We start from the raw sequence: 56832 nt of genomic DNA, 5'->3' as shown, positions 1-56832 counted from the left end.
CAGTCCGTATTCGACGCTCGCGTGATTGCGCTCACTGTTATAGCGGGCAGACTCGACGGCCTGCGGATCGATGTCGATACCGACGACCGGATCGGCGCCGCACTTGCGCGCCAGAATGGCCAGAATGCCCGAGCCGCAGCCGTAGTCGAGCAACGACTGACCCGCCTCAACGTGCTGTTCGAGCCACTCCATGCACAGCCGCGTGGTCGGGTGGCTGCCGGTCCCGAACGCGAGGCCCGGATCGAGTTCGAGGATAAGCGCATCGGCGTCCGGGGCGTCGTGCCACGACGGCACGACCCAGATACGCTGGCCGATCTGTATGGGCTCAAACTGCGATTGCGTCAGGCGCACCCAGTCCTGTTCTTCTACGTCGCGCAACGTGAACGCGGGCGACTCGGTGAGCCCCAATTCGTTGACGGCCGCCGCGAGCAGCACGGCGGCGTCCTGGTCTTCCCCCACCAGCGCGACCACGCGCGAGTGTTGCCACGCGGTGTCGGGCGGGGTCAGGCCCGGCTCGCCGAACATCGGTTGCTCGTCGGGCGTGTCGGCATCCGCATCTTCCACGGAGACCGACAGCACGCCCAGATCGAGCAGGGCGTCCGACAGGGCCTCGGCTTGGGCGCGGGCAACTTCTACGACGAGTTCGCGATACATGGCGAGTGATTTCCTGCTGATAAACGGCTGATGAACAGCTCAGTTGCCGCCGACGGCAGATTTCTGCGCCAGCTTGTGTTCCAGATAATGGATGCTCGTGCCGCCTTCGACAAACTTGGCGTCGAGCATCAGTTCCCGGTGCAGCGGAATGTTCGTCTGGATACCTTCGATCACGATTTCCGACAGCGCGACACGCATGCGACGGATGGCCTGATCGCGCGTTGCTCCGTAGGCGATCAGCTTGCCGATCATCGAATCGTAGTTCGGCGGCACGAAGTAGCCGTTATAGGCGTGCGAGTCGACGCGGATGCCGGGGCCCCCCGGCATGTGCCAGGCGGTAATGCGACCGGGCGACGGCGTGAACTTGAACGGATCTTCGGCGTTGATACGGCACTCGATCGCGTGACCCTGGAACTGGATGTCGCGCTGACGGAAGGCGAGCTTCTCGCCGGCCGCAATGCGAATCTGTTCCTGCACGATATCGACACCGGTGATCATTTCCGTGACCGGGTGTTCGACCTGCACACGCGTGTTCATTTCGATGAAGTAGAACTCACCGTTCTCGAACAGGAATTCGAACGTGCCGGCGCCGACGTAGCCCATCTTCTTGCAGGCATCGGCGCAGCGATCGCCGATGCGCTCGATCAGGCGGCGCGGAATCAGCGGGGCGGTCGCCTCTTCGATCACCTTCTGGTGACGGCGCTGCATCGAGCAGTCGCGCTCACCCAGCCAGACGGCGTTCTTGTGCTTGTCGGCGAGGATCTGGATTTCGATATGGCGCGGGTTCTCGAGGAACTTCTCCATATAGACTTCCGGATTGCCGAAGGCGCGGCCGGCTTCTTCACGGGTCATGTTGACCGCGTTCACCAGTGCCGCTTCCGTGTGCACCACGCGCATGCCGCGACCGCCGCCGCCGCCGGCGGCCTTGATGATCACCGGATAGCCGACCTGGCGTGCAACACGCACGATTTCCTTCGGATCATCGGGCAACGCGCCTTCCGAACCCGGCACGCACGGCACGCCGGTCTTGATCATCGTCTGCTTGGCCGAGACCTTGTCGCCCATCAGACGAATGGTGTCGGGGCGTGGGCCGATAAACGTGAAGCCCGATTGCTCGACACGTTCGGCGAAGTCGGCGTTCTCGGAGAGGAAGCCGTAACCCGGGTGGATGGCCTGGGCGTCGGTGACTTCCGCCGCGCTGATGAGCGCCGGCATGTTCAGATAGCTCAGCGGCGAGGGCGCCGGTCCGATACAGACGGCTTCGTCCGCGAGCTTGACGTACTTCGCTTCCTTGTCGGCTTCGGAGTAGACGACCACGGTCTTGATGCCCATCTCGCGGCACGCGCGCTGAACGCGCAGAGCGATTTCGCCGCGGTTGGCGATGAGGATTTTTTCAAACATTATGTGCAGTCCTGCCCGTAGGGGGAGAGGAGCGGGGCCGGACGCCTCGTGTCGCCGGGCGGCATTTGGCCGCGCGGGCGGGGCGTCCGACAACCGGCATTAGCCGATCACGAACAGCGGTTGACCGTATTCCACGGCCTGACCGTTCTCGACGAGGATTTCCTTGATCACGCCGGTCTTGTCCGACTCGATCTCGTTGAGCAGCTTCATCGCTTCGATGATGCACAGCGTCTGGCCTTCCTTGACCGAGTCGCCGACCTGCGCAAACGGATCGGCGCCCGGCGACGGGGCGCGGTAGAAGGTACCGACCATCGGCGACGTGACGATGTGACCTTGCGGCAGGACCGGGGCAACCGGTGCCGGTGCGGCGGGCGCTGCCGCCGGCGCTTGCGCGGCAACCTGCGGGTAGGCTGCCGGCATGGCCATCTGCATCGGGGCGGCGATCAGTTGGGGCGGCGCCTTGACGATGCGGACCTTGCCTTCGCCTTCGGTGACTTCGAGTTCGGAAATACCCGATTCGGCCACGAGGTCGATCAACGTCTTGAGTTTGCGCAAATCCATGAAGGAAGCTCCTTAATTCGGTATCGACGCGGGGGCACCCCCCGCGAGGGGAAATAGGGGATGAGACGGCTACCCGCCGGCGAGTCGCCGCAGGGCAAATTCGAGTGCGAAGGTGTAGCCGCGCCAGCCCAGGCCGCAGATCACGCCTTGCGCAATATCGGAAAAGTACGAGTGATGCCGAAAGGCCTCACGGGCATGGACGTTCGAGAGATGCACCTCGACGAACGGAATGCCCACGCCGGCCAGCGCGTCGCGCATCGCCACGCTGGTATGCGTGTAGGCGGCAGGGTTGATGACGATGAAGTCGATCGACGCGTCGCGTGCCGCCTGAATCCGGTCAACCAGTGCGCCTTCGTGATTGCTCTGGAATGTCGTCACCTCAGCACCTGCCGCCTTGGCTTGCGCCTCGAGCGCCGCGTCGATGTCGGCCAGCGTCGTACGACCGTACACCGCCGGCTCGCGAGTACCGAGCAGGTTGAGATTGGGACCGTGGAGCACAAGAATGCGGTGAGGCATCGGCGAATCAAATTTCACGAAATTGGGCGCAATTAAACGCCAGTTGGTGGATTTTGTCCAGTGGGGTGAAAATGAAGCCCCGTCGGTCACGTCTGGCGGGACTTCCCGCGCGCCCGGCTGGACGGCGCGATGTCAGCGCGTCGGCCTGAGGGCCGAGCGCACTTCATCCGACGTAATACGGCCGAGCTTCTGGTAGTGCAAGCGGCCTTGAGGATCAACCACGACGGTATACGGTAGCGCGCCCGCCTTGTTGCCCAGTGCGCGGGCGAGGTCGGTGCCTGCGTAGCCCGCCACGAGGAGCGGGTAATCAACCTTCACCTTTTGCTCGAACGCGATCATGTTCGGGGCAGTATCAATGCCGATTCCTACGAATTGGACGTTTTTTCCCTTGAATTCACTCGAAAGTGCTTGGAGATCGGGCATTTCCTCCACGCAGGGCCCGCACCATGGAGCCCAGAAGTTGATGACCAGCGTTTTGCCACGCCATTGCGAGATGGCCTGCTCGTTGCCCGCCAAGTCAGGAAGCCGCGTGGCGAGCAGTTGGGCGACAGCGGCATCGGGCGCGTTTGCAGGCGCCTGGTTTCGATGGCCGAACCAAAAGCCGGCCGCCAGCCCCACGAGCGCCAGAATCAGCAGAGGAACGATGCGTTTTACCATGATGGATGGGGCGGAAGTGGCGGGAAATAGACGTTAGACGGATGGCAATTACGGAGAATGGCGACAGGTTGATGGGCATGTTGCCGACATTCGGGCGAAGGTCAGTGGTTGGATGCCTGCTCCATGGCCTCGGCGCCGTCGATCAGTGTGCTCAGGCCGTGCGCATCGACGCGCACGGGGCGGCCATTCCCGTCGGTGGCCTTGAGTGCGCCGCGCATGTCGTCGAGGGAATACAAGGACAGGTGCACGCCGGCGGGTTCGCCGCGCTGCCCCCGCTCGCGCCACAGGAAACTCAGCGTCTCGACCATGCCGCGACCATTGAAGTGGCGACTTTCCGAGACCTCGTAATCGATACCCCGGTTCAACAGATCGATGGCGACTTCCTTTGGATTGTCGCAAAATGCCTGCAAATAGATATCAGATAGTGACGTTGCCGTGCCGTTGTACACGGCACCAGTAATATAAGGCCGGTAGCGCGCCAGTGCCGTCATGACCGTCAGCGCGACCTGACGCAAATGCGCCAGCTCAGCCGGCTGCGTGTCCGAGAGGAACGTCTGCACGTACTCGCGGACTTCCGTTTCGATTTGGTCGTTATCCGGCAGCAATTCACCCGCAATCCGCGCCTCGCCGGTCACTTGCTTCGCCGCCTTGCGTTTCGCGGTGGCATAGTCAGCGCCCTCCTCGGCGATGAGGCGGGCGGCCACCAGAGCGATTTCTTCGCGCAGGCGTTGGGCGTCGGACCAGGATTTGCGTGTCATGCGCACGATGATACCCGAAAGGCATTGCGCTTCCCGCCGCAGGTACAATGGTGATTCTGGCTGTTCGGCCTCCCCCATTTCCCGCACGGGTTCGGCCCGTCCTCACCTCGCTCCCCATCCATGCATATTCATATTCTTGGCATCTGCGGCACGTTCATGGGCGGTCTCGCGGTGCTCGCCCGGCAGGCCGGTCACACCGTCACCGGTTGCGATGCGAACGTCTATCCGCCGATGAGCACCCAGCTCGAAGCGCAGGGCATTCGGCTGATCGAAGGGTTTGACGCCGATCAGGTCTCGCTCAAACCCGACCTGTTCGTCATCGGTAACGTGGTGTCGCGCGGCAACCCGCTGATGGAAGAGATCCTCAATCGGAATCTGCCGTACACGTCGGGCCCGCAATGGCTCGGCGAGCACGTGCTGTCGAAGAAGTGGGTGTTGGCCGTGGCGGGAACGCATGGGAAGACGACGACGACATCGATGCTCGCCTGGATTCTCGAAGACGCGGGCTACCAACCGGGCTTCCTGGTCGGCGGTGTGCCGATGAACTTCGGCATCTCGGCGCGACTGACCGACAGCGACTTCTTCGTGATCGAGGCCGACGAATACGATACGGCGTTCTTCGACAAGCGCTCCAAGTTCGTTCATTACCATCCGCGCACCGCGATCCTGAATAATCTTGAGTTCGATCACGCCGATATCTTCCCCGATCTGACAGCGATCGAGACGCAATTCCACCATCTGGTGCGCACCGTGCCGGGCCAGGGCCGCCTTATCGTCAATGGTCGTGAGGCTGCGCTTGAGCGCGTGCTGGCGCGCGGCTGCTGGAGCGAGGTGGAGCGCTTCGGTGTGGCCGACGGCTGGCATGTCGCCCAGGCGAACGACACACTCGCGGCGGGGCAAGAGGCGTTCTGGGCCCACCATGGGGCGATGGCCGCCGGGGAAGTGAAGTGGTCGCTGCAGGGCGAGCACAACCGGATGAACGCGCTGGCGGCGTTGGCGGCCGCACGGCACGTGGGTGTGCCGCCGGAGCAGGGGGCGGCGTCGCTGGGCAAGTTCCAGAATGTGAAGCGTCGTATGGAGGTGCGCGGCGAAGCGGCCGGCGCCACTGTTTACGACGATTTTGCGCACCATCCGACCGCCATTCAGACGACGCTGGCCGGACTGCGACGCCGCGCCGGCACCGCCCGCATTCTGGCGGTGCTCGAGCCGCGCTCGAATACGATGAAGCTGGGCGTGATGAAGGCGCAATTGCCGGCCAGCCTTGCCGATGCCGACCTGGTGTTCGGCTACGGCGCGCCGTCCGGGAAGGACGCCCTCGGCTGGAATCTGACCGAGGCGCTCGCTCCGCTCGGCGCGCGTGCGCAGGCGTTCAGCGACATCGACGGACTGGTGCGCGCGGTGAGCGCGGCAGCGCGTCCGGGGGACCAGATCGTGGTGATGAGCAACGGCGGCTTCGGCGGCATTCACCAGAAATTGCTCGATGCACTGGCGGCGCGCGCCTGATTTGCACGCCTTGGTGTCCGGGTACTGACCAGCTTTTATCGGGGCTCACATGATTCTCTATTTGCACGGCTTCCGTTCGTCGCCGCGCTCCTTCAAGGCGCAATTGATGGCCGCGCGCATGCACCGCCTCGGCCTGGGGCGCGAGTGGGCTTGCCCGCAATTGCCGCCGTCGCCGCTGGCCGCGGTCGTCGACGCGCAGCGTCTGCTCACCGGCGTGAAGGCCGACGAGTTGACCATCGTGGGCAGCTCGCTGGGCGGCTATTACGCCACGTATCTGGCCGAGAAGCTCGGTTGCCGCGCGGTGCTGCTCAACCCGGCCACGCGCCCGTACGACGATCTGGGCAAGTGGCTCGGCGAGCAGCCGATGTGGCATGGCGGCGGCACTATCGTCGTTGAGCCGCGTCACCTGGACGAGCTGCGCATGATCGACGTGGCCCACATCACGCGTCCCGAGCGCTACTACCTTGTGGCCGCGACCGGCGACCAGACCCTCGACTACCGAGACATGGTGGCGAAGTTTCCGGGGGCGAAGCTCACGGTGATCGACGGCAGCGACCACGGCATTTCCGATTTCGCCAACTATATGGACGACGTGCTGCGCTTCGCCGGCATCGACGTTCCCCCCTCGCCCGGTGCCGCCGGTCCGTTCGCGGGCGAATAACGCGTTTGCCCCTTCCGCCCTAAACCGCCGCAGGTTGGCGGGCTACAATGTCGCCTATTGCGATCGATGGCTGTTTCATGAATATTTTTTTTGAGGAATCCGGCGGCTTCAAGGCTGGCACGGTGTTGTCGCAGCAAGGTGAGTCGTACCAGGTGGAGCTGCCCGGTGGACGCCGCAGCAAGATCAAGGGGCGCGACGTGCTGCTGCGTTTCGAGTCGCCGTCGCCCGCGGAGCTGATGACGCAGGCGCAGGCCGCCGCACAGGACATCGACATGAGTTTCCTGTGGGAATGCGCGCCTGCCGAGGAGTTCGCGTTCCCGGTGCTCGCTGCCGAGTATTTCGGCGAAGGCGCCGGCGTTGCGCAACAGGCCGGGCTCGCGCTGGCGCTGCAGGCTTCGCCAGTGTACTTCCGCCGAAAAGGCCGCGGTCAGTACCAACGCGCGCCGGAGGAACAACTGCAGGCCGCGCTCGCGGGACTCGCCCGCAAGCAACAGCAGGCGGAATTGCAGGCCGTGTATGCCGATCAACTGATCGCCGGCACGCTGCCCGACGCGCTCAAGGGCAAGGAACTGCTGTTGCTGTTCCGTCCCGACAAGAACACCATCGAGTGGAAGGCGCTCGACGCCGCCGCCATGGCGCTGGGCAAGACGCACGCCGAGGTGATGCTCGCCTGCGGCGGCATTTCGTCGCCGCGCGCGTATCACGAGGCGGCGTTCCTCTACGAACACTTCCCGCGCGGCACCGGCTTCCCGGAACTCGGGCCGATCCCGGTACCCGGCGACGACTTGCCGCTGGCCGACGTGCAGGCGTTCTCCATCGACGATTCGACGACGACCGAGATCGACGACGCCCTCTCGGTGCAGGTACTGCCCGATGGGCTGTTGCGTGTCGGCATCCACATTGCGGCGCCGGCACTCGGCATTACGCGGGGTGACGCCATTGATGAGATCGCGCGCGCGCGTCTGTCGACGGTCTATGCGCCGGGCGAAAAGATCACGATGCTCCCCGATGCGATAGTCGAGGCGTACACGCTTGCCGAGGGCGGCGCGCGTCCGGCACTGTCGCTGTATGTCGTGGTCAAGGCTGACACGTACGAAATCGTGGCGACGGAAACGCATGCCGAGCGGGTGCCGATCTCGGCAAACCTGCGTCACAACGAACTCGACGCGATCATCACGGCCGAGACGCTGGCCGATGGCAGCGGCGAGTATCCGCACAAGGAAGCGCTGCGGCTGTTGTGGCCGTTCGCGCAGTCGCTCTACGAGAAACGTCAGGCCGCGCGCGTGGGTTATGGCCTGCGTCCGGAAGTGCAGAACAAGACCGACTTCAATTTCTACGTCGAAGGCGAGCAGGTCACGATCAAGCAGCGTATGCGCGGCGCGCCGCTGGACCTGATCGTCGCCGAGATGGCGATTCTCGCGAACAGCCGGTGGGGACGCCTGCTGGCCGAGTGCGGCGTGCCCGGCATCTACCGCGCGCAGCGTGCTTACGGCGTGAATCGCACGCGCATGCAGACATCGCCGGCGCCGCACGAAGGTCTGGGTGTCGAGCAATACGCATGGAGCACCTCGCCGCTGCGTCGCTATGTGGATCTGGTCAACCAGTGGCAGTTGCTTGCGTGCGTGCGTCACGGCGTGACGGCCAAGCTGGCGGCACCCTTCAAGCCCAAGGATGCCGACCTGTACGTGACCGTGTCGAGCTTCGAAGCCGCCTATGCGGCTTATGCCGAGCACCAGAGCCGGATGGAGCGCTACTGGTGCCTGCGCTGGTTGATTCAGGAGAACAAGTCGCAGGTCCAGGCGAGCGTGCTCAAGGGTGACACCGTGCGCCTGAACGATATTCCGCTGACGCTGATCGTTCTGGGGCTTGGCCCGCACGCGCGCGGTACGCAGATCATGCTCGACGTGCTCTCGCTCGATGTCGTCACGCTCAGCATCTCGGTACGTGTCGCGCAGGTGTTGGGCGCCAGCCAGAACGGACTGGGCGAAGACGATGACGAAGGCGCCGGCGGTGCAGGAGACGGCGGTGGGGGGCACGATGGAGGCGATGGGGCCGAAGGTGGCGACGACGCGGGAGGGGCCGACGATGCCGATGGCGCCAACGATGCGGAGGGGGCGAACGATACCGAAAGCGACGGCCGCGACGAAAGCCAGGGTGACGACGACGTCGCCTCGGCCTTGGCCGACGTCACCGCCGCGGCGTCGCACACCGTTGATGTTGCGTCCGGCACTTCGTCGCTTGCTGCCGCGCTGATGGTGGCGGGGGGGCGCGACGCGTCTCCCGGTTCGGCGTGCTGAAACCCGCTCTCGCGGCAGGCAACCTGCGCGCGGCGCGCCGCCGCGGCGGGTCGCTGATGCGCGAGCATCCGCTTGCCACGGGCCTGGCATTTTCCGCGCTGGTCCACCTGCTCGCGCTGGCGGTGCATTTCGTCGCGCCCGACAGTTTCCGACTGCATAGTGCGGACACGCCGCTCGATGTCGTCCTCGTCAACGCGAAGTCGGCCAACGCCCCCGACAAGGCCACGGCGCTCGCGCAGGCCAACCTCGTGGGCGGCGGCGAGCACGACGGCGAGCGTGCGACATCACCGCTGCCGTCACGCGCGCTCGATCGCGACGGCGCGCCCATCGCGCAAATCCAGCGCAACGTGAGCGAACTGGAAGCGACGCAGGAAAAGCTGCTGACGCAACTGCGCAATCAATACGCCGCCACGCCGGCGTCGCAGCGGCATCGCGCCGACGCGCCGCAGCGCGGGCAAGGACTCGACGATCAGAACGTCGACCAGAAGATCGCCCGTCTGCAGGCGGAAATCGACAAGCAGTTGCGCGCTTATCAGACCCGTCCGAAACGCGGCCAGGTCACAGCCAATACCCGTGAAGTGGCGTATGCGCGCTATTTCGACACGCTGCGTCATCGCGTAGAGCGCTACGGCACGGAGCATTTTCCCCAGATCGGCAACGAGCGTCTCTATGGCGAGCTGATCGTCACGCTTAACGTCAATCAGCGGGGCGGGCTCGGCTATCACAAGGACGGCTGGAATGTCGCGGGCGTGGAAGTCACGCGAAGCTCTGGCAATCGCGATCTCGACCGCCGCGCGGTGGCGATCGTACAGGCCAGTGCGCCGTTTGGCGACTTCTCGCCCGAGATGCGGCAGCGCTATGACATTCTCGAGATCGTGACGCGGATGACCTTCTCGCGCCAGGGGGTGCAGGCCGAGACGCTTGCGTCACCGTCGGTCGCCGCGGCGCGGTAGGGCGCCACGGGCGAATCGTCGGCAAACGCCCGAAGCCACAGGGACGCTGCGTGTACTATTCGATGACATTCGCGCGGTTTGTCGGCAACGTGATATGAAGGTTTCCGGCGACCGATGCCTGCCGAGTCACGGCAAAACACCGTATCTGATGCACGTGGACGCAAGTAATTGCGGCGCCTGGGCGAAAGCCAGGCGCCGCGTCTTTGACAACGATGACAAACCAAACGCCCTCCGGGGAACTGCAGGCCGATCGCTACGCCGTGATCGGTCATCCCGTCGAACACAGCCAGTCGCCGTTCATTCACGCCGAGTTCGCGCGCGAAACCGGCCAGCATCTCACCTATGAGCGCCTGCTCGCGCCGCTCGATGGGTTTGCCGCCACCGTGCGCACCTTTATCGACAACGGTGCTCGCGGGGCCAACGTCACCGTCCCGTTCAAGCTCGAGGCCCACGCGTTGGCGGATCGTCTGACCGAACGCGCGCAGGCGGCGGGCGCCGTCAACACGCTGGTGTTCGACGCGCGGGGCATCACGGGCGACAACACTGACGGCGTGGGGCTCGTGCGCGATATCGAGGGGCCGCTGGGCGTATCGCTCAAGGGCCGGCGCGTGTTGCTGCTCGGCGCAGGCGGTGCGTCGCGCGGGGCAATGTTGCCGCTGATCGAGGCGGGGCCGGCGGCGCTGTTTGTCGCCAATCGCACGGCCGCGCGCGCCGACGAACTCGTCGCACGGTTCGCCAACGCCGCTGAGCGCCGTGGCGTGGCGCTCGCCGGTGGCGGATGGGACGCGGTCCCCGCGGCGTTCGATGTCGTCATTAACGCCACGGCCGGTAGCCTTCAAGGCGACGTACCGCCGCTGCCTGCGGGCGTCTATGCGGAAGGGGCGCTTGCCTATGACATGATGTACGGCGCGCAGCCAACGGTGTTCATGACGCACGCATTGGCGGCCGGGGCGACGCGCGCGGCCGACGGTCTCGGCATGCTCGTCGAGCAGGCGGCCGAAGCGTTCGCGGTGTGGCGCGGCGTGCGGCCGTCGACCGATGCCGTGCGAACCGCCTTGCGCGCCCGGCTCGCAGCGAAAGGTTGACGTTGCCGATGGCTGCGCCGCGACGCGCTTCGCGCACGACTCGCCATCGCCGCTGGGGGGCGTGGCAGTGGACAGCCTACGTTGTCACGTTGGTCTTCGTGGGCGTGCTTGCCACGCAGCTCTATTACTTCGTGCAGATTGGCTGGTGGGTGCGTTTCGATCCGTCGTCGACGGCGTTTATGCGCGCGGCCGCCGCGCGATTGCATGAAACGGATCCGACGGCGACGCTCAAGCACCAATGGGTGCCGTACGACCAGATTTCGCGACATCTGAAGCGCGCCATCATCGCGAGCGAGGACGCGAACTTCGTCAATCACGATGGCTTCGAGATCGACGCGATGCTCGGCGCATGGGAGAAGAATCAGAAGAAGGGGCGCATCGTCGCGGGCGGCTCGACCCTCTCCCAGCAACTGGCGAAGAATCTGTTCCTGTCGAGCGAGCGAAGTTACCTGCGCAAGGCCGAAGAATTGAGCATCACGTGGATGCTCGAGTTCTGGATGACGAAGCAGCGGATCTTCGAGATCTATCTCAATTCGGTGGAGTGGGGCGAGGGCGTGTTCGGCGCGGAAGCTGCGGCACGGCACTACTACGGCATTCCGGCCTCGAAGCTCTCCGCTTGGCAGGCGGCGCGGCTGGCGGTGATGTTGCCGCGTCCGCGCTACTTCGATGCCCATCGCAATTCGCCGTACCTTGCGCAACGCGCCGGCGTGATCGCGCGTCGCATGGGGGCGGCGGAGTTGCCACAATAGGCGGATAGCCCCCCGCGCGTGGACTGTCGCACGACGAGCACGCGCGGGCGTGTGTGGGGCTAGTGTCGCGAGGGGGCCGCGTCCGGTATCGGCTGTGCTGGCACGTGCATGACAGTGCGCGTCGGATACGGGAGTGAGCAACCCACGGCCTCGACCGTCTCCTTGACGCCGCGCTGGAGGTCCCAATAGAGGCCCCAGTAGTTACCCAGCAATGACCATACCCGCACGTTCACAATCACGGCGTTGTCGCTGACCTGCTTGACCATGATTTCCGGTGCCGGCTTGTCGAGCACTCGCGCGTCTTCTGCCACGTGGGCGCGCAGTGCTGTCATGGCGGCATCGAGATCGTCGTCGAGCGCGATGCCCACGGTGACCTCCATACGACGCGTGGCGTTGCGGCTGAAGTTCGTGATCGGCTGGCCCCAGATCTGGTTGTTCGGCACGCAGACGTAGATGCCGTCGGCATTTGTGAGCGTGGTGGTGAACAGGCCGATTTCATCGACGGTGCCGGCCACCGACGCGCCGGCCGTAATGTAGTCGCCGTTGCGGAACGGGCGCAGCACCAGCAGCATCGTACCCGCCGCAATATTCTGCAACGTGCCTTGCAGGGCCAGCCCGATGGCCAGGCCTGCCGCGCCGAGCACCGCGATGATGCTGGCGGTCTGCACACCGAATTGAGCGAGCACGGCAACGAGCGTGATGATGCGCACCGACCAGAGCGCGATCGACTCGATGAGCGGTTTGAGCGTTGCGTCGAAGTGGGGCGAACGGCTCAACGTTCGGTGTACGAAGCGCGCCAGTCGCTTCGCGATCCAGAAGCCGATCAACAGAATCAACACGGCCTGTACGAGCGACAGACCGTAGCGGACGGCGTTGGCCGCGAGAAAGCCCATCACGGCGTCGAAGGACGCGAGCGGGGGGGTAACCTCAGTCATATGGGGGTTCTCCGTGTTGATGGGGGCCCGAGAGCACCGATATCAAGATTGACGCGAAGCGCGCGGATTGGTTCGACCGGCGCGCGGAGCAGGTAAAATGTCGGCCTTGCTGGAAGGAATCAGTCTCGAATCACCCGCCGTCGGAATACCGCCGCCGGAACCCCGCCGGAACCCCGTCATGACATTCACCGAAGTACTTAACGCGGCCTGGACGCGCAACAATTCTCTGCTTTGCGTGGGCCTGGATCCCGAGCCGTCGCGCATTCCCGCGCATCTGCAAGCGCAGCCAGACGCGATTTTCGAGTTCTGCCGCCAGATTGTGGATGCTACCGCCCCCTACGCGTGTGCATTCAAGCCGCAGATCGCCTATTTCGCTGCGCATCGCGCCGAGGAGCAGCTCGAACGGCTGATCGCCCATATCCACGCCGATCATCCGGGCCTGCCAGTGATTCTGGACGCCAAGCGTGGCGACATCGGCAGCACCGCCGAGCAGTATGCGCGCGAAGCGTTCGAGCGCTATCGTGCCGACGCCGTGACGGTGAATCCCTACATGGGCTTCGATTCGCTGGAGCCGTATCTGGCGCATGCCGAGAAGGGTGTCGTCGTGCTGTGCCGTACGTCGAACCCGGGCGGCAGCGATCTGCAATTCCTCGATGTCGATGGCAAGCCGCTGTATCAGACGGTGGCGCGCCTGGCCGCGGGGCCGTGGAATACGAGCGGGCAGATCAGCCTGGTGGTGGGTGCGACGTTCCCGGCAGAAATCGCTGCCGTGCGCAGCATCGTCGGCGACATGCCGCTGCTGATTCCCGGCGTGGGCGCTCAGGGCGGGGACGTCGAAGCGACGGTCAAAGCCGGTCGCACCGCGAACGGGACGGGCATGATGATCAACTCGTCGCGTGCCATCATCTACGCCGGTCGCGACGAGCACTTCGCCGCGGCGGCTGCCGCCGCTGCGCAAAACACGCGCGACAGCATCAACGCCTATCGCTGATCGGTCCGCGTGCCGATGCGCGGATCGTCGTCAAACGTCGCAGGGCGGCGCGACGATTACGTCTCGGCCTGGTCGAGGAATTCGATGACGCCGCGCAGCGCGTGCTGTGCGGCCTGACTGCGCACCTGTGTGCGATCGCCCTTGAAGCGCTTCGTCTCGACGAGGGTCGTGACGCGGTTGCTCCACGCGAAGCACACCATACCCACCGGTTTTTCGGGCGACCCGCCGCCCGGGCCGGCCACGCCGGTGATCGACAGCGAGATCTGTGCACGACTGTTCAGCAGTGCGCCTTCGGCCATCGCACGTGCCACCGGTTCGCTCACGGCACCGTGCTTGTCGATCAATTCAGGCGGAACGCCGATCATTTCGGACTTGGCTTGGTTCGAATACGTCACGAAGCCACGCTCGAACCATTGGCTGCTACCGGAAACGTCGGTGATTGCTGCCGCAACGAGGCCGCCGGTGCATGACTCGGCCGTGGTCAGCATCAGGCGTTCGTCACGCAGACGATTGCCGACTTTGACCGACAGTTGGGCCAGAAGATTTTGTTCGGAGACCACGGGACGACGCCTTCAATAAGTCAATGCAACGAATAGGTCACGGGTATCGGTGCGCGTACCCGCGGGAACGGCGCCAGCGAGGCACCCGTCATGATGCGGCTTGCGCCATCGCGCGGCGGCAAGCCCGGTCGATCAGATCGAGCGCCACAGCGCAATGACGAGCAGCGTGCAAAAGGCGGCGACGAGATCGTCCAGCATGATGCCGAGGCCACCCTTGACCGTGCGGTCGAAATATCGGATCGGCGGCGGCTTGACGGCGTCGAAGAATCGGAACAGCACGAAGGCCACCAATTGGCCGACAAAGCTCGCCGGCGTAATGAGCAGCAGCACGATCCAGAACGCGACAATCTCGTCCCAGACGACGGGGCTCGGATCCGATGTGCCAAGCTTGCGCGCTGTGTAGGCGCAGATCCAGATGCCGCCAACGATGGACGCGACGATCAGCACGCCCCATCCCGTGACCGTCAGGTACAGATTGAGCACCAGATACGATGCCCATCCGAAAAGCGTGCCCACGGTGCCCGGCGCGAACGCCGACAGGCCCGTGCCAAAGCCGAGCGAAAAGAGGTGGGCAGGGTGCGACAGCAGGAACCGCGAGTTCGGCCGGCGCGGGCCGCTGCCCGAGTTGACGGCGGCCGGTTGATCAGTGCTCATTGGAAATGGTCGAAACTTTTGAAATCGGCAGCGACGGACGCGCCAGTCTTGTCCTGGAGGTGCAGCCGGGCGAGGCGCGCGTCGGGAAGCGCTATTGTACCGATACGCGTGAGGCGTATGCCGAGTTCGTTGCCGATCGCCTCGATATGCGGCCGTTGCGCACGGTCGGCGCAGAAGCCCAGTTGATAGTCGTCGCCGCCCGCCAGCGCACACATTCTCTGAATCACCGGCGTTTGCGCGGCCAGCAGGTCGGAGCACGGTACATCGTCGACGTTCACCGTCGCGCTCACACCGGAGCGCTCCAGGATATGGCCGAGGTCGCCCAGCAGCCCATCGGAGATGTCGAGGGCGGCGCGCGCCACGCCGCGCAGCGCCAGTCCGAGCGTCACCTGCGGCTCGGGCCAGTCCAGCGCGCGGCGCGCGAGGGCGAGATCGACGTCCGACAAGGTCCATTCCCCACGTATCGCACCGAGCGCCAGCCGGGCATCGCCGAGGGTGCCGGAGACCCAGATGTCGTCGCCGGGCTGCGCGGCGTCGCGGCGCAACGCCTGGGCGCCGGGCACACTGCCGAAGACCGTCACACAAAGATTGCGTGGGCCGCGCGTGGTGTCGCCGCCGACAAGCGGGCAGGCGTAACGGTCGGCCAACGCCGACAGGCCCTCGGCAAAGGGCGCGAGCCAGGCCGGGTCGCTGTCGGGCAGGGCAATCGCCAATGTGAAGCCCATGGGCCGCGCGCCCATGGCCGCGAGATCCGACAGATTGACGGCAAGGGTCTTGTGACCGAGCGCGCGCGGGTCGACGTCGGCAAAAAAGTGGCGGCCCTCCACGAGCATGTCGGTCGAAATCGCGAGCTGCTCGCCGGTGGGGGGACGCAGCAACGCGCAGTCGTCTCCGATGCCGAGCGTCACATGCTCGCCCGGCCGGGTAGCGTGGGCGAAGAAGCGGTCGATCAGCGAGAACTCGGACAGCGGTGGAGTTGAGGCAGACGTCAGGGTCATGAGCAACGGCGCGGTTGCCCGCCTTGACCGGGCGCATCGCGTTGCGGGACCACTCCGGTGCAACGCGTGACGCCAGGGAGCATTAGGCGGTGGGCAATAAGTAAAGGGCTGCGGTGATGCACAGGCAAGCCCCTATTCTAAGAGGCGACCCGGGCTTTCCCAAGCGAACAAAGCACGGACGCCCGGAATTCAGACGGATTCCCATGCCCGTCTCGGATCCCCCCCACGGGGCTAGACGTCCGTGGTTCGAAAAGGCGGGCGATGGTGCAGCGCAGCGTTGAAATCGCCAGGAATTTTGGCCACTATCGGCGGGGAAGCCGTACCGCGCAGGTGCAGCCCCTATTCGCTTTTTGCATAAGTGGCGTGAATAAATGGGGCTACAATTTGCACTGAAAATCCGACCCCATTTTGTTCGTCAAGAGCCTCCCCTCATGCCCACGCCGATCGATCCGAAACTGCGCGAAGCTGCGCTCGAGTATCACGAATTCCCCACGCCCGGCAAAATCGCCATCGCGCCGACCAAGCAGTTGCTCAACCAGCGCGATCTGGCGCTGGCGTATTCGCCGGGCGTTGCCGCCGCGTGTGAGGAGATCGTCGTCGACCCGCTCAATGCATCGCGCTACACGGCGCGCGGCAATCTGGTCGGCGTGATCACGAACGGCACGGCCGTGCTGGGTCTGGGTGATATCGGCCCGCTGGCATCCAAGCCGGTGATGGAAGGCAAGGGCGTGTTGTTCAAGAAATTCGCCAATATCGACGTGTTCGATATCGAAATCGACGAGAAAGACCCCGAAAAGCTCGTCGACATCATTGCGGCGCTGGAGCCGACCTTCGGCGCCATCAACCTCGAAGATATCAAGGCGCCCGAGTGCTTCATCGTGGAGCGCAAGTTGCGCGAGCGCATGAAGATTCCGGTCTTCCACGACGATCAGCACGGCACGGCCATTGTGGTGGCCGCGGCGCTGATCAACGGCCTGAAGGTCGTCGGCAAGGATCTGAAGTCCGTGAAGGTGGTGACGTCCGGCGCGGGCGCTGCCGCGCTTGCGTGCCTGGACCTGCTCGTCGACATGGGGCTGTCCATCGAGAACATCTGGGTGACGGACCTGGCGGGGGTGGTGTACGAGGGCCGCACCGAATTGATGGATCCGGAGAAAATCCGGTTCTCGCAAAAGACTGATGCGCGCGGGCTGGCCGACGTGATTGGCGGCGCCGACGTGTTCCTCGGGCTGTCGGCTGCCGGCGTGCTGAAGCCGGAAATGGTCAAGACGATGGCCGACAAACCGCTGATCTTCGCGCTGGCCAACCCGAATCCAGAGATCACACCGGAACTGGCGAAGGAAGTGCGTCCGGATTGCGTGATGGCGACGGGCCGCACCGATTACCCGAATCAGGTCAACAACGTCCTTTGCTTTCCGTTCATCTTCCGCGGTGCGATCGATGTTGGCGCCACGACGATCACGCGCTCGATGGAAATCGCGGCGGTGAATGCGCTGGCGGAATTGGCGCGTCAGGAGCAGAGCGATATCGTGGCGTCGGCCTACGGGATCAAAAACCTGTCGTTCGGCCCCGACTATCTGATTCCGAAACCGTTCGATCCGCGTCTGCTGGTCAAGGTCGCGACCGCGGTGGCCGAAGCGGCGATGGCCGCCGGTGTCGCCACGCGTCCCCTCGCGGATGTGGATGCCTATGCGCAATCGCTCCAGCAGTTCGTGTACCACAGCGGCGGTCTGATGAAGCCGCTGTTCTCTGTTGCGCGCAGCGTGCCTGCGAACATGAAACGCATTGCGTTTGCCGAGGGCGAAGAGGAGCGCGTGCTGCGTGCCGTACAGGTGCTTGTGGATGAACGTGTCGCCACGCCGATCCTGGTGGGGCGCCCGGCCGTGATCGAGCACCGCGTGCAGCAATATGGCCTGCGCCTGACACCGGGTGTCGACTTCACCGTCGTGAACCCGGAGCACGACGAGCGCTATCGCGATTACTGGGAAACGTATCACCAGCTGACGAACCGCAAGGGCGTGACGGCGTCTTATGCGCGCGTCGAGATGCGTCGCCGCACGACCCTGATTGCCGCCATGTTGGTGCGCAAGGGCGAAGCGGACGGTATGATTTGCGGCACGGTGTCGACACCGGGCCGTCATCTGCACTTCATCGATCGCGTGATCGGCAAGCGGGCCGGGGGGCATGTCTATGCGGCGATGAACGCCCTGATTTTGCCGAACCGGCAGATTTTCCTGGTCGATACGCACATCAATCAGGATCCGAGCGCAGAGGAACTGGCCGAAATCACGCTGATGGCCGCCGAGGAGATTCGCCGCTTCGGTATCCAGCCGAAGGTGGCCTTGTTGTCGCATTCGAACTTCGGTACCAGCGACGCCGCGTGCGCCCGCAAGATGCGCGAAACGCTGGCGATCCTGCAGGAACGTGCGCCCGATCTGGAAGTTGACGGCGAAATGCACGGCGACTGCGCACTAGACCCGGAACTGCGCGCACGCATCATGCCGGAATCGACGCTGACCGGTGCTGCGAACCTGCTCATCATGCCGAATATCGACGCCGCGAACATTGCGTACAATCTGCTCAAGACGGCGGCGGGCAATAACGTGGCGATCGGGCCAATCCTGCTGGGCGCTGCCAAGCCGGTGCATATCCTGACCGAGTCGGCCACGGTGCGACGCATCATCAACATGGTGGCGCTGGTGGTGGCCGATGCGGCGGCGCAACAACAGGCGCGTTGACGTCTGGCGAGCGCGCGGCGGTTCGCCACCGTTCGACACATGTTAACGACAAATCGCCGCCCCCTTTTGGGGGCGGCGATTTGCATTCCGGCGAGACATTTTGCACGCTCACACCGTCATGTGTGCGCTCACTCTCTTTAAAATCCTTTATTTTCAATAATTTGTCGCGTTGTTTCGTTGCAAAATGTAAGCCGACATTGATTCTCTGGACCAATAGCGATAACCTTACGGCTTCAACCACCAGAACAAGCCCGCGGCGCAATACGACGTCGGGCGACAGGCTAGCTATGACCATGGCACGTTGGCTTCACCGGAGCATCGTGGCGCTGACGGCGGCTGGTAGTGTGTTTCTGTGGTCCAATGCTGTGGCGCGCGAAACCGCGCCATACGTCACGGGTTCAACGGTCACAGTGTCCGTTGCCGAGTTGCCTCGCGAAGCGCAGCGCACGCTGACGCTGATTGCCCAGGGCGGGCCGTTCCCCTACGCCAAAGACGGCGTTGTGTTCGGGAACTACGAAAAGCAGCTGCCCAAAATGCGGCGTGGCTATTACCATGAATACACGGTGCCGACCCCCGGTGCCCGCAATCGGGGCGCCAGGCGCATCATCTGTGGCGGGGACCAGCGGGCGGTCGATCCTTGTTACTACACACAAGATCACTACAACAGCTTTAGACGCATAAGGGAATGACAGCAGTATGAGTGAGCCGGTTTTCGCACAGGAACGCGGGAAAGATCGTATGGCAGATCCATTCGGTGCGGGCGAGGGCAACTTGTTCAAGCAGGTGCTGGGCCTGCATGCTGTCGCGCGGGCCGGCCGCCGCCATACCTTATCGGAAGAGGGAGATATGAGTCTTTTCAAGACCGTCAGGCCGAATATCGTGCAGTCGATCCGCGCATTCCGCGTGCCGGAATTGGCCGCAGAGGCCGAGCGACTCGGGCAGCACTTCCTCTACGCCAATTGTTCGCAGGCGCAGAGCAAGGCCGAGGTGCTGGAGACGATCGCCACGTCGTTCCTGTTTCCCAAGCATTTCGGAAAGAATTACGACGCCTTGCACGATTGTCTGACCGATCTGGTGCATCACGCAGGCCCGCAGCCTGGTTTTGTCGTCGTGCTCGAGGGATTGCCGGTGGCGACGAAGTTCGATAAGGACGGTCGCGAAACCCTGCTGGACGTGTTCCGCGATGCCGCCGAGTTCTGGGCTGAGCGTCGTATCACGTTCCGCGTCTTTTACTCGTTTGCCTGACGGACCACCAAGCGAATCGTCGGTGAGTGACCTCGGAAACATCGTCTGACGTCACCGGTCTCGCCCCGACGCGAACATGCGTCACGTCAACCTCACGAAAAAGGTCCGCATTGCGGACCTTTTTACGTTTTCAGCCGGCGATTATCGGATTCCTGGATGGCCTTGCCTCAGCCGGTCCGTCCACCGAGGAATTGCTGGGCGAGGCTTGCCAGGTCGAGATGGCCTTGCGGTAGATCACCGTTCGGTGTGAGGTGATTGACCACCTCGGGCAGCAGCGACGACAGTTGCTGTGCGGCCTCATCCGGGCTGACGCCCGCCGAATCGGCCAGTTGCTGCAGATGTCCTCCCGGGCCAAGCGCCTGGGCCACCTGATCGGCCGACACTGGCTGATTGCTGCCGGTGCCGACCCACGAGCGCATCGCATCGCCCAGGCCGCCATTTTCCAGCACCTGCGTCAGTCCGCCCAGTCCGCCGAGCGCGCCCACCAGGTCGCCAGGGGACGTCGCGGGGTTGCCGGCGGCATCCTGCTGCGGTGCTTGTCCTCCGCCCAGCAGCCCGCCCAGCAAACCGCCAAGACCGCCGGCACCACCGCCGCCCGCCGCCGCACCGCCCAGCATCCCGCTGAGTGCGCCCCCCAACGAGCCAATCAGGTCGCCGCCCTGACCGCCCTGTGCCTGCGCGTTGCCGGAACGGTTGGCGATCATCGCCAGCAAACCCATCAGCAGCAACATCTTGGTATTGCCGCCGCTACCGCTACCGCCATCGGCCGAATTGCCAGAAATGCCGCCGAGAATGGAATCCAGGATACCCATGGGATGACTCCTTTAGGCTTGTGAAGCCAATGTGCAAATCGTCGAGGCTTACCAACCGCCCCAGCGCGCGGCCAATGCCGCGAGGACCGCGATGCCCGCCGTTTCCGTTCGCAAGATGCGTTCGCCCAGGCGAATCGCCATAAAACCGGCCTCCCGCGCGAGGGATTCTTCGTGCGGTGCCAGTCCGCCTTCCGGGCCGAACAGCAAAACGCCTGGCTGAGACGGTGCGTGCAGCGGCAGCGAGTCGAAACCGCTGTCCGCTCTGGGTGACAATAGCACACGCCATCCGTCGTCTGTCACCGCGCCTTGCTCGCGCAGCCAAGCGCCGATCGGGCGAATCGGCAGGACGCGTGGCACGCGATTTCGGCCGCATTGCTCGCAAGCGGCCTGTGCCAGCGCCTGCCAATGCGCAACGCGCTTCGCCGCACGTTCCCCGTCGAGCCGGATCACCGAGCGTTCGGTGATCAGCGGCTGAATGTCCGCCACGCCTAGCTCGATGGCCTTTTCTATCAGCCAGTCCATCTTGTCGCCGCCGGCGATGCCCTGTGCCAGGGTGACGCGGTACGGCGTCTCCACCTCGCGCACCTCCCGTTCGCCGAGTTGCGCCGTGGCGTGGCGCTTTTCCAGCGTCGTGAGCACGGCCGGATATTGGCCGCCCGTGCCGTCGAAAAGCGTGAGCGCATCGCCGATCTTCAGGCGCAATACCTGAGCGTGACGCACCACCGTCTCGGGAAGATCAAGCAGTGCGCCGGCGTGCAGCGGCACATCGATAAAGAAGCGAGGCATACGGACGGGAGTCGAAAGGGCGCGGTCGGGCGTGGCGCCGGGGACAGAAGCATACCCCAACGTCAGAGGGAGAAGCGGCTCAGCTTCGCGGAGCGACGGGGCGGGCGAAGCCCCAGCGATAGCCGTCCGGGTCTTCCAGTTGGCAAAAGCGGTCGCCCCAGAATTGGTCGCTGGGAGGCGTTAGCCCCTTCGCGCCGGCGGCGGTCGCCTGCGCGTATAGTGCATCGACGTCTTCCGTATAGACATAGAAGCTCTGCGACGCCTCCACACCGGAGGTGCGCGGCGTGCGCGCGGTGCTCGCGAACGCGCCCTCGGGGGCGAACATCACGATCAATTGCCCTTGATAAAACATTTCGACGTGCATGACGATGCCGTCGTCGTTCACCATGTCATGCACCGAGAAGCCGAACGCCTGCGCATAGAACGTCGCCGCCGCCTTGGCGTCGCGCACGGTCAGGTAGGGCGTCAACCACGGCACATGGGCGGGGCGGGGATCGGGCATGACGGTGCTCCGGTATGAGCGTCGGCTGTGGGTAAAGCAGTCTCGTCCTGACGCACGAATACGCGAACGGCCCGCCGCCAACGGTTGCGATGAGTTTTCAATATACAAGGAATGCGGGCTTGATTCACTTGCGTCGCGTCATCTCGTCGTCGCGCGGTTGGTTATCGATCGCCGAGGACGGCCATCAGTTCCGGCGGGATGTCGAAAAGCGCGGCACGCCGGGCCGGCGCATAGTGGCGCAGGGATTCTCGCGATAGCAGAGCCTGCGTGGCCGCGGTTGCATCGCTGCCACGCACGTCGAGCGAATCGCTGGCGAACGCGAGCGCCCACAACGTGCCGTACAGCGGCACATACGTGGTTATCGGTTGGACAAATTTGAACACCGAGCGCAGGGCATCGAGCATGCGCGCGACTTGATCGGCTTCGAACCATGGCGCCCCCAGTTGCAGGGCGATAGCGCCGCGTGGGCCGAGTAGTGCGCGGAGTTTGGCGAAGAACGGTGCGCCATGCAGCGTGGCCGCCTCGCCGTCAGCGTCGGTCAGGTCGAAAATCACGGCGTCGAACGCTTCTCCGCGAGCCAGCGCGGCGTCGACGAGATCCCGGGCGTCGCCGATGACAAGCGTGGTGCGCGGATCGTCGAATGCGCCGTCCGCCAACGTCGGCATGTACTTCAGGATCGTCGCAGGCACCTGGGCATCGAGTTCGGCGACGACAACCTCGCGCACGCTCGCGTGACGCAAGGCTTCGCGCGCCGAGCCGCCATCCCCCCCGCCAAGCACCAACACGCGCTGGGCGTTACCGTGCGCAAGCAAGAGCGGATGCACCATGCATTCGTGGCAGATATGCGCATCGGCGAGCGAAGCCATGAACCGGCCGTCGAGTCGATAGGCCCGCCCAAGTGCCCCGAATGCCGGCAAATCCACGACCTCGATGCGCTGATAGGCCGACGTGGCGGCGAATACCGGGCGCGCGGCGAACGTATAACTGGCCCAAGGCCCAAGCGGCGCCGTGCACGGGCGCAATGCGGCGGTCGACAGGTCGTCGCTGATGTCACGTTTGGCGGGCATTGGCGAGGCAACTTCCTCTAATGGGTGGCGATCATGCCTGTTCTTTGCATGATTCCACGTTCCCGTCATTTGGGGAAGTTCGCCGCGAGCGACCCGGGCAACGGCCGTATCTGGTAAAATCTTGGACTTTATTCCGCATTCGAATTTCGCGCGGCAGCTCGCGGCAACGGGGGCACGCCCGCTCTTCCGGCTGTTCACCATGACGAACTCCTCTTCTGCTACGCCTGCGCTGATGGCCTCTGCCATTCGCGTCCTCTCCATGGACGCGGTCCAACAGGCCAACTCCGGTCACCCTGGCGCGCCGATGGGCATGGCCGATATCGCGGTCGCTCTCTGGGGCCGTCACCTCAAGCACAACCCCGTCAACCCGCATTGGTTCGATCGCGACCGCTTCGTGCTGTCGAATGGCCACGGCTCGATGCTCATCTATTCGTTGCTGCATCTGACGGGCTATGACCTGCCGATCGAAGAGCTCAAGCACTTCCGCCAACTGCACAGCAAGACGCCGGGGCACCCGGAAGTGGGCGTCACGCCGGGCATCGAGACGACCACGGGCCCGCTGGGTCAGGGCATCACCAACGCGGTGGGCTTCGCGCTGGCCGAGGCCCTGCTCGCCAAGGAATTCAACCGCCCGGGTAACGATATCGTCGACCACTACACGTACGCGTTCCTCGGCGACGGCTGCCTGATGGAAGGCATCTCGCACGAAGCGTGTTCGCTCGCGGGAACGCTGCGTCTGAATAAGCTCATCGCGCTGTACGACGATAACGGCATCTCGATCGACGGCGACGTTGAATACTGGTTTGCCGACGACACACCGAAGCGCTTCGAAGCCTATGGCTGGAACGTGATTCGCGACATCGACGGCCACGATGTCGACGCGGTCGACGCCGCCATCGCCCAGGCCAAGACCTCGGATCGTCCGACGCTGATCTGCTGCAAGACGCTGATCGGCAAGGGCGCGCCGAACAAGCAGGGCGGTCACGATGTGCATGGTGCGCCGTTGGGCGCCGACGAAATCGCCGCCACGCGCGCGTCGCTCGGTTGGCACCTGCCGCCGTTCGAGCTGCCGGCCGATGTCTACACCGCATGGGATGCCAAGGTCGCCGGTCAGCGTGCCGAAGGCGAATGGAACGAGCGCTTTGCCGCCTACCGCAGCCAGTTCCCGGCAGAGGCTGCCGAATTTGAGCGTCGCATGAAGGGTGAGCTGCCCGGCGACTTCAAGTCGGCCGCCGCCGCGTTCATCGCCAAGACCAACGAGAAGGGCGAGACGGTCGCCACGCGCAAGGCCTCGCAGCTTGCGATCGAAGGTCTGGCCGCCGTATTGCCGGAGTTCCTGGGTGGCTCGGCCGACCTGACCGGCTCGAACCTCACGAATTGGAAGGCCAGCAAGGCGGTGCGCGCCAACGCGGAAGGCGTGCAGTTTGGCAATCACATCAACTACGGCGTGCGCGAGTTCGGCATGAGCGCCATCATGAACGGCATGGCGCTGCATGGCGGCTACATCCCGTTCGGTGGAACGTTCCTGACGTTCTCGGACTACAGCCGCAATGCGCTGCGTATGGCGGCGCTGATGAAGCTGCGCTCGATCTTCGTGTTCACGCACGACTCGATCGGCCTGGGTGAAGACGGTCCGACGCACCAGTCCGTCGAGCACGTCTCGAGCCTGCGCCTGATCCCGCAGATGGACGTGTGGCGTCCCTGCGATACGACGGAGACGGCAGTCGCCTGGGTGGCGGCCGTCGAACGTCACGATGGTCCGTCGAGCCTGGTGCTCAGCCGTCAGAACCTGCCGTTCGTCTCGCGCGACGATGCGCAGATTGCCGATATCCGTCGTGGCGGCTATGTGCTGCGCGACGTGGCGAATCCGCAGATCGTGCTGATCGCGACCGGCTCGGAAATCGAGCTGGCGCTCAAGGGCGCCGAGGCGTTGGCTGCCGAGGGCATCGCGGCGCGTGTCGTGTCGATGCCGTCGGCCAATGTGTTCGACCGTCAGGACAAGGCGTATCGCGAGCGTGTGCTGCCGCGCGGTGTGTCGCGCGTGGCGATCGAAGCCGGCGTGACGGCGTATTGGCATAAGTACGTCGGCCTGGAAGGCGGCGTGGTCGGCATCGACACCTTCGGCGAGTCGGCCCCGGCCGGCGTGCTGTTCAAACACTTCGGCTTCACCGTCGACCACGTGGTCGCGACGGTCAAGTCCGTGCTTGGCTGATTTCGTTAGACCTTACGGAGAAACCCCCATGACCATTCGCGTCGCTATCAACGGCTACGGCCGTATCGGCCGCAACGTGCTGCGTGCCCATTATGAAGGTGGTAAGAAGCACGACATCGAAATCGTCGCCATCAACGATCTCGGCAATACGCAGACGAACGCTCACCTGACGCAATACGATACGGCGCACGGCAAGTTCCCGGGCACGGTGTCGGTCGACGGCGATTTCATGATCGTCAACGGCGACAAGATTCGCGTGCTGGCCAACCGCAACCCGGCCGAACTGCCGTGGGGCGAGCTGGGCGTGGATGTCGTGCTTGAGTGCACGGGCTTCTTCACGACGAAGGAAAAGGCCGGCGCTCACCTGAAGGGCGGCGCGAAGAAGGTCATTATCTCGGCGCCGGGCGGCAAGGATGTCGACGCCACGATCGTGTTCGGCGTGAACGAAGGCGTGCTCAAGTCGACCGACACGGTCATCTCGAACGCATCGTGCACCACGAACTGCCTGGCGCCGCTGGTCAAGCCGCTGCACGAGAAAATCGGTCTGGAAACGGGTCTGATGACGACGGTGCACGCCTACACCAACGACCAGGTGCTGACGGACGTCTATCACGAAGACCTGCGTCGCGCGCGCTCGGCCACGATGAGCATGATCCCGACCAAGACGGGCGCCGCGTCGGCCGTCGGTCTGGTGTTGCCGGAACTCAATGGCAAGCTCGACGGTTACGCCATTCGCGTTCCGACGATCAACGTGTCGATCGTCGACCTGTCGTTCGTTGCCAAGCGCGACACGACGGTTGACGAAGTCAACGCGATTCTGAAGGAAGCAGCCGAGGGGTCGCTCAAGGCCATCGCAACGTACAACACGGCACCGCTGGTGTCGGTCGACTTCAACCACAACCCGGCCTCGTCGAACTTCGACGGTACACTGACCAAGGTGTCGGGCCGCCTCGTGAAGGTCGGCTCGTGGTACGACAACGAGTGGGGCTTCTCGAACCGCATGCTCGACACGACCGTTGCACTCATGTCGGCGAAGTAATCGCGTTTGACGTCCAGTCGTAAAAAAGCCGCTGTCGTGAGACAGCGGCTTTTTCGTTGGTGCGCTACGTCGTGAGGGATGCCGGTGTTTAGGCGATAACCGCAGCTATTTCGGGCTGCGCGTACCCATCCGCAACGCTTAATGCGCTGGCACCATGGTGGTGGCATCGATTGCAGTCTCTCATCGCTGCTTACGGGGTGTTTGCCGACGATGCGTAGCCGTGCTCAGCGCTTCAAGACCCGAAGCTAGGGGGAATCCCATAATGTCTTCATCAGAAGACATTATGCCAAAACAACGCTTAATTCTTTTGGCGATGCGGGCAGGGGTTTTTCGTGCAGCTCCCGTACATCGCGAGCGAGTGGTCCTGGAGCGCGAAGCCACGTTCCTTGGCGATCATTTTCTGGCGGCGTTCGATCTCGGCGTCGAAGAACTCTTCGACACGCCCGCAGTCGAGGCACACGAGGTGATCGTGGTGGTGGCCTTCGTTGAGCTCGAAAACGGCCTTGCCGGACTCAAAGTTGCTGCGCGACAATAGGCCCGCTTGCTCGAACTGCGTCAGGACACGGTACACCGTGGCCAGACCGATATCGAGGTTTTCGTTGAGCAGATGACGATAGACGTCTTCGGCGGTTAAATGGTGCACCTCGCTCTCGCTGTTCTGGAAAATCTCCAGAATTTTGAGGCGCGGAAGCGTGGCTTTCAGTCCGATATTTTTCAGATCGGCGGGATTCGGCATCGCTCTACGTCCCTAGAGTACAATACAGCCGCAATAATAATGCCTTTTTGCCTTGCCCGGGCGCAAACCAGGGCAATCGGGACGGTTTGTGCCGTCAACGGGGGCGATGTGGCGGCGCGCCCGGCGTGCCGGATTCAAGGTCGATTTTTTTGAAAGCGAGTCAGATTTGCGTCGTTATCTCTCCCTTCCGCTCTCCGTCTGCGCTGCAGCGGCATTCCTGGCCCTGGCCGGTTGCTCGACGTATGACAGCGTGACCGACAAAGTGATCGGCGTGGTCACGCCGTATCGAATCAACATCGTTCAAGGCAACTTCGTCTCGAAAGAGGCCTATGAGCAGCTCAAAGCCGGCATGACGCGCGATCAGGTCCGTCAACTGCTCGGCACGCCGCTGCTCACGGACATCTTCCACGCGAATCGCTGGGACTATGTCTTCTATTTCAAGCGCGGCAATGCGTCGGTGGTTCAGGAGCGTCACCTGAAGGTGTACTTCGACGGCGACACGCTGGCGCGCTGGGAAGGCGGAGAAAATCTGCCGACCGAATATCAGTTGGTGCAGGAAATCGATGGTCAGAAGGGCAAGACCGTAAAGACCGACGCCTCGGCCCCGTCGACGGCGAGTGCCGCGACCGCGGAGACTGCCGCGCCCGCCGCGTCCGACGTCGCGGCCGTGTCGACCGCTGCGGCGGCTACCGCTTCCGAACCGGCCCCTGCGTCCAACGCACAGTCCACCGCTGGCGACAGCGCTTCGGGCAGTGCGACGACGGCCACGGGCACGGGGCTTGTCCCGTCGCCGCGGGTGACTTCCGGCGGTGGCCTGTTCTCGATGCCCAAGTAAGCTGTCTGAAGAGTCAAGAATTCCATGATGAAGATTGCGATTGCTGGCGCCTCCGGCCGTATGGGCCGGATGCTGATTGAAACCGTACTGGCCACCGACGACGCCGAATTGGTCGGTGCGCTCGACCGCGAGGACAGCCCGGCGCTGGGACACGACGCCGGCGCCTTTCTGGGGCGCGAGACGGGTGTCAACATCACCGCCGATCTCGATGTCGCGCTCGCCAACGCACAATATCTGATCGACTTCACGCGTCCCGAAGGCACGCTGGCGCATCTGGCTGCCGCCGAAAAGCACGGTGTCAAGATGATCATCGGCACGACCGGATTCTCGGAAGCCGACAAGGCGCGTCTGGCGGCGGGTGCCGAGCGCGTGGCCGTGGTGTTTGCGCCGAACATGAGCGTGGGTGTGAATGCCACGTTCAAGCTGCTCGAAGTCGCGGCGAAGATTCTGAACACGGGCTACGACATCGAGATCATCGAAGCGCATCACCGCCACAAGGTCGATGCCCCGTCGGGCACGGCGCTGCGCATGGGTGAAGTCGTGGCCGACGCATTGGGCCGCGATCTGAAGGAATGCGCCATCTACGGTCGCGAAGGCGTGACCGGCGAGCGCGATCCGTCGACCATCGGTTTCGCGACCGTGCGCGGTGGCGATATCGTGGGCGATCACACGGTGCTGTTTGCCGGCATCGGTGAGCGCATCGAGATCACGCACAAGTCGTCGAGCCGCCTCTCGTATGCGCAAGGCTCGCTGCGTGCTGCCCGTTTCCTTGCGCAACACAACACGGGCCTGTTCGATATGCAGGACGTTCTGGGCCTGCGCTGATTCAGCCCTTGCCGGCGTGCGGGGCGCGGATGGCCCGTCGAGGTGGCGCATGAGAGGGCAGACGCTGCGCCAGCCGGCACCGGGCGCCGACATCAAAGACGCACGCCGCCACGGATCGCATGACGCATCGGGCGGCAGCCACGCCAAGGCGGCCTCCAGGCCGCATCTGCTCTCCACCGTCGCGCCGAATCCGTTGCCGTCGGCGTTATAATCATCGTTTTCCCCGGATTTGCCCCCAAACGCTTGCGTGCTGCGCGCCCTTTGCCGCGCACCGGCGGGGCCGAAGCCGAGCCGAATCCTACCCGCCCACCCATCATGCAAGAAAAATACGTTCCCGCCGACGTCGAAGCCTCCGCCCAGTCTCATTGGCAGGCCATCGATGCCTACAAGACCACCGAGCGCGCGGACAAACAGAAATTCTATTGCGTCTCGATGCTGCCGTATCCGTCGGGCAAGCTGCATATGGGCCACGTGCGCAACTACACCATCAACGACGTGATGTATCGTCAGATGCGCATGCGTGGGTACAACGTGCTGATGCCGATGGGGTGGGACGCCTTCGGCATGCCGGCTGAAAATGCGGCAATGGCCAACGGCGTGCCGCCGGCCAAGTGGACGTACGACAACATTGCGTACATGAAGAAGCAGATGCAGGCGATGGGTCTGGCGATCGATTGGTCGCGCGAAGTCGCCACCTGCAAGCCGGACTATTACCGCTGGAACCAGTGGCTGTTCCTGAAGATGCTCGAGAAGGGCGTTGTCTACCTGAAGACCGGCACGGTGAACTGGGACCCGATCGATCAGACCGTGCTCGCCAACGAGCAGGTGATCGACGGTCGAGGCTGGCGCTCGGGTGCGCTCATCGAGAAGCGCGAAATCCCGATGTATTACATGCGCATCACCGAATACGCCGACGAACTGCTCGGCGACCTGGACGACCTCGGCTGGCCCGAGCGCGTGAAGGTGATGCAGCAGAACTGGATCGGCAAGAGCTTTGGCGTGAACTTCGGCTTCCCGTACGAGCTGGACGGCGAGCACAAACTGCTGCGCGTGTTCACTACGCGTGCCGACACGATCATGGGCGTGACTTTCTGCGCAATCGCCGCCGAGCATCCGCTGGCAACGCGTCTGGCCGCCGATCGTCCCGACCTGCAGGCGTTCATCGCCGAATGCAAGCAGGGTGGCGTGGCCGAAGCCGACATCGCCACGATGGAAAAGAAAGGCATGCCGACGGGCTTTTTCGTCACGCATCCGCTGACCGGCGAGAAGGTCGAGGTGTGGATCGGCAACTATGTGCTGATGGGGTATGGCGAGGGCGCGGTGATGGGCGTTCCGGCCCACGACGAGCGTGACTTTGCGTTCGCGCGCAAGTACGACCTGCCGATCAAGCAGGTTGTCGCGGTGGCCGGCGAGACCTATTCGACGCAAGCCTGGCAGGCCTGGTACGGCGACAAGGAAAACGGCACGCTGGTCAACAGCGGCAAATATGACGGCCTGGCCTTTGCGGCCGCCGTCGACGCCATCGCCGCGGATCTCAAGGCGCAGGGTGCCGGCGACAAGCAGGTCACGTTCCGTCTGCGCGACTGGGGGATTTCGCGCCAGCGTTACTGGGGCACGCCGATTCCGATCATTCACTGCGCGTCGTGCGGCGCGGTGCCGGTTCCCGAAAAGGACCTGCCGGTCGTGTTGCCCGAAGACCTCGTGCCGGACGGCACCGGCAACCCGCTGGCCAAGTCGGAAGCGTTCCTCAAGTGCGATTGCCCGAAGTGCGGCAAGCCGGCGCGCCGCGAGACCGACACGATGGACACGTTCGTGGACTCGTCGTGGTATTTCTCGCGCTATGCCTGCCCGGACGCCGACACCATGGTCGACGCGCGCACCGATTACTGGATGCCGATGGATCAGTACATCGGCGGCATCGAGCACGCGATTCTCCACTTGCTGTATTCGCGCTTCTGGACCAAGGTGATGCGCGATCTGGGTTTGGTGAGTTTCAAGGAGCCGGCGCAGAACCTGCTCACGCAGGGTATGGTGCTCAACGAGACGTACTATCGTGAGGATGCCGCGGGCAAGAAGACGTGGTTCAACCCGCTGGACGTGCAAGTGCAGTTCGACGACAAGGGCCGTCCGGTCAGTGCAACGTCGAAGGCTGACGGTGCGGACGTGACGCTCGGCGGCATCGAGAAGATGTCGAAATCCAAGAACAACGGCGTGGATCCGCAGTCGCTGATCGATCAGCATGGCGCCGATACAGCGCGTCTGTTCGTGATGTTCGCGGCACCGCCCGAACAGCAACTCGAATGGTCGGGGGCCGGTGTGGAAGGCGCGAGCCGCTTCCTGCGCCGCCTGTGGGGCTTCGGCCAGTCGCAGGCCGCGCTGCTGCGTCAGGCGGACGCCTCCATCGATACGGCGAACCCGGCGGCCAAGGCGCTGCGTCTCGAGATTCATGGCGTGCTAAAGCAGGCCAACTACGACTATCAGCGTGTGCAGTACAACACGGTCGTGTCCGCGGCGATGAAGATGCTCAACGCCATCGAGAGCGACAAGGGGGCGGCGGGCGCCGGTGCGGTGCGCGAGTGCTACGGCATTCTGCTGCGCGTGCTGTATCCGGTGGTGCCGCACGTCACCCACGGCTTGTGGGTCGAGTTGGGCTACGCGGCGCAACAGGGCGATCTGCTCGATGCGCCGTGGCCGGAAGTCGACGCCGCCGCGCTGGTGCAGGACGAGATCGAACTCGTGCTGCAGGTGGCGGGTAAGGTGCGTGGCGCCGTGCGCGTGGCGAAGGACGCTTCGCGCGAGGCCATCGAACAAGCCGCGCTGGCGCACGAAATGACCGCCAAGTTCGGCGAAGGCAAGCCGGTGAAGAAGGTCATCGTTGTACCGGGCCGACTTGTGAACGTAGTGCTCTGAGGTGGCCGTTGCGGCCGCCGATCGATGAATTGATGACGTTTGGTGACAAGAGGGCACATCACGTGCAAATGACATCCGGGCAACGAGGCGTCGGTATGACGCGCAGGATTTTCGGCGGGATTGCCCTGCTGGGTTGCGCGCTCGTACTGTCGGCGTGCGGCTTCCAGCTGCGCGGTGCGAGCGAGTATGCATTCCACCGTTTGTACATCTCCGGCGGCGGCCAGATGGCGACCGACATCTCGCGCTACATCCGTTACGGCAGCAAGGACACCGTTGTGGTGACCGAGCCCAAGGATGCTGACGCGCGGTTGGAAATCGTGAACATCGCGTCGTCTCGCACTGCAGTCAGTCTCGACGCCAACGGTCAGGCGCGCGAATATGAGATGCGCAGCGCTTTTACATTTCAGCTCGTGACACCGGATGGCCGGCCGATCATCCCGTTGAGCACGATTCGTCTGACGCGCAATCTGCCGTACAGCGACAGCGAAACGACGGCGCGCGATGCGGAAGGTGCACTGCTGGGCCGAGACATGCAGAAGGACGCGGTGGCTCAGATCATTCGTCGCATGGAAGCGGTGAAATCCCTGCCGGCGACGAAGCCGGAAGAGTAACGTCTGCCATCATGCAACTGCGTCCCGACGCGCTCGACGCGCATCTCGCCAAGACCCTCTCGCCGATCTATACGATTTACGGCGACGAGAGCCTGCTCGTTCAGGAGGCGGTGGATCGTGTACGCGCGGCTGCACGTGCGGGCGGTTTCACCGAGCGTGATGTGCTCAGCGTCGAGCGTAGCTTCGACTGGGGCGCGCTCGCGAACGCCGGCCAGTCCATGTCGCTGTTCGGCGACCGCAAACTCATCGAGTTACGCATTCCCGGCGGAAAGCCGGGCAAGGACGGCGGCGCAGCGCTCAAGGCGCACGCCAGTGCCGCGAACAGCGACGTCCTGACCATTGTCACGCTGCCCCGCCTGGATGCGGCAGCGACCAAATCCGATTGGTTCACGGCGCTCGATCGCGAGGGCGTGACGATGAAGATCGACCCGGTCGACCGGAGCCGTCTGCCCGACTGGATTGCGCAGCGTCTCGCCGCACAAGGGCAGCGTGTCGAAGCCGGTGAGCCGGGACGACGTGTGCTGCAGTTCATCGCGGATCGCGTCGAGGGCAACCTGCTGGCGGCCCATCAGGAGATTCAGAAGCTCGGTCTGCTGTATCCGGCGGGTGCGCTCGCGTTCGAGCAAGTGCAGGATGCCGTGATGAACGTGGCGCGTTACGACGTCTTCAAACTCAGTGAAGCGGTCCTGGCAGGCGATACCGCCCGGCTGGTGCGCATGCTCGACGGCCTTCGTGGCGAGGGCGAAGCAGCACCGCTGGTCCTGTGGGCGTTGACCGAAGAAGTGCGCACCCTCACCAAGATCACGCGCGGGATGGCGGCGGGCAAGCCGCTTGCGATGTTGTTGCGCGAGTATCGGGTCTGGGGGCCACGAGAGCGCCTGATGGAGCAGGCGGCCCACCGAGTCACACCCGCCAAGCTAGCGCAGGCATTGCAGTTGGCCGCGCGTCTTGACCGGCAGGTCAAGGGGCTGCGGGCCGACGGTCTGTCCGGCGACCCGTGGGACGGCATGCTGCAACTCGGGCTGCTGCTCGCCGGCGAGCGACCGCCGATGGCGCGCTCCGCTCGCGCACCCCGTCCGGTGCACGCGTAGACCGCGCCCAAGCACTGCCAAGTGCAGCCAAACGCCGGAACCCACCTCCCGGGGCACGGGAGCCGCGCCAGCAAGATCCCCACAATTGACGGACAATCTGGCGCATGACTGGCGACGTGCCGTGTGCTGCCGTCCGAATACCGTGATGACGGCCGGCACCGAAAACCCACCGAACGTACTGGCGATTGCGTCGCCAAGAGAACTGCGAAACAGACGATATGGATATCAAAGCCTACATGCAATCGTTGGGCCAGCGCGCCCGTGAGGCGTCGCGTGCCATGGCGCGTGCCGACACCGCTGCCAAGAATCGCGCGCTGCTCGCGATTGCCGATGCCATCGAGCGCGATGGCGCGGCGTTGCAGGACGTGAATCGCCGCGATCTCGAGCGCGCCCGCGTCAATGGTCAGGACGCCGCGTTCATCGACCGTCTCACGCTGTCGGACAAGGCGCTGCGCACGATGATCGAAGGACTGCGTCAGATCGCGGGCCTGTCGGACCCCATCGGCGAGATCAGCAACGTGCGCGTGCAGCCGAGCGGTATTCAGGTCGGTCAGATGCGCGTGCCGCTGGGCGTCATCGGCATCATTTACGAATCGCGTCCCAACGTGACCATCGACGCGGCTGCGCTTTGCTTGAAGTCGGGCAACGCGACCATTCTGCGCGGCGGGTCCGAAGCCATCGAGAGCAACACGGCGCTGGCCGCCCTCATCGCGCAGGCGCTCGCGGCGAGCGGCTTGCCCGGTGACGCCGTGCAGGTCGTGAGCACGCCCGACCGTGCAGCGGTCGGCGAACTCATCACGATGACCGACTATGTGGACGTGATCGTGCCGCGTGGCGGCAAGAGCCTGATCGCGAGGTTGATGCAGGACGCGCGCGTGCCGATGATCAAGCACCTCGACGGCATCTGCCATGTCTACGTCGACGGTCGCGCCGATCCGGCGAAGGCGCTGGCGATTTGCGAGAACGCCAAGACGCATCGCTATGGCACCTGCAACACGATGGAAACATTGCTCGTCGACCAACAGGCCATCGACCAGTTGCCCGCCATCGCGCGCATGTTCCAGGATAAGCAGGTCGAGTTGCGCGGTTGCGACCGAACCCTGGCGGCGCTCAGCGAAGCCGGCATGACGGGCGTGGTGGCGGCGACCGAAGCGGATTGGTCGACGGAATATCTGGCACCGGTGCTGGCGCTGAAGATCGTCGATGGCATGGCGCCGGCCATCGCGCACATCAATCGCTACGGCTCGCATCACACCGATGCCATCGTGACCGAGGATTACTCCGCCGCCATGCAATTCCTGCGCGAAGTCGATTCCGCGAGCGTGATGATCAACGCGAGCACGCGTTTCGCCGACGGCTTCGAATTCGGTCTGGGTGCCGAGATCGGTATCTCGAACGACAAGCTGCACGCCCGCGGTCCGGTGGGTCTCGAGGGCCTGACGAGTTTGAAGTACGTCGTGTTCGGACACGGCGAAGTCCGCAAGTAAGCCAATTCGTCAGAGACGTCGCATGAAACTGCAAACGCTCGGCCCGGCCGATTTTCAGAAGATGCCGTGGAAGAACGGCCTGGGAGTCACGACCGAGCTGGCGGTGGCGCGACGTCCCGGTGAAGACGGCTTCGATTGGCGCATCAGCACGGCCACGGTCGCCAGCCCGGGGCCGTTCTCCGTGTTCCCGGGCATCGACCGCTCGCTGGCCATCGTGCGGGGCGGCACCCTCACGCTCAATGTCGAAGGCCGCCCGGACGTGACGCTCTCGACGCGCACGCCTCCATACGTCTTCGGCGGCGAGTTGACGGTGAGCAGCACACCGATGCTGGAGACGTCCGGCGTGCCCATCGACGACTTCAACGTCATGACACGTCGCGCCGCATGGCAGCACACGCTGGCGCAGCATCGGCTCGATGGAGACGCCGTGACGTGGTCGCTGCCAACGGACGCCGACGCCGTCGCCTTCCTTTACTGTGCGCAAGGGAAGGTGCGGGCGGTCTTCGCGGACGGCCAAGCCGTGAGCGTTCCCGAGGGACATGCGCTTCGCGTCGACGGTGGTGATGTCTGTGAGCTGCTGGCCGAGGCAAGCCCTGCCCACCTCTTCCTGGCGACGCTCTCGCGACGTTGAACCCCCTGGCCTGTGCCGCGCAGACGCTTACAGGCCGGTCTCCCCCATCCCGTCCGCTCGCGTGACGCCGCGCCCAACGCGCGCCCCCGTCGCCCTCGTATTTTCCCTAGGCCGATCCCGATACTTTTCCAGCGAGCGAAACGGCATACTTCGATTTATCCATATACAAATCAAAGTTCCACCCATGAGACGAACGAATCTTCACGTCGTGCAAGGTGGGGTGGCATGGATCCGCTGAGCGACGTTCTCAACGATCTGCGGGCGGATGCGGTCGTGACAGGTCGCTTCACGTTCGGAGCCCCCTGGTCGCTGCGCAAGCCCGCGATGGACGGTGCGCCGTTTCGCACGGCGACGGGAGAGCCGTTCTATCTCGTCGTGGCTGGCATGGCGCCGGTGCGCGTGGAGCCGGGCGACTGCGTGCTGTTGCCGCATGGACACGAGCACGTGATGTGCTCGTCGCTGGACGAGCCACCGGTGGTCTTCGAGCAATTGATGACGGCGCAGGGCATCGCGCCCCGGCTCGACACACCTCTCGCGTTCCGCGCGGGCGGCACGGGGCCGGTGAGCGACCTCTACACGGGTGTAGTGATGTTCCGGGAGCGCGTGCGCAATCCCTTGCTCGCGTCGCTGCCGCCGCTCATCCATATCCGCGCCGGCGATCCAGCCGTTCCCGCGCGGCTCACCACGACCCTGGCAGGCTTCATCGAAGAGTCGATGCAGTGCGGTGCGGGATGGCGCGTGGCCGTCGCGCGTCTGGCTGACGTGCTGTTCATCCAGATCCTGCGTGCCTATCTCGGTGCCAGCGGCGGCGCGACGACGCATTGGCTACGCGGCATGACCGATCCGCAATTGGGACGCGCCATCGCCTCGATGCACGACGCGCCGCAAAGGCCTTGGACGGTCGAGCAACTGGCCGACATCGCGGGCATGTCGCGCTCGAAGTTCTGCCTGCGCTTTCGCGAACTCGTGGGTGAATCGCCGATGTCGTATCTCACGACGCATCGCATGTACCTGGCTGCGGAGCGTCTGGCGGGCGCGGGCGTGCGCATCGCCGATGTGGCCGATGCCGTCGGCTACGCGTCGGAGAAGGCGTTCACCCGCGCCTTTCGTCGCTGCTACGGCTTGCCGCCGCGCGAATATCTCAGACACTGCGGCCCAGCCAACTGACGCGACTGTCGCGCCTCGCGCGTGAGGGTTTTCCCGTCTCTGGACGAACGGCATCCTTTTCGGGCCGAGCGGTCGTTGTTCGCCAATTTTCTCGTTGTGAGAATTCACTCACCTTCTGCCGGCGCGTCGTAAGACACGCCGGGGCAGACGGCAGTCACAACGGGAGAGTCAATGGAATTCCAACTCAACGGGCGGCCCTTCGTCTTCGACGGCGATGACGGCACGCCTTTGCTGTGGGTCATCCGCGATGCCGCGGGGCTGACCGGCACCAAATACGGCTGCGGTATCGGCGCATGCGGTGCCTGCACGGTACACCTCGAAGGTGTAGCCACGCGCACCTGTGTGCTGCCGGTCTCGGCGGCAGCGGGCAGGCGCATCACGACCATCGAGGCCCTGTCGCCGACACGCGCGCATCCGATTCAGCAGGCGTGGATCGCCACGGATGTGCCGCAGTGCGGCTACTGCCAGTCCGGCATGGTGATGGCCGCGGCGGCGCTGCTCGACAAGCATCCGCATCCGACCGACGCCCAGATCGACGAGGCGATGACCAACCTCTGCCGTTGCGCGACCTATCACCGTATCCGGGAGGCGATCCATGCCGCTGCCAAACGCTGAGCGCACCACGGCTGACGTGAACGAGGCTGCGTCCCATGCTCCCGCGTCGCCGTCCCGCCGTCACTGGCTCAAAGGGATGTCGCTGGCAGCGGGCAGTCTGCTGGTTCCGATTTCGGCGTCGTGGGTGGTCAGTCCCGAAGCGCGCGCGGCGGGCGAGACCCTTGTCGAAATCAATGACTGGATCCGCATCGATGCCGACGGCACGACCGTGCTCGGTCTCTCGCAATGCGAAGTCGGACAGGGCGTCTACACCGGTTTGCCCCAGGTGCTGGCCGATGAACTCGACGCCGATTGGCGTCGGGTGCGCGTCGAATTCGTGACTGCGCGCGACGCCTACCGAACGGCTGCGGCCAACGAGGCGTTGCAGCAGTTCGTGGGCGCGTCGATGTCGGCCACGTTGTTCTATGAGCGTCTGCGAATCGCCGGGGCGCAAGCACGTGAAGCTTTGGTCGCCGTGGCAGCACGCCGGTTCGGCGTTCGCACGACCAACTGTGTGACGCATGAGGGCCGCGTCATTCATCCGCAATCGGGCCGCTCGCTCGGCTACGGTGAGCTGGCCGCCGAGGCCGCGACGCTGCCGCTCAATTGGCATCCGCGATTGAAGAACGAAGCTGCCCATGCATTGATCGGGAAGTCGGTGTCTCGTCTCGATACGCCGTCGAAGGTCGATGGCTCGGCCGTCTTCGGTATCGATGTGAAGGTGCCGGGCATGCTCGTCGGCGCCGTGCGCATGGCCCCGACCACAGGTGGCGTTCCGCTGTCGGTGCGCAATCGCGACGCAATCAAGGCGCGCAAGGGGGTGCAAGACGTCGTGCAGGCGAAGGACGCCATCATCGTCGTCGCTAACGATTACTGGTGTGCAAAGCAAGCGTGCGATGCCCTCGATATCGAATGGAAAGCGGGCGCCGCGGCCGACAGCGCGGCGATACTCGCGCAGCGCCGTGCCGCGCTTGTCGATGGGAAGGCGGGCGTTGCGACCGACGTCGGCGATGCCCCGGGCCTTATCGCTGCCGGTGCCTCGGGTGCCGCCGGCGGCAAGCGTGTGACGGCCGAATACCACACCCCGTACATCGTCCACGCGACGATGGAGCCGGTGAACGCCACCGTGCACGTGCGCAAGGCGCAGGGTGAGATCGAGGTCTGGGGGCCGATCCAGGGGCAGGACAAAGTTCGCTGGGCGCTAGGCGGCATCTTCAAGCTGCCACCGGAGAAGGTCATCGTGCACACGACCTTCCTCGGCGGCAGTTTCGGACGCAAATACGTGCCCGATTTCGTGATCCATGCGGCGGTGGCATCGGCGGCGGTCGGGCGTCCCGTCAAGGTGATCCGCTCTCGCGAAGACGACATACGACACGGCTTCTATCGTCCCTGCGCCTCCGGTCGTTTCGAGGCGGTGCTCGGTCACGACGGGCTGCCCACGGCCCTGCATGCACGCGTGGCGGGGCAGTCGCTTTACAACGTCATCAAGAAGGACCACTACGAGAAGGCCGGCTATGACGAGACCATGCTCGACGGGCTCTACGACCTCGCGTACGCGGTCCCGAACCTGCGCGTCGAAGGCATCGACGTGCCGCAGCCCAACATTCCCGTGAGCTTCATGCGCTCGGTCGGTTCGACGTCGAGCGTGTTCTTTCTCGAGAGCTTTATCGACGAGATGGCCGACGCCGCCGGCGTCGATCCCGTCGAGTATCGCAAACGCCTGCTCAAACACGATGCGCTCGCAACGCGGGTGATCGAGACGACGGCGGCGTCTGCCGGTTGGCACACGTTGGCGAAGCCCGGCGTGCATCGCGGGTTCGGCTACTGCGCCTATACCGGACGCGGTGCGGCCTTCTCGACCTATGTCGCGCTCGCCGTGGAGCTGCGCGTCGTAAACGAGCGCTTCAAGATCGAACGCGTTGTGTGCAGCGTCGATTGCGGCCGTGCAATCAACCCGAACCTGATCCGCGCGAACATCGAAGGCGGCATCGGATTTGCGCTCACCAATACGTTCAAGAGCCAGATTACCTTCGCCAACGGCGGCGTGGAGCAAAGCAATTTCGGCGACTATCCGCTGCTGTATCTCGTCGAGATGCCGACGATCGAGACTGTGATCGTGCCGAGCGACCGCCCACCTCAGGGGTGTGGCGAAGTGTCATTACCGCCGGTGGCGCCGGCGGTGGCGCAGGCGATCCGTCGCGCCACCGGTGTGCGGGCGCGTTCGATGCCGCTGCCGCAGACCGTCGCGCAGGCGCGTGCGCTCGCCCGTGAAGCGCATGACGAGGGGCACGCCTGATGGACGCGCTCGACGCTGAAGTGCTCGATGCCGTCGCTCGCTGGCAGGCGCAAGGCGACGACGTGCTGCTCGCGAGTGTCGCGCGGACATGGGGCTCGGCGCCGCGTCCCGTCGGCGCGATGATGGCGCTCGCCACGCGCGGGCGCGTCGCCGGGTCGGTCTCCGGCGGTTGCATCGAGGACGACCTGCTCGCGAAGGTCGCCGGTGGTTTCCGGCCGGGCTTGCGACCTCACGTGCAGACGTACGGCCTTAACGCCGATGAGGCGCACCGCTTCGGCTTGCCGTGCGGCGGCACGCTCGAACTGGTCGTCGAGCGCGTGACCCCGCGCAGCGGGCTCGACGCCATGCGCGAGGCCATCGGCCACGGTCGACTCGGGGTGCGTGAGCTGGATCTGTGCACGGGGGTGGCGCGTGTGCGCAACGTTACGCAGCCGGCAGCGTTCGACTATTCGACGACGCGCCTGACGGTGCCGTTCGGCCCGCGCTGGCGAATCATCGTGATCGGCGACGGGCAACTGACGCAGCATCTGGTGACGATGGCGGTGCCGCTGGGTTATCGGGTCGTCGTCTGCGATCCCCGCGATATCCACGAGGTGACGCGAGACGCGATGGGCGGCGCCCATGTCTCGCATTCGCGGGAGATGCCGGACGACCTGATCGCGCGTTTGCATCCCGACGGCCATACGGCGATTGTCGCGCTCACGCACGATCCGAAGCTCGACGATATGGCGCTGCTCGAAGCGCTCAAGTCCGACGCGTTCTACGTCGGTGCGATCGGCTCGCGCCGCAATCAGGCGTCGCGTCGCGAGCGTCTGGCGATGTTCGATCTGAACGCCGCGCAGATCGACCGCCTGCACGGGCCGGTCGGCCTGCCGCTCGGGGCGCGCACGCCGCCGGAAATCGCGCTGGCGATTCTGGCGGAGATCACCGGGCTGCGCAACGGCGTCTCAAATGCCGTCTCGGTCGGTCACTTGCAGGGAAGTCGGGAATGTCGAACGCGTATTGCATGAGGCGCTTGTAATTCGTAGTCCAATATTAAAAATGGGGAATGTCATGAAACACAAGGTTTGGTTGGCAATGGTGTTGACGCTTGCGGCGGGCTGTGCCAAAGCGGATGGGCTGCAGATCTACGGCATTCTGGACAACAGTCTGGAATACCTCAGTAACGCAGCCGCTGGCGCGAACGGCAGCAAGGCGTCACTCTTTCGCGTGAGCAACGGATCTCAGGCAGCGAATCGCTTCGGCTTCAAGGGGGCGGAAGAGCTGGGCGGCGGGCTCAAGGCGATCATGCAGCTCGAAGCAGGGTTCAATCTCGACTCTGGACAGCTCCAGCAGGGCGGACGCATGTTTGGCCGCCAGGCGTATGTGGGTTTGCAGAATCAATGGGGGGCACTGACTTTCGGCCGACAGAAGAACCTGATTTACGATGCGTTCCTCGAACTCGATCCGCTTTCGTACTACAGCTATTCGCTGCCCGCACTCGATGCTCAGTTCGTTGGCAAGGCCGACAACTCGATCAAGTACACCGGCAACTTCAACGGCATCAAGGTCGCGGGTCTGTTCTCGACGGGTTACGACGCCAGCATTGCCAATGGTGCGCAGGTGCCGGGGCAGTGGCGCGTGGGCAAGGAGTACAGCGTGTCGGTCGGGTACGGAAACGGTCCGCTCAATGTCTCGCTGGTGTACGACCAGCAACGTGGCACGTCGGTCATGACGCAGGGCAATACCACGCAGCGGGTGGCGGCGGGGGCGAGCTATGCCGTCGGTAACTTCAAGCCGTTCGTGGGATATCAGTGGTATCTGAGCGACGTGCCCGGCGTCGCGGGCCGCAATGAACTGATCTTCGCCGGGTTGCAGTACCGGCCCGTGACCGAAGTGATTCTCTCGGGGGCGATCTACTACAACAACATCACGTCGGCCAATCAACATCCGTTTTTGCTGGCGGCCAATGCGGCGTATCTGCTTTCCAAGCGCACACAACTGTTCGCGGAAGTCGGTTTCTCGCGCAATCAGAACGGCTCCAATCTGGGGGTGACCGGCTACGGCGCAAGCATCCTGCCGGGTAGCAATCAGGTCGGTGTGGCCGTGGGTCTCGCGCACTACTTCTGAGGCAGAGAAAAAAAGGACACCCGGGGGATCCTGGGTGTCCTCTCATATCGCCTGTCGATGACCCGGCGAGGGCCATCGCGGCGAGGGCTTAGTGACGGAAGTGACGCGTGCCCGTCATCAGCATGGCGACGTTGCGCTCGTCGGCCGCGGCGATGACTTCGTCGTCACGCATCGAGCCGCCCGGGTGAATCACGCAGGTCGCGCCTGCGTCGACGACCACGTCGAGGCCGTCACGGAACGGGAAGAAGGCGTCCGAGGCCACGGCGGAGCCGCTCAGCGACAGGCCGGCGTTCTGGGCCTTGATGCTGGCGATGCGCGCCGAGTCGACACGGCTCATCTGACCGGCGCCCACGCCCAGCGTCATACCGCCGGCGCAGAACACGATGGCGTTCGACTTGACGTACTTGGCCACGCGCCAGGCGAAGAGCAGGTCTTCCATTTCCTTCGGCGTCGGATGACGCTTCGTCACCACGCGCAGTTCATGCGGGGCCACGTTCTTCGCATCCGGCGACTGCACCAGCAGGCCACCGCCCACACGCTTGAAATCGTACTGATTCACGCCGTTGCCGAGCGGCACTTCGAGAAGACGCACGTTCTGCTTGGCCGCAAAGACTTGCTTGGCGGCGTCGGTGAACGACGGCGCGAGCAGCACTTCCACGAACTGCTTGGCGACGGCTTGCGCGGCGGCTTCGTCGACTTCCCGGTTGAACGCGATGATGCCGCCGAAGGCCGACGTCGGGTCGGTCTGGAACGCCTTGGCATAGGCGTCGACCGGCGATGCGGCCACGGCCACGCCGCAAGGATTGGCGTGCTTGATGATGACGCAGGCAGGCGCGTCGAACGTCTTCACGCATTCCCACGCGGCATCGGCGTCGGCGATGTTGTTGTACGACAGTTCCTTGCCCTGGAGCTGGCGATAGTTCGCCAGCGAGCCTTCCGGCGTGACGATGTCGCGATAGAACGCGGCGCTCTGATGCGGGTTCTCGCCGTAGCGCATGTCCTGCACCTTCGTGTACGCGAGATTCAGCGTGGCCGGGTAGGCGGAGCGCTCGGTGTGACGCAACGACTCGCCCAGGCTCGTGAGGTAGTTCGTGATCGCGCCGTCGTACTGGGCCGTGTGAGCGAACACCTTCGTGGCCAGACGGAAGTTCGTGGCGTAGCCGACCGTGTTGCCGTTCGCCTTCATTTCGTCGAGCACCACGGCGTAGTCGGCCGGATCGACGATCACGGTGACGTCGCGATGGTTCTTCGCAGCCGAGCGCAGCATCGTCGGGCCGCCGATGTCGATGTTCTCGATGGCGTCTTCGAGCGAGCAGTCATCGCGCGCGATGGTCTGCACGAACGGGTACAGGTTCACCACGAGTAGGTCGATCGTCGGAATGTCGTGCTTCGCGAGCGCGGCCATGTGCTCGGGCAGGTCGCGGCGGGCCAGAATGCCGCCGTGAACCTTCGGATGCAGCGTCTTCACGCGCCCGTCGAGCATTTCCGGGAAGCCGGTGTAGTCGGCCACTTCGGTCACCTTGAGGCCGGCGTCAGCCAGCAACTTGGCGGTGCCGCCAGTGGAGAGGAGCGACACGCCCTGCGCAGCGAGCGACTTGGCGAAGTCGACGATGCCGGTCTTGTCGGAGACGGAAATGAGAGCTTGCTTGATCATGACGGACAGTAGTGAAGCGGCAAAAACGGGCGATGTGGGCAAATGGGGCGGGCACCATGCGTCGTCGTCGACGCAGGCGCGCCCCGCGATGGGGCTGACGGGCGGCGCGTGGGTCTAGACGGCCTCCCGTTCGCGCGCAACGGCTAGAGCAGGCCGTGCTGCTGCAACTTCTTGCGCAGCGTGTTGCGGTTGATCCCCAGGTATTCTGCAGCGAGCGACTGGTTGCCGTCGGCCTTGCCGAGCACGAACTCGAGCAGCGGCTTCTCGACGACCGAGACGACCATATCGTAGACATCGTGTGGCCGTGCGCCATCCAGATCGCGGAAATACGAATCCAGACTGTCGCGCACGCATTGTTCTATGTTTGTTTTGCTCATGCGGCTAATAGCTCCCTCGGCGATTCTTGTTCATAGCAGAGACGGTCCGAGTGCGCCTTCTGCTGTTCGAAAAACTCGTTGACCGCAGCCAACTGGTCCTGCGTGGTGTCGAGCGTATTCATACGCTGGCGGAACGTGGCTGCCCCCGGCAGGCCACGCGAATACCACGCGATATGCTTGCGCGCGGTCCGCACACCGGTGTATTCCCCGTAAAACTCGTAATGATCCTCAAGGTGTTCGTTCATGATTTGCTGGATCTCGTCGACGCGCGGCGGCAAGGCGATCTCGCCCGTCGTGAGAAACAGCTCGATGTCGCGGAACAACCACGGACGCCCTTGGGCGGCGCGGCCGATCATGATGGCGTCCGCGCCCGTGACGTCCAGCACGTGTCGGGCCTTTTGCGCCGAGTCGATATCGCCGTTGGCGACGACCGGAATGCGGACCGCGGCCTTGACGGCGGCGATGGTTTCGTACTCTGCGTCTCCGTGGTAGAGGTCGGCGCGCGTGCGACCGTGCACCGTGAGCATGCTGATGCCGCAGTCTTCGGCGATACGGGCGACCGTGAGGGCGTTCTTGTGTTCGCGATCCCAGCCCGTGCGAATCTTCAGCGTGACCGGCACCACATCGCCCACGGCGCCGACGACGGCGGACACGATGCGGGCAACGAGCGGTTCGTTTTGGAGCAGGGCCGAACCGGCGGCGACGTTGCACACCTTTTTGGCCGGACAGCCCATGTTGATGTCGATGATCTGGGCGCCGCGCTCCACGTTGTAGCGGGCGGCCTCGGCCATCATGGCCGGGTCGGCGCCTGCGATCTGCACCGAGATCGGCGCGACTTCGCCCGCGTGATTGGCGCGGCGCATCGTCTTCTCGCTCTTCCACAGCTGGGCGTTCGAGGCCACCATCTCCGAGACGGCATAGCCCGCGCCGAGTCGCTTGCACAACTGGCGGAACGGCCGATCCGTCACACCCGCCATGGGGGCGACGAACAGGTTATTGCGGAGTTCGTGGGGGCCGATATGCACGATGTAGGGAAAAGGCGGGAAAAAGTTGGCATTTTACTGCGAAAACCCATTCTCGTCGCCTAAAAAATGAGCAGGCGGTCCGATCGTCGCGCCGGGCAAGCCAGACACTCAGCCGCGCTGGCCGAACATCATCTGGCGGGCGAAGGCCGTTTTGAGCGGCGGGACAAGGTCGAGGCTCGCGAGGGCTACACTGCGCAGCAGGGCGACCGGGGCCGCGTCGATGCCGAAGACACGGGGCAGCAGGTCGGTGATGCGGATCGTGAGACCTCGGTCGGCGCGGCGCCGGCGGGCGAAGGCGGTCAGCGCCGCGGGGCCTGGCACGCCGGGGTGCGGCGTGCCGCCGCGAATATCGCGAACGAGGGCGTCGGCCAGGTCGAAGGCGTCGCGCAGGCCGAGGTTCAGCCCTTGTCCCGCCACCGGGTGGAGCGTTTGCGCGGCGTTGCCGATGGCGGCGATCCGGCCGTCGACGACATGGCCGAGCGCGTTGAGGCCCAGCGGGAAACCTGCACGGCCGACAATCGAGGTGAACCGGCCCATGCGGTCGCCGAAGGCGGTGTGCAGCTCGCTCAGGAACTGGGCATCGCCCAGTTCGCGCCGACGCTTCGCCTCGGCGTGCGGGCAGCACCACACCAACGCGTAGCCGTTTTCCTGCGGCAGCAGGGCCAGCGGGCCGTCCGTCGTGAAGCGCTCCCATGCCCAGCCGATGCGTGGACGCTCGCAGGTGACGAACCCGACGAGGGCCGTCTGACCGTAGTCGCGCGCATGAGGGCGCGCCATCTGACGCTCGAACAGCCCACCTTCCGCATTGACGGCGAGCGCGGCGTGCAGCGTTTGCGCGCCATCGTCGACGGACGTGCCGAGGGTCATGGTGACCTGCTGTGCGTCCTGGCTCAGGGCGATGGCCCGGTACGGGCGGAAGTGATGCAGACCCGGTCGACCCGGTGCGGGCAACGCGTCGGACCCCTCCGGCGAGGCGGACGCTGGCGGCGGCGCGTGTTCGACGCGCCCGGGAACGCGCGACATGGCGGAGTCCAGTGCGCGCATCAGGGCGCCGTATCGCACCACGTAACCGAGTGCGGGGACGCCGTGATCGAGATAATCAATTTCCGTGCTGCCGAAGCGGCGCGCTTGCGAGACGTGAATATGTTGAATCGGTGTGCTGTCGAGCCCGGCCGCGTTGTGCGGCCAGGCGCCGGCGCGCGCGAGAATTTCGCGGCTGCCATGCGAGAGCGCGAGCGTGCGCGGGTCGTCGTACCCGGCCTGTGCGCCGCGCGCGTCCACCAGCGCGATCCGTAGCTGCGGCGCGCGCTGCGCGAGCAGAAGGGCGAGTGCCGTGCCGACCGGGCCGGCGCCGACGATCGCCAGATCGAACCGTCGCGCGTGCGCGTCGTCCGCCGCGTGGGCGGCGTGTGTGGAACCAGCGGGAACCTGAGCGTCAGTCATCAGCCACGCATCAGCGCTTCGATCTCGTCGGCATCGACCGGCACGTCGCGCGTGAGCAGTGTGCAGCCGTCGGCGGTCACGACCGCATCGTCCTCGATGCGAATGCCGATGTTCCAGTAGCGCTCGTCGATGTCCGGCGCGGGACGCACGTAGATACCCGGCTCGATGGTCGTCACCATGTTCGGGACCAGCGTGCGCCACGGACGTTCGCCGTTCGGACCCTCCTCGCGGTACTCGCCGCAATCGTGGACGTCCATGCCGATCCAGTGCCCCGTGCGGTGCATGTAGAAGCGGCTGAACGACTTGTTGGCGATTACGTCGTCGAGGCCGCCCACCGCATCGTGTTTGAGCAGACCCGTGTCGAGCATGCCTTGGGCGAGCACGCGCACGGCGGCATCGTGGGGCGCGTCGAAGCGCACGCCCGCGCGCGTTGCGTCGATAGCCGCCTGTTGCGAGGCGAGCACGATGTCATACAGCTCGCGCTGTGCCGCAGTGAACTTGCCGTTGACCGGGAACGTGCGCGTGATGTCCGACGCGTAGCCATCGAGTTCGCAAGCGGCGTCGATCAGGCACAGATCGCCGTCGCGCAGCTTGGCGTCGCCGGCGCGATAGTGCAGCACCGTCGCATTGGCGCCGGTGGCGACGATCGAACCGTAAGCGGGGAATTGCGAGCCGTTGCGGCGAAATTCGTATAGCAGCTCGGCTTCGAGATGATATTCACGCAGCCCCGGGCGCGATGCCTTCATCGCACGCACATGGGCTTCTGCCGAAATCTTGCCCGCACGCGCCATGATGTCGATTTCAACCGGGTCCTTGACCAGACGCATCTCGTCGAGGATCGCGCGGATATCGCGCGCGGCAGACGGTGCCGACACGCCCGTGCGTCCTTGTGCCCGCACGGCGCTTAGCCACTGACGGACCTGACGATCCTGCTGCGCCGAAGCGCCGAGCGCATAGAACAGCGCCGGCGCGTCGGCCAGCAGTTGCGGCACGCGCGTATCGATCTCGTCGATGGGGTAGGCGGCGTCGAAGCCGAAGGTCTCGCGCGCGGCTTCCGGGCCGTAGCGATAGCCGTCCCAGATCTCGCGTTCTTCGTTCTTCGCGCGGCAGAACAGGATGGAATGACCCGTGCGGCTGTCGAGCACCACGACCGCATCGGGCTCCGTGAAGCCGGACAGGTAATAGAAATAGCTGTCGTGACGATAGGGATAGTCGCTGTCGCGGTTGCGCGGCACTTCGGGCGCGGTCGGCAGAACGGCGACACCGCCACCGGCCTTGCGCATCTGTTCGATGACGCGCTCGCGGCGGGCGCGGTACGGGGAATTAGTCATCGCGGGCTCCATTTCGGTCGGTTCGGTCGATTGAAAACGTCGTCAGGCGATTCTACTGCCGGGGGCGCCGTCGTGCCGGGCCCGCACGTCGGCGTTCAACGCAGCGAGTTGTGCCGGGGTGCCAACGTTTTCCCACAGGCCATCGAAGCGCTCGCCACTAACACGCCCGGCGGCGATCGAGCGCTGGTACAGCGGCGTGAGCGCCATGCGCGTGCCCGAGGCGATGTCGGCAAAGAGCCGGAGGTCGTACAGCGCGATGCTGCCGAACGTCAGCGCCTGCGCCGTGGGCGGGGCGGCCTCGGGGAGATGCAGTTGGCCAGCGGGGTCGAGGGCGAAGTCGCCTTTCGGATGAAACGGCGGGTTCGGCACCATCACCAGGTGCATGCCGGGCGCAGGCTGCGCGGCCATGCGTGCCGCATGAGGGCGCAACGCCGCATAGTCGAACGAGGTGAAAATATCGCCCGCGATCGCCAGGAACACGTCGCCGGCGCCTTCGAGCAACGGGCGTGCGCAGGCGATTCCGCCGGCGGTTTCCAGGGCTTCGCGCTCGGCCGAGTAGGCAAGCCGAACGCCAAATGCGCGGCCTTCGCCGAGCGCGGCTTCGATCTGCGCGCCCAGCCAGGCGTGATTGATGACGATGTCTGTGAACCCCGCGCGCGCCAGCGCTTCAATCTGCCAGACGATGATCGGCTTGCCGCCGACACCGAGCAGTGGCTTGGGCGTGGCGTCGGTGAGCGGGCGCATGCGCTCGCCGCGCCCGGCCGCGAAGATCATCGCCTTCATTGCGGTCATGCGGTGCGCCTCAGAACGTGTAGCCGACATCCGTGCGCTGGCCGGTCAGTGCGTCGAGCAACTGGGCGAGCGGGCGGAGCGGCGCGTAGCGGTCGGCGACCTTGCGCGCGTAGCCGAGGAAGCGCGGCGTGTCGGCCAGATAGCGCGGCTTGCCGTCACGATAGTTGATGCGCGCGAAAATACCGAGCACCTTCAGATGACGCTGCAGCCCCATCCATTCCGCCTGACGGTAAAACTCGCCGAAGTCGGCGTCGACCGGCAGGCCAGCCTTGCGGGCGCGTTCCCAGTAATACGCCAGCCAATCGAGCTGACGTTCCTCGTCCCAGCTGAGGAAGGCGTCGCGCATCAGCGAGATCACGTCGTACGTGAGCGGTCCGTAGACGGCGTCCTGGAAGTCGAGAATGCCGGGACCCGTGGTGCCCGGCAGGCCTGGCATCAGATTGCGCGGCATGTAATCGCGGTGCACGAACACCTTGGGTTGCGCGAGCGCACTGTCGATGAGCAACTGATTGATGCGGTCGAGCGTCGCCCGTTGGTCCGCGCTCAGCGTTACCTTCAGGTGCTTGCCAACGTACCAGTCCGGGAACAGATCGAGTTCGCGCTGGAGCAGCGCCGTGTCGTACGCGGGCAGCACGTCCGGGCGGGACTGCATCTGCCAGACGATCAGCGCATCGAGGGCGGCGCGCATGAGCGGGCGGGCATTGTCCTCGTTGATGACGTCAAGATACGTCTCGCGCCCGAGGTCCGTGAGCAGCAGGAAACCCTGCGCGAGATCTTCGGCGAGCACCTTCGGAGCCTGCAGGCCCGCGTCGGCGAGCAATTGGGCGACGTGCACGAACGGACGGCAATCCTCCTGCGGCGGCGGTGCGTCCATCACGATCAGGCTCGGATGCGCAGGATCGTGACTGCCGATACGGAAGTAGCGCCGGAAACTGGCGTCCGCGGAGGCCGGCGCCCACTGCGCCATGTCCAGCGCGAACGGTTCGGCGATGCTGGCGAGCCAGTGGCCGAGGGCTTGCAGGCGAGAATCGGTGGCGTTGGAGAGCGCGTGGGAAGCGTCGGAAACACTCGCGGAGGCAGCGGGATGTGCGGTCATGATGGGGGTCGTAAACGTCTTGCCATATAATACCCGATCATGTTTTCCAGACGCCCTGTTTCTCGACCTCGATCGACCGTCCCGAATGTCCCGGCAACGCCGTGCAGACATGCGGGATTGGCTGCCTGCAAGCGGCGCCTCGATTGTCACGCTGTTTGCGTACATGCCGGATAAACAAGTCCATACGAATGATGTTTCTTCGCTGCGGCGCCTGATGCGCGCGCGCCGAAAGCCACTGGCACTCCTGCTCTCCCTGCCGGGCGTGTGGTGTTCGCTCGCCGGTGCGCAGGAAGCCCCCCCTCCCGATATTGCCAAGAGCGACGGATTGGTGTTGCGCACGGTGCCGGCGCTCGTCGACAACCCGTTGGGCGCCGGAGACGACGTGCCGATGTATGTGCGCGGCATGCACCTCACCGGCCGGACCAACGTGGATGCGACCGTCGATGGCGACGCTGAGGCGCGCAAGTACCGTTCGTTCGTGAAGGGTGATCGCCTCACGTACGATCAGGACTCTGACGAGGTCGTGGCGCGTGGCAATGCGCGCCTGTCGCAAGGGGGCAATCTGTTCCTCGGCCCCGAGGCGCATATGTACACCGGTGCGGGCGACGGCTATATGCTGACGCCGACCTACAAACTCGTGACGGGCGGGGGCGGAAAGTCGGAGCGCGCGGACGTCGAGGCGAGCAACGTGGTGACCCTGCAGCGCGGCACGTATTCCGCCTGCGCGTGCACGGACGACGGCAAGACGCCAGCCTGGTACATCAAGGCGTCCGAGTTCGAGTTCGATCAGGAGCAGCAGGAAGGCACGGCGTACAACGGCATCCTGTTTTTCCAGGGCGTGCCGATTCTCGCCAGCCCGTATCTGTCGTTCCCGACGTCGAACGAACGTCGCTCAGGCTTCCTGGCGCCGACCTTCACTCAGTCGAGCCGCACCGGCTTCGAGCTGGCGACGCCGTATTACTTCAATATCGCACCGAACCGTGACCTGACGCTCACCCCCCGCTTCATGACCAAGCGCGGTGTGATGCTCAACGGCGATTTCCGCTACCTCGAGCCGACGTACGCAGGGTTGTTCCATTTCGAATACCTGCCGAAGGACCGAATTACGGGGGACGCCCGCTACACGTTCACATGGCAGCATAGCCAGTCGCTCGGCTACGGCGTGAATGGCTATGTCAACTTCACGAAGGTCTCGGACGACACCTATCCGGACGATTTCGGTGCGGGCACCAACTTCCAGACCGGTGTGCAGCGTGTCTACAATCGCGAAGCCGGGTTGACGTGGGGGTACGGCAATTGGTCGTTCCTTGCCCGAGTGCTGAAGTATCAGACGCTCGCGCCGACCGCGCCGCAGTACGAGTCGGTGCCGGAACTGTCGGCGACCTACAACAAGCTGGACTTCCACGGCTTCGATTTCACGATGCCGATCAAGTACAACCGGTTCCAGATTGCGTCGTCGACGGGGCAGCCAAATGGCGAGCGCCTTTATGCGCAGCCGACGTTGAGCTACCCGATCCTGACCCCTGGCTACTTTATCGTGCCGAAGGTCATCTTCAACGCGGCCGCGTACAACATCGATTATGCGAACGGCTCGACGATGCAGTCGTCGATCACGCGCACGGTGCCGACGCTCAGTCTCGATACCGGACTGACGTTCGAGCGCCCGCTGAACCTGTTCGGCTCGGCGATGCGGCAGACGCTGGAACCGCGCTTGTTCTATGTCTACACGCCGTATCGAAATCAAAGTTCCATTCCGATTTTCGACAGCGCGGTTTCCGACTTCAACCTGGCGGAAATCTTCAGCGAGAACTCGTTCATCGGCGTCGACCGGATTCAGGATGCCAATCGCGTGACGGCGGCACTGACCTCGCGCCTGATCGATGCGGAGTCGGGGGTGGAACGAGGCCGTGTCTGGTACGCGCAGCGCTACAACTTCACACGCTCGCTCGTGACGATGCCGGGCGGCACGCCGGAAGACGCTGGCATTTCCGACTTCCTGGTCGGAGGTTCGGCATTGCTTTACCGAAACATCACGTTCAGCACCGCCGTGCAATACAGCCCGAGCACGTCGCAGTTCAACCGCTCGGATGTCGGCGTGACATGGCGCCCGGGGGAGCGACGGGTGTTCAACGTGTATTACCGCTACCTGCGAAACCCTGTGCCGGTCGTGGGACAGACCGCATTGACCGTCACACCGATCAATCAGGTCGAACTTTCCGGTCAGTGGCCGATCACACCGCGGTTGGGCGTTGTGGGGCGCCTGAACTACAGCATTACTGATAAGACCTTCATCGATGCCCTGGCGGGTTTCGAGTATGATGCCGACTGCTGGGCCTTCCGGGTGGGGCTCCAGCGCTATGCGACCAATGCCACCACGACAACTTCGCGTATCTTCGCGCAGTTGGAGCTAAAAGGCTTGACGAAGTCCGGCAACAGCGCCACAGAAGCCTTCAAGGTCGGGGTGCCGGGTTATCAGGCGCCGCCGACGAACCAGATTCCTTCTCGATTCAGCAACTATGAATGACATGTTTGTGAAGCGTGCCTCGCTGCTGGCGAGCCTGTGTCTCGCCGCCGGGGTGGCGGTGGCCCAGCCGGCGCCGGTCGGTAGCCGTGTCGCGGGGACGCCTGCATCGTCCGTGCGCGCGGTCGATTCCATCGTGGCCGTGGTCAACGACAGCGTGATCACCCGGAAGGAACTCGACGCGCGTATCGAGGAGGCCAAGCATCAGCTCGTGCTCGCCAAGCGGCCGATTCCGGACGCCGATCTGCTGCAGCGCCAGGTGCTCGAGCAATTGATCGTCACGCAAGTGCAGCTTCAGCGCGCGAAGGAAGACGGCATCGTCGTGAAGGACGCCGACGTCGAGCAGGCCCTGCAACGCATCGCCGCCGACAACCATCTGAGCATCGATCAGTACAAGGCGAGACTGTCGCAGGCCGGTGTGCCATGGGACGCCTTCCGCAAGGAAGTGCGCGAACAGATCGTGATGGCACGCCTGCGCGATCGCGAAGTCGACAGCCAGGTGCAAGTCAGCGATTCGGAAGTCAACACCTTCCTCGCCGCACAGCGCGGTGCCACGGCGACGCCGTCCGAAACCGAGTACCGCCTGAGCGAAATCCTCGTGAAGGTGCCCGAGGGCGCTTCGCCCGACCAGGTCAGTGCGGCGCAGAAGAAGGCGGACGAAGCACTGGACAAGGCGAAAGCCGGCGGAGATTTCGCAGCGCTTGCCAAGCAGTATTCGGACGCCTCCGATGCCGCGAGCGGCGGCGACATGGGCTTTCGCATTCCCGAACGCATTCCCGATCTGTACCTGAGCCAGATTCAGAAGCTGCAGCCAGGGACGGTGGTTCCGCAGGTGCTTCGCAGCAACAACGGCTTCCACGTCATCAAGCTGGTCGAGACCCGCAAGCAGGGCGGTGAGCAAGGCATGACCGTGCCGCAGATCCACGCGCGTCACATCCTGATCCGGGTGGGCGATGGTGTGTCGGAAGCGCAGGCGCGTCAAAAGCTGCTCGACATCAAGGCCAAGATCGAAGCGGGCCAGGGCGATTTCGCCGACTTCGCGCGACAGTTCTCGGCGGACGGTTCGGCATCGCAGGGCGGTGATCTCGGCTGGATCTCGCCGGGCGAGACCGTACCGGCATTCGAGCGCGCCATGTCCGAACTCAAGGACGGTCAGATCAGCGACCCGGTGCGCTCGGAGTATGGCTATCACCTGATTCAAGTGCTGGGTCATCGCGAGACGCAGGTCTCGGGCGATCAGGAGCGCAATGTCGCGATGCAGGAACTGCGTGGCCGCAAGGCCGAGCAGCAGTACCGCGACTGGTTGCAGCAACTGCGTGACAGTGCTTATGTCGACTATCGTCTCAATAGCGCGCAACAGTAAGCGGCGTGTGAGACATTTCAGTCCCCCTCTCTTCTCTCTCTCGTCCCAGGCATGACTTCCGACCGGTCCTTCGTCCTCGCCATCACCACGGGTGAACCGGCGGGCGTCGGGCCGGAGCTGACGGTACAGGCACTGGTGAAGTGCCTGTCGCCCACGGACGGTGCCACCGACGTCAGCGTCGACGCCCCCCTTCTCCGTTGCCAGTTCGCCGTGCTCGGCGATGCGTCGCTGCTCGCGGCACGTGCGCAGGCCGTGGGGCTCGGCGACGCCTGGCAGGCATTGCTGTCCGCTGCCCGCGTGCGTGTCGTGCACCATCCGCTCGCCGTCACGGCACAGGCAGGGAAGCTCGACGCCGCCAACGGTCGTTACGTGCTGGCCCTGCTCGACGATGCCATCGATGGAGCGCTGGCCGGCACCTATCACGCCATTGTCACGGCACCGCTACAGAAGAGCACGATCAACGACTGTGGCGTGGCCTTCACCGGCCACACCGAGTACCTGGCCGAGCGCACCGGCACGCCACGTGTCGTGATGATGCTGGCCGGCGGTGGACTGCGCGTGGCGCTGGCAACGACGCATCTGCCGCTCGCGCAAGTGCCGGGTGCGATTCGTCACGACGATCTGCTGCAAACGCTCATCATCCTCAATCAGGATCTGATGCGTCATTTCGGCGTGACGCGTCCGCGCATTCTCGTCACCGGTCTCAACCCGCACGCGGGGGAATCGGGTTACCTCGGCCGCGAGGAAATCGACGTCATTACACCGGCCCTCGACGACGCGCGCGCCGCCGGCATCGACGCCCGCGGCCCGTATCCCGCCGATACACTCTTCCAGCCACGCCACCTCGAAGGGGCCGATGCGGTTCTCGCGATGTACCACGACCAGGGACTGCCGGTGCTCAAGTACGCGAGCTTCGGCGCAGGCGTGAACATCACGCTAGGCCTGCCGATCATCCGCACGTCGGTCGATCACGGCACGGCCCTCGATCTCGCAGGCACCGGGCAAGCCGAGAGCGGCAGCCTGCTTGAAGCCTTGCGTACGGCCGCCACCATGGCAGCCAATGCCGCGACACACGCATCATTGACCGCAGGCGCGAGCGGCGATCCGCACGCCGCAAAACCGCGTTCATAAGGAATTTCACATGAGTAGCGCATCGAAGCGCACGGGCGTCCAACAGGGCCACGTGGCGCGCAAACGTTTTGGTCAGAATTTTCTCGTCGACATGGGCGTGATCGACGCGATCATAGGCGCGATCTCGCCGCGCACCGACGACCTGATGGTCGAGATCGGGCCGGGGCTGGGTGCGCTGACGACGCCGCTCACAGAGTGGCTCGCGCATTTGCATGTGGTCGAACTCGACCGCGACCTGGTTGCACGCCTTACGCGCAAGTTCGGTGAGCGCGTGAGCGTGCATGCGGGCGACGCGCTCGACTTCGACTTTGGATCGCTTGTTCCGGCAGATCGACGCGACGAAGCCCCGCTGCGCATCGTCGGCAACTTGCCGTACAACATCTCCAGTCCGCTGCTTTTCCATCTGATGCGCTATGCGGCGCTCGTGCGCGATCAGCACTTCATGCTGCAGGACGAAGTGGTCGAGCGCATGGTCGCGCCCGCGGGGTCGAGCAACTACAGCCGGCTCTCGGTCATGCTTCAGTATCGCTACTGGATGGACAAGGTGCTCGACGTACCACCGCAGGCGTTCAATCCGCCGCCGAAGGTCGACTCGGCCGTGGTGCGGATGATTCCGCGTGCCGTGGCCGATCTGCCGCAGGTCGATCTGGACGTGTTCGGTGCGGTGGTGGCGCAGGCGTTCTCGCAGCGCCGCAAGATGCTGCGCAACACGCTGCACAGTTACCGCGATCGTGTCGATTTCGATGCGCTGGGATTCGATCTCACCCGTCGCGCCGAGGACGTTCCGGTCGACGAATACGTGAACCTCTCGCGTGCCATCAGTGGCGCCGGTTCACCAGGCTGATCCCGGCGAACACGAGCGCGACGGCGCTCGCAAAGCGCCAGCCGACCGATTCACCCAGCACCAGCACGCCGAACGTCACGCCGAAGAGCGGGCTTAGGAACGAGAACGACGCGAGGCGGGCGGCGCTGTAGCGCGTCAGCATCCCGAACCAGATCAGGTAGCTGGCAAACGCCACGCCAATGGACTGGTAGGCGAGGCTGACCCATGTCGTGGCCGTCATCGGGCCGACGTGCACGCTGCCTGTCCCCAGTGCCAGTGCGCACAGCAACACGGCCGAGACGGCGAGTTGGTAAAGCAGCGTCTTCGACGGTGCGGCGCTCGCCAGGCGTGATGCCCGGACGATCACCGTCGTCATTCCCCAGAACACGCCAGCGAGGAGGCCGAGCAGGTCGCCGGGCCACGTTTTCGCGAGGTCCGAACCGCTGCCGTCCGAGAACGCGACCACGATGCCGCAGAAGGCGACGGCCATGCCGAGCCATTGCATCGGCCGCAGCCGTTCGCTCGGCACCGTCCAGTGAAGGCCCATGGCGGTAAAGCAGGGGGCCGAGTACAGGAAGACGGCCATGCGCGAGGCCGTCGTGTGCGTCAGGCCGACGAAGATGCAGAGGAATTCCAGCGAGAAGAGCAAGCCCGCGAGGAGGCCCGCCGGCAAGGTGCCGTCGCCGGTGAAGAGCTTCTGACGGCGCCACAGCATCCAGCCGCCGACCAGCACGGTCGCGATCAGCGAGCGCAGGCCGGCTTGCAGCACGGGAGGCACGACCGGCACGGCCAGTTTGACGGCGACCTGCTGGCCGCCCCAAACCGCACATAGGCCAAACATGATGGCGAGCGCGGCGGCATCGATCGGACGCGGAGTGGTTTTCATGGAGTTGGTTCGGATGGCGACGTATCGTGAGCCCGATACGCTGTGTGGCTCATTGTCTCCGATCCCGGTCGCTCGGGCAGCATTCTGGTGCAGGTAACAGGGGTAATCCGGGAGGCATTGTTTCGTCTCGCGACATTATGTTTCCCTGTTCCACGGGTTTATTGCACATGGCCGTGGCGATACAATGCTCCGCGCGGGCCATGGTGCCTGCCTCCGCCGTCATTTTCCGCACTATTGCGCATGTACAAGAAAGGCTCCGCCGTCGAACTTCAGTTCTCCCCGTCACGACTCAACGACGGGGCTGGCGATCCGTACTGGATCGATCTCACTCGCGACGAGGCGCAAGCATTGCTCGCCGCACTGCAATCGCATCTGAGCCGGCCAGAATCCGTTGCCTCGGGGACCGAATCGCCGCTCGTGTTCCCCCTGTTGGATCCGGCGGCACCGCAGAAGGCCGAAACGACGCAGGACGACGGTGCTGTGCGCGTCGTGTCCGGCGACACGGCGCCGGCCTACCGCCAATGGGTCTGTGTGATCTGTGGCTGGATTTACGACGAAGCGCTCGGCTGTCCGGACGACGGCATTGCCCTCGGAACCCGCTGGGAAGATGTGCCGGAAGACTGGCGTTGCCCGTTGTGCGACGTGGGCAAGGAGGACTTTGCGATGGTGGAGTTCTGACGCGTCGGGCCGGTCTGCACGAAGGTAGCCGGCACGCTGTTGTGTCATCCGGGTAACGGCCGCCGCAAATGGGCGGCCGTTACCGCATG

At 64.5% G+C, this 56832-nt stretch carries 53 protein-coding genes (1 of these 53 cut by a window edge); 30 read left to right on the top strand and 23 right to left on the bottom strand.

The window, feature by feature from the left end; translation table 11 throughout:
- From prmA to BGP02_RS19785, 6 genes are all read right to left on the bottom strand, one after another.
- On the bottom strand, positions 1-654 hold the 5' portion of the coding sequence (gene prmA, locus BGP02_RS19810) for a 50S ribosomal protein L11 methyltransferase (RefSeq protein ID WP_017231510.1). Its footprint begins 240 nt before the window's first position; 654 of the gene's 894 nt are visible here — the first part of the coding sequence; its start codon is at positions 652-654; its stop codon lies off the left edge, out of view.
- 39 nt (positions 655-693) lie between these two features.
- Positions 694-2055 carry an acetyl-CoA carboxylase biotin carboxylase subunit gene (gene accC / locus BGP02_RS19805; protein ID WP_017231509.1) on the bottom strand — a complete coding sequence of 454 codons (1362 nt, stop codon included), beginning with the start codon at positions 2053-2055 and terminating at the stop codon, positions 694-696.
- A 99-nt stretch (positions 2056-2154) separates the two neighbouring features.
- Positions 2155-2616, bottom strand: a complete 462-nt coding sequence (accB, locus tag BGP02_RS19800) for an acetyl-CoA carboxylase biotin carboxyl carrier protein (protein ID WP_017231508.1) — start codon at positions 2614-2616, stop codon at positions 2155-2157.
- A gap of 69 nt (positions 2617-2685) precedes the next feature.
- Positions 2686-3132, bottom strand: a complete 447-nt coding sequence (gene aroQ, locus BGP02_RS19795; RefSeq protein WP_017231507.1) for a type II 3-dehydroquinate dehydratase — start codon at positions 3130-3132, stop codon at positions 2686-2688.
- A 132-nt stretch (positions 3133-3264) separates the two neighbouring features.
- Positions 3265-3789, bottom strand: coding sequence for a TlpA family protein disulfide reductase (locus BGP02_RS19790; protein ID WP_017231506.1), 525 nt, complete (start codon positions 3787-3789; stop codon positions 3265-3267).
- A 101-nt stretch (positions 3790-3890) separates the two neighbouring features.
- Positions 3891-4547, bottom strand: coding sequence for a hypothetical protein (locus tag BGP02_RS19785; RefSeq protein WP_026131506.1), 657 nt, complete (start codon positions 4545-4547; stop codon positions 3891-3893).
- A 120-nt stretch (positions 4548-4667) separates the two neighbouring features.
- On the opposite strand from BGP02_RS19785, the gene mpl reads away from it, so the two are divergent.
- The 6 genes from mpl to mtgA all read left to right on the top strand — a co-directional run bounded on the left by mpl (position 4668) and on the right by mtgA (position 11795).
- Positions 4668-6050 (top strand): UDP-N-acetylmuramate:L-alanyl-gamma-D-glutamyl-meso-diaminopimelate ligase, encoded by a 1383-nt coding sequence (gene mpl, locus BGP02_RS19780; protein ID WP_017231504.1) that lies wholly within the window; start codon positions 4668-4670, stop codon positions 6048-6050.
- 49 nt (positions 6051-6099) lie between these two features.
- Positions 6100-6711: a YqiA/YcfP family alpha/beta fold hydrolase gene (locus BGP02_RS19775; protein WP_286799067.1), complete on the top strand. Its 612-nt coding sequence runs from the start codon at positions 6100-6102 to the stop codon at positions 6709-6711.
- A gap of 77 nt (positions 6712-6788) precedes the next feature.
- Entirely contained in the window at positions 6789-9008 is a 2220-nt protein-coding gene (locus BGP02_RS19770) for a ribonuclease catalytic domain-containing protein (RefSeq protein WP_083902146.1), read from the top strand.
- A complete protein-coding gene (locus tag BGP02_RS19765) occupies positions 9002-9961 on the top strand; it encodes an energy transducer TonB (RefSeq protein ID WP_017231501.1) in 960 nt (319 codons plus the stop codon). The genes BGP02_RS19770 and BGP02_RS19765 overlap by 7 nt, the downstream gene beginning before the upstream one ends.
- Before the next feature lie 212 nt (positions 9962-10173).
- Positions 10174-11046: a shikimate dehydrogenase gene (gene aroE, locus BGP02_RS19760; RefSeq protein ID WP_286799066.1), complete on the top strand. Its 873-nt coding sequence runs from the start codon at positions 10174-10176 to the stop codon at positions 11044-11046.
- Between the two features lie 8 nt (positions 11047-11054).
- Positions 11055-11795: a monofunctional biosynthetic peptidoglycan transglycosylase gene (mtgA, locus tag BGP02_RS19755; protein WP_261939706.1), complete on the top strand. Its 741-nt coding sequence runs from the start codon at positions 11055-11057 to the stop codon at positions 11793-11795.
- A gap of 59 nt (positions 11796-11854) precedes the next feature.
- Here the strand turns inward: mtgA and BGP02_RS19750 are convergent, their stop codons facing one another.
- On the bottom strand, positions 11855-12730 hold the full coding sequence (locus BGP02_RS19750; RefSeq protein ID WP_017231746.1) for a mechanosensitive ion channel family protein: 876 nt from the start codon (positions 12728-12730) through the stop codon (positions 11855-11857).
- Positions 12731-12908: 178 nt separating this feature from the next.
- Between BGP02_RS19750 and pyrF the strand changes: the two genes are divergently transcribed.
- Positions 12909-13721, top strand: coding sequence for an orotidine-5'-phosphate decarboxylase (gene pyrF / locus BGP02_RS19745; protein ID WP_261939707.1), 813 nt, complete (start codon positions 12909-12911; stop codon positions 13719-13721).
- Between the two features lie 56 nt (positions 13722-13777).
- Here the strand turns inward: pyrF and BGP02_RS19740 are convergent, their stop codons facing one another.
- From BGP02_RS19740 to thiL, 3 genes are all read right to left on the bottom strand, one after another.
- Positions 13778-14281 carry a CinA family protein gene (locus BGP02_RS19740; RefSeq protein WP_017231748.1) on the bottom strand — a complete coding sequence of 168 codons (504 nt, stop codon included), beginning with the start codon at positions 14279-14281 and terminating at the stop codon, positions 13778-13780.
- A gap of 132 nt (positions 14282-14413) precedes the next feature.
- A complete protein-coding gene (locus BGP02_RS19735; protein WP_017231749.1) occupies positions 14414-14935 on the bottom strand; it encodes a phosphatidylglycerophosphatase A family protein in 522 nt (173 codons plus the stop codon).
- On the bottom strand, positions 14932-15933 hold the full coding sequence (gene thiL, locus BGP02_RS19730; protein ID WP_150564246.1) for a thiamine-phosphate kinase: 1002 nt from the start codon (positions 15931-15933) through the stop codon (positions 14932-14934). Before thiL ends, BGP02_RS19735 begins: the two co-directional genes overlap by 4 nt.
- 431 nt (positions 15934-16364) lie before the next feature.
- On the opposite strand from thiL, the gene BGP02_RS19725 reads away from it, so the two are divergent.
- The 3 genes from BGP02_RS19725 (at position 16365) to BGP02_RS19715 (ending at position 19913) form a co-directional block, all read left to right on the top strand.
- The gene (locus BGP02_RS19725) at positions 16365-18668 is read left to right on the top strand and encodes an NADP-dependent malic enzyme (RefSeq protein ID WP_017231751.1); all 2304 of its coding nucleotides are present in this window, start codon (positions 16365-16367) and stop codon (positions 18666-18668) included.
- A gap of 293 nt (positions 18669-18961) precedes the next feature.
- Positions 18962-19357 (top strand): guanyl-specific ribonuclease, encoded by a 396-nt coding sequence (locus tag BGP02_RS19720; protein WP_026131556.1) that lies wholly within the window; start codon positions 18962-18964, stop codon positions 19355-19357.
- A gap of 49 nt (positions 19358-19406) precedes the next feature.
- Positions 19407-19913 carry a barstar family protein gene (locus tag BGP02_RS19715; protein ID WP_017231753.1) on the top strand — a complete coding sequence of 169 codons (507 nt, stop codon included), beginning with the start codon at positions 19407-19409 and terminating at the stop codon, positions 19911-19913.
- A 167-nt stretch (positions 19914-20080) separates the two neighbouring features.
- On the opposite strand, the gene BGP02_RS19710 is transcribed toward BGP02_RS19715, so the two are convergent.
- The 4 genes from BGP02_RS19710 to BGP02_RS19695 all read right to left on the bottom strand — a co-directional run bounded on the left by BGP02_RS19710 (position 20081) and on the right by BGP02_RS19695 (position 23080).
- Positions 20081-20725, bottom strand: coding sequence for a YidB family protein (locus tag BGP02_RS19710; RefSeq protein WP_017231754.1), 645 nt, complete (start codon positions 20723-20725; stop codon positions 20081-20083).
- Positions 20726-20773: 48 nt separating this feature from the next.
- Entirely contained in the window at positions 20774-21511 is a 738-nt protein-coding gene (locus BGP02_RS19705; RefSeq protein ID WP_286799065.1) for a 16S rRNA (uracil(1498)-N(3))-methyltransferase, read from the bottom strand.
- A gap of 79 nt (positions 21512-21590) precedes the next feature.
- Positions 21591-22013, bottom strand: a complete 423-nt coding sequence (locus BGP02_RS19700) for a VOC family protein (protein ID WP_017231756.1) — start codon at positions 22011-22013, stop codon at positions 21591-21593.
- A 161-nt stretch (positions 22014-22174) separates the two neighbouring features.
- Positions 22175-23080 (bottom strand): spermine/spermidine synthase domain-containing protein, encoded by a 906-nt coding sequence (locus BGP02_RS19695; RefSeq protein ID WP_286799064.1) that lies wholly within the window; start codon positions 23078-23080, stop codon positions 22175-22177.
- A 199-nt stretch (positions 23081-23279) separates the two neighbouring features.
- Between BGP02_RS19695 and tkt the strand changes: the two genes are divergently transcribed.
- On the top strand, positions 23280-25292 hold the full coding sequence (gene tkt, locus BGP02_RS19690) for a transketolase (protein WP_051060048.1): 2013 nt from the start codon (positions 23280-23282) through the stop codon (positions 25290-25292).
- 28 nt (positions 25293-25320) lie between these two features.
- Positions 25321-26331 (top strand): type I glyceraldehyde-3-phosphate dehydrogenase, encoded by a 1011-nt coding sequence (gene gap, locus BGP02_RS19685; protein ID WP_286799063.1) that lies wholly within the window; start codon positions 25321-25323, stop codon positions 26329-26331.
- A gap of 298 nt (positions 26332-26629) precedes the next feature.
- Here the strand turns inward: gap and fur are convergent, their stop codons facing one another.
- Positions 26630-27067 carry a ferric iron uptake transcriptional regulator gene (fur, locus tag BGP02_RS19680; RefSeq protein ID WP_017231760.1) on the bottom strand — a complete coding sequence of 146 codons (438 nt, stop codon included), beginning with the start codon at positions 27065-27067 and terminating at the stop codon, positions 26630-26632.
- Between the two features lie 166 nt (positions 27068-27233).
- Between fur and BGP02_RS19675 the strand changes: the two genes are divergently transcribed.
- The 13 genes from BGP02_RS19675 (at position 27234) to BGP02_RS19615 (ending at position 41623) form a co-directional block, all read left to right on the top strand.
- A complete protein-coding gene (locus BGP02_RS19675) occupies positions 27234-27902 on the top strand; it encodes an outer membrane protein assembly factor BamE (RefSeq protein ID WP_286799062.1) in 669 nt (222 codons plus the stop codon).
- Positions 27903-27929: 27 nt separating this feature from the next.
- Positions 27930-28727, top strand: a complete 798-nt coding sequence (gene dapB, locus BGP02_RS19670) for a 4-hydroxy-tetrahydrodipicolinate reductase (RefSeq protein ID WP_286799104.1) — start codon at positions 27930-27932, stop codon at positions 28725-28727.
- Between the two features lie 49 nt (positions 28728-28776).
- Entirely contained in the window at positions 28777-28938 is a 162-nt protein-coding gene (locus tag BGP02_RS19665) for a hypothetical protein (RefSeq protein WP_286799061.1), read from the top strand.
- A gap of 104 nt (positions 28939-29042) precedes the next feature.
- Positions 29043-31637, top strand: a complete 2595-nt coding sequence (leuS, locus tag BGP02_RS19660) for a leucine--tRNA ligase (RefSeq protein WP_286799060.1) — start codon at positions 29043-29045, stop codon at positions 31635-31637.
- A gap of 95 nt (positions 31638-31732) precedes the next feature.
- Positions 31733-32248, top strand: a complete 516-nt coding sequence (locus BGP02_RS19655; RefSeq protein WP_286799059.1) for an LPS-assembly lipoprotein LptE — start codon at positions 31733-31735, stop codon at positions 32246-32248.
- An 11-nt stretch (positions 32249-32259) separates the two neighbouring features.
- Positions 32260-33339 carry a DNA polymerase III subunit delta gene (gene holA / locus BGP02_RS19650; RefSeq protein ID WP_286799058.1) on the top strand — a complete coding sequence of 360 codons (1080 nt, stop codon included), beginning with the start codon at positions 32260-32262 and terminating at the stop codon, positions 33337-33339.
- A gap of 218 nt (positions 33340-33557) precedes the next feature.
- The gene (locus tag BGP02_RS19645; protein ID WP_017231767.1) at positions 33558-34826 is read left to right on the top strand and encodes a glutamate-5-semialdehyde dehydrogenase; all 1269 of its coding nucleotides are present in this window, start codon (positions 33558-33560) and stop codon (positions 34824-34826) included.
- Positions 34827-34848: 22 nt separating this feature from the next.
- Entirely contained in the window at positions 34849-35457 is a 609-nt protein-coding gene (locus tag BGP02_RS19640; protein ID WP_017231768.1) for a HutD/Ves family protein, read from the top strand.
- A gap of 225 nt (positions 35458-35682) precedes the next feature.
- Complete coding sequence (locus tag BGP02_RS19635; RefSeq protein WP_017231769.1) at positions 35683-36624, top strand: AraC family transcriptional regulator; 942 nt, start codon at positions 35683-35685, stop codon at positions 36622-36624.
- A gap of 171 nt (positions 36625-36795) precedes the next feature.
- Complete coding sequence (locus BGP02_RS19630) at positions 36796-37239, top strand: (2Fe-2S)-binding protein (RefSeq protein WP_017231770.1); 444 nt, start codon at positions 36796-36798, stop codon at positions 37237-37239.
- 16 nt (positions 37240-37255) lie between these two features.
- Entirely contained in the window at positions 37256-39514 is a 2259-nt protein-coding gene (locus BGP02_RS19625; RefSeq protein ID WP_502688501.1) for a xanthine dehydrogenase family protein molybdopterin-binding subunit, read from the top strand.
- Positions 39514-40524 carry an XdhC family protein gene (locus BGP02_RS19620; protein ID WP_268566933.1) on the top strand — a complete coding sequence of 337 codons (1011 nt, stop codon included), beginning with the start codon at positions 39514-39516 and terminating at the stop codon, positions 40522-40524. The genes BGP02_RS19625 and BGP02_RS19620 overlap by 1 nt, the downstream gene beginning before the upstream one ends.
- Before the next feature lie 43 nt (positions 40525-40567).
- A complete protein-coding gene (locus BGP02_RS19615) occupies positions 40568-41623 on the top strand; it encodes a porin (RefSeq protein WP_286799056.1) in 1056 nt (351 codons plus the stop codon).
- An 88-nt stretch (positions 41624-41711) separates the two neighbouring features.
- On the opposite strand, the gene purH is transcribed toward BGP02_RS19615, so the two are convergent.
- From purH to BGP02_RS19580, 7 genes are all read right to left on the bottom strand, one after another.
- Positions 41712-43277, bottom strand: a complete 1566-nt coding sequence (gene purH, locus BGP02_RS19610) for a bifunctional phosphoribosylaminoimidazolecarboxamide formyltransferase/IMP cyclohydrolase (RefSeq protein ID WP_286799055.1) — start codon at positions 43275-43277, stop codon at positions 41712-41714.
- 143 nt (positions 43278-43420) lie between these two features.
- Positions 43421-43654, bottom strand: a complete 234-nt coding sequence (locus BGP02_RS19605) for a Fis family transcriptional regulator (RefSeq protein ID WP_010803993.1) — start codon at positions 43652-43654, stop codon at positions 43421-43423.
- Positions 43651-44679, bottom strand: a complete 1029-nt coding sequence (dusB, locus tag BGP02_RS19600) for a tRNA dihydrouridine synthase DusB (RefSeq protein WP_502688498.1) — start codon at positions 44677-44679, stop codon at positions 43651-43653. The genes BGP02_RS19605 and dusB overlap by 4 nt, the downstream gene beginning before the upstream one ends.
- A 108-nt stretch (positions 44680-44787) precedes the next feature.
- Positions 44788-46122: a UbiH/UbiF/VisC/COQ6 family ubiquinone biosynthesis hydroxylase gene (locus BGP02_RS19595; RefSeq protein ID WP_286799053.1), complete on the bottom strand. Its 1335-nt coding sequence runs from the start codon at positions 46120-46122 to the stop codon at positions 44788-44790.
- Positions 46122-47465, bottom strand: a complete 1344-nt coding sequence (locus tag BGP02_RS19590; protein ID WP_502688497.1) for an aminopeptidase P N-terminal domain-containing protein — start codon at positions 47463-47465, stop codon at positions 46122-46124. The genes BGP02_RS19595 and BGP02_RS19590 overlap by 1 nt, the downstream gene beginning before the upstream one ends.
- A 30-nt stretch (positions 47466-47495) precedes the next feature.
- On the bottom strand, positions 47496-48236 hold the full coding sequence (gene murU / locus BGP02_RS19585) for an N-acetylmuramate alpha-1-phosphate uridylyltransferase MurU (RefSeq protein ID WP_286799101.1): 741 nt from the start codon (positions 48234-48236) through the stop codon (positions 47496-47498).
- A 19-nt stretch (positions 48237-48255) separates the two neighbouring features.
- Entirely contained in the window at positions 48256-49341 is a 1086-nt protein-coding gene (locus tag BGP02_RS19580; protein ID WP_286799051.1) for an aminoglycoside phosphotransferase family protein, read from the bottom strand.
- Between the two features lie 214 nt (positions 49342-49555).
- Between BGP02_RS19580 and BGP02_RS19575 the strand changes: the two genes are divergently transcribed.
- The 4 genes from BGP02_RS19575 to rsmA are packed head-to-tail and all read left to right on the top strand — an operon-like array spanning position 49556 to position 55200.
- The gene (locus tag BGP02_RS19575) at positions 49556-51865 is read left to right on the top strand and encodes an LPS-assembly protein LptD (protein ID WP_174975270.1); all 2310 of its coding nucleotides are present in this window, start codon (positions 49556-49558) and stop codon (positions 51863-51865) included.
- On the top strand, positions 51858-53225 hold the full coding sequence (locus tag BGP02_RS19570; protein WP_268566926.1) for a peptidylprolyl isomerase: 1368 nt from the start codon (positions 51858-51860) through the stop codon (positions 53223-53225). The genes BGP02_RS19575 and BGP02_RS19570 overlap by 8 nt, the downstream gene beginning before the upstream one ends.
- A gap of 51 nt (positions 53226-53276) precedes the next feature.
- The gene (gene pdxA / locus BGP02_RS19565; protein ID WP_268566925.1) at positions 53277-54356 is read left to right on the top strand and encodes a 4-hydroxythreonine-4-phosphate dehydrogenase PdxA; all 1080 of its coding nucleotides are present in this window, start codon (positions 53277-53279) and stop codon (positions 54354-54356) included.
- A gap of 10 nt (positions 54357-54366) precedes the next feature.
- Complete coding sequence (rsmA, locus tag BGP02_RS19560; protein ID WP_268566924.1) at positions 54367-55200, top strand: 16S rRNA (adenine(1518)-N(6)/adenine(1519)-N(6))-dimethyltransferase RsmA; 834 nt, start codon at positions 54367-54369, stop codon at positions 55198-55200.
- On the opposite strand, the gene BGP02_RS19555 is transcribed toward rsmA, so the two are convergent.
- Positions 55175-56065: a DMT family transporter gene (locus tag BGP02_RS19555; protein ID WP_286799048.1), complete on the bottom strand. Its 891-nt coding sequence runs from the start codon at positions 56063-56065 to the stop codon at positions 55175-55177. The genes rsmA and BGP02_RS19555 overlap by 26 nt on opposite strands.
- A gap of 240 nt (positions 56066-56305) precedes the next feature.
- On the opposite strand from BGP02_RS19555, the gene BGP02_RS19550 reads away from it, so the two are divergent.
- Positions 56306-56743 carry a rubredoxin gene (locus tag BGP02_RS19550; protein ID WP_286799047.1) on the top strand — a complete coding sequence of 146 codons (438 nt, stop codon included), beginning with the start codon at positions 56306-56308 and terminating at the stop codon, positions 56741-56743.
- The last annotated feature ends 89 nt before the right edge of the window (positions 56744-56832 follow it).

The organism is Pandoraea sp. 64-18, from assembly GCF_001899225.1.
GTDB lineage: Bacteria > Pseudomonadota > Gammaproteobacteria > Burkholderiales > Burkholderiaceae > Pandoraea > Pandoraea cepalis.
Note: the sequence above shows the minus strand (reverse complement) of the source record. Positions and strands in the feature narration are given on the sequence as shown.

What these genes read in the sequence shown, in the direction of transcription:
- accC (WP_017231509.1), bottom strand. Translation starts at nt 2,055, where the DNA reads ATGTTTGAAAAAATCCTCATCGCCAACCGCGGCGAAATCGCTCTGCGC.
- accB (WP_017231508.1), bottom strand. Translation starts at nt 2,616, where the DNA reads ATGGATTTGCGCAAACTCAAGACGTTGATCGACCTCGTGGCCGAATCG.
- aroQ (WP_017231507.1), bottom strand. Translation starts at nt 3,132, where the DNA reads ATGCCTCACCGCATTCTTGTGCTCCACGGTCCCAATCTCAACCTGCTC.
- BGP02_RS19790 (WP_017231506.1), bottom strand. Translation starts at nt 3,789, where the DNA reads ATGGTAAAACGCATCGTTCCTCTGCTGATTCTGGCGCTCGTGGGGCTG.
- BGP02_RS19785 (WP_026131506.1), bottom strand. Translation starts at nt 4,547, where the DNA reads ATGACACGCAAATCCTGGTCCGACGCCCAACGCCTGCGCGAAGAAATC.
- mpl (WP_017231504.1), top strand. Translation starts at nt 4,668, where the DNA reads ATGCATATTCATATTCTTGGCATCTGCGGCACGTTCATGGGCGGTCTC.
- BGP02_RS19775 (WP_286799067.1), top strand. Translation starts at nt 6,100, where the DNA reads ATGATTCTCTATTTGCACGGCTTCCGTTCGTCGCCGCGCTCCTTCAAG.
- BGP02_RS19770 (WP_083902146.1), top strand. Translation starts at nt 6,789, where the DNA reads ATGAATATTTTTTTTGAGGAATCCGGCGGCTTCAAGGCTGGCACGGTG.
- aroE (WP_286799066.1), top strand. Translation starts at nt 10,174, where the DNA reads ATGACAAACCAAACGCCCTCCGGGGAACTGCAGGCCGATCGCTACGCC.
- mtgA (WP_261939706.1), top strand. Translation starts at nt 11,055, where the DNA reads ATGGCTGCGCCGCGACGCGCTTCGCGCACGACTCGCCATCGCCGCTGG.
- BGP02_RS19750 (WP_017231746.1), bottom strand. Translation starts at nt 12,730, where the DNA reads ATGACTGAGGTTACCCCCCCGCTCGCGTCCTTCGACGCCGTGATGGGC.
- pyrF (WP_261939707.1), top strand. Translation starts at nt 12,909, where the DNA reads ATGACATTCACCGAAGTACTTAACGCGGCCTGGACGCGCAACAATTCT.
- BGP02_RS19735 (WP_017231749.1), bottom strand. Translation starts at nt 14,935, where the DNA reads ATGAGCACTGATCAACCGGCCGCCGTCAACTCGGGCAGCGGCCCGCGC.
- thiL (WP_150564246.1), bottom strand. Translation starts at nt 15,933, where the DNA reads ATGACCCTGACGTCTGCCTCAACTCCACCGCTGTCCGAGTTCTCGCTG.
- BGP02_RS19725 (WP_017231751.1), top strand. Translation starts at nt 16,365, where the DNA reads ATGCCCACGCCGATCGATCCGAAACTGCGCGAAGCTGCGCTCGAGTAT.
- BGP02_RS19720 (WP_026131556.1), top strand. Translation starts at nt 18,962, where the DNA reads ATGGCACGTTGGCTTCACCGGAGCATCGTGGCGCTGACGGCGGCTGGT.
- BGP02_RS19715 (WP_017231753.1), top strand. Translation starts at nt 19,407, where the DNA reads ATGGCAGATCCATTCGGTGCGGGCGAGGGCAACTTGTTCAAGCAGGTG.
- BGP02_RS19710 (WP_017231754.1), bottom strand. Translation starts at nt 20,725, where the DNA reads ATGGGTATCCTGGATTCCATTCTCGGCGGCATTTCTGGCAATTCGGCC.
- BGP02_RS19705 (WP_286799065.1), bottom strand. Translation starts at nt 21,511, where the DNA reads ATGCCTCGCTTCTTTATCGATGTGCCGCTGCACGCCGGCGCACTGCTT.
- BGP02_RS19700 (WP_017231756.1), bottom strand. Translation starts at nt 22,013, where the DNA reads ATGCCCGATCCCCGCCCCGCCCATGTGCCGTGGTTGACGCCCTACCTG.
- BGP02_RS19695 (WP_286799064.1), bottom strand. Translation starts at nt 23,080, where the DNA reads ATGCCCGCCAAACGTGACATCAGCGACGACCTGTCGACCGCCGCATTG.
- tkt (WP_051060048.1), top strand. Translation starts at nt 23,280, where the DNA reads ATGACGAACTCCTCTTCTGCTACGCCTGCGCTGATGGCCTCTGCCATT.
- gap (WP_286799063.1), top strand. Translation starts at nt 25,321, where the DNA reads ATGACCATTCGCGTCGCTATCAACGGCTACGGCCGTATCGGCCGCAAC.
- fur (WP_017231760.1), bottom strand. Translation starts at nt 27,067, where the DNA reads ATGCCGAATCCCGCCGATCTGAAAAATATCGGACTGAAAGCCACGCTT.
- dapB (WP_286799104.1), top strand. Translation starts at nt 27,930, where the DNA reads ATGAAGATTGCGATTGCTGGCGCCTCCGGCCGTATGGGCCGGATGCTG.
- BGP02_RS19665 (WP_286799061.1), top strand. Translation starts at nt 28,777, where the DNA reads ATGAGAGGGCAGACGCTGCGCCAGCCGGCACCGGGCGCCGACATCAAA.
- leuS (WP_286799060.1), top strand. Translation starts at nt 29,043, where the DNA reads ATGCAAGAAAAATACGTTCCCGCCGACGTCGAAGCCTCCGCCCAGTCT.
- BGP02_RS19655 (WP_286799059.1), top strand. Translation starts at nt 31,733, where the DNA reads ATGACGCGCAGGATTTTCGGCGGGATTGCCCTGCTGGGTTGCGCGCTC.
- holA (WP_286799058.1), top strand. Translation starts at nt 32,260, where the DNA reads ATGCAACTGCGTCCCGACGCGCTCGACGCGCATCTCGCCAAGACCCTC.
- BGP02_RS19645 (WP_017231767.1), top strand. Translation starts at nt 33,558, where the DNA reads ATGGATATCAAAGCCTACATGCAATCGTTGGGCCAGCGCGCCCGTGAG.
- BGP02_RS19640 (WP_017231768.1), top strand. Translation starts at nt 34,849, where the DNA reads ATGAAACTGCAAACGCTCGGCCCGGCCGATTTTCAGAAGATGCCGTGG.
- BGP02_RS19635 (WP_017231769.1), top strand. Translation starts at nt 35,683, where the DNA reads ATGGATCCGCTGAGCGACGTTCTCAACGATCTGCGGGCGGATGCGGTC.
- BGP02_RS19630 (WP_017231770.1), top strand. Translation starts at nt 36,796, where the DNA reads ATGGAATTCCAACTCAACGGGCGGCCCTTCGTCTTCGACGGCGATGAC.
- BGP02_RS19620 (WP_268566933.1), top strand. Translation starts at nt 39,514, where the DNA reads ATGGACGCGCTCGACGCTGAAGTGCTCGATGCCGTCGCTCGCTGGCAG.
- BGP02_RS19615 (WP_286799056.1), top strand. Translation starts at nt 40,568, where the DNA reads ATGAAACACAAGGTTTGGTTGGCAATGGTGTTGACGCTTGCGGCGGGC.
- purH (WP_286799055.1), bottom strand. Translation starts at nt 43,277, where the DNA reads ATGATCAAGCAAGCTCTCATTTCCGTCTCCGACAAGACCGGCATCGTC.
- BGP02_RS19605 (WP_010803993.1), bottom strand. Translation starts at nt 43,654, where the DNA reads ATGAGCAAAACAAACATAGAACAATGCGTGCGCGACAGTCTGGATTCG.
- BGP02_RS19595 (WP_286799053.1), bottom strand. Translation starts at nt 46,122, where the DNA reads ATGACTGACGCTCAGGTTCCCGCTGGTTCCACACACGCCGCCCACGCG.
- BGP02_RS19590 (WP_502688497.1), bottom strand. Translation starts at nt 47,465, where the DNA reads ATGGAGCCCGCGATGACTAATTCCCCGTACCGCGCCCGCCGCGAGCGC.
- murU (WP_286799101.1), bottom strand. Translation starts at nt 48,236, where the DNA reads ATGAAGGCGATGATCTTCGCGGCCGGGCGCGGCGAGCGCATGCGCCCG.
- BGP02_RS19580 (WP_286799051.1), bottom strand. Translation starts at nt 49,341, where the DNA reads ATGACCGCACATCCCGCTGCCTCCGCGAGTGTTTCCGACGCTTCCCAC.
- BGP02_RS19575 (WP_174975270.1), top strand. Translation starts at nt 49,556, where the DNA reads ATGCGCGCGCGCCGAAAGCCACTGGCACTCCTGCTCTCCCTGCCGGGC.
- BGP02_RS19570 (WP_268566926.1), top strand. Translation starts at nt 51,858, where the DNA reads ATGAATGACATGTTTGTGAAGCGTGCCTCGCTGCTGGCGAGCCTGTGT.
- pdxA (WP_268566925.1), top strand. Translation starts at nt 53,277, where the DNA reads ATGACTTCCGACCGGTCCTTCGTCCTCGCCATCACCACGGGTGAACCG.
- rsmA (WP_268566924.1), top strand. Translation starts at nt 54,367, where the DNA reads ATGAGTAGCGCATCGAAGCGCACGGGCGTCCAACAGGGCCACGTGGCG.
- BGP02_RS19555 (WP_286799048.1), bottom strand. Translation starts at nt 56,065, where the DNA reads ATGAAAACCACTCCGCGTCCGATCGATGCCGCCGCGCTCGCCATCATG.
- BGP02_RS19550 (WP_286799047.1), top strand. Translation starts at nt 56,306, where the DNA reads ATGTACAAGAAAGGCTCCGCCGTCGAACTTCAGTTCTCCCCGTCACGA.